General features: G+C 73.7%; 49 protein-coding genes (1 of these 49 running past the window's edge). 27 read left to right on the top strand and 22 right to left on the bottom strand.

The annotated features are described in order from the left end of the window. Positions 1-275, top strand: the 3' end of a protein-coding gene (locus tag DTL70_RS05640; RefSeq protein WP_114020742.1) for a UbiD family decarboxylase. Its footprint begins 1126 nt before the window's first position; 275 of the gene's 1401 nt are visible here — the last part of the coding sequence; its start codon lies off the left edge, out of view; it ends in the stop codon at positions 273-275. Between the two features lie 67 nt (positions 276-342). Here the strand turns inward: DTL70_RS05640 and DTL70_RS05635 are convergent, their stop codons facing one another. Next, positions 343-1116: an AraC family transcriptional regulator gene (locus DTL70_RS05635; protein ID WP_114020741.1), complete on the bottom strand. Its 774-nt coding sequence runs from the start codon at positions 1114-1116 to the stop codon at positions 343-345. A 71-nt stretch (positions 1117-1187) separates the two neighbouring features. On the opposite strand from DTL70_RS05635, the gene DTL70_RS05630 reads away from it, so the two are divergent. Then, a complete protein-coding gene (locus tag DTL70_RS05630; RefSeq protein WP_245979039.1) occupies positions 1188-2420 on the top strand; it encodes an MFS transporter in 1233 nt (410 codons plus the stop codon). Positions 2421-2579: 159 nt separating this feature from the next. Here DTL70_RS05630 and DTL70_RS05625 read toward each other — a convergent pair whose 3' ends face one another. Then, entirely contained in the window at positions 2580-4280 is a 1701-nt protein-coding gene (locus DTL70_RS05625; protein WP_114020739.1) for a sensor histidine kinase, read from the bottom strand. 11 nt (positions 4281-4291) lie between these two features. Then, positions 4292-5017, bottom strand: coding sequence for a response regulator transcription factor (locus DTL70_RS05620; RefSeq protein WP_114020755.1), 726 nt, complete (start codon positions 5015-5017; stop codon positions 4292-4294). A 510-nt stretch (positions 5018-5527) separates the two neighbouring features. Between DTL70_RS05620 and DTL70_RS05615 the strand changes: the two genes are divergently transcribed. Beyond that, a complete protein-coding gene (locus DTL70_RS05615; protein WP_114020738.1) occupies positions 5528-6304 on the top strand; it encodes an SDR family NAD(P)-dependent oxidoreductase in 777 nt (258 codons plus the stop codon). Positions 6305-6335: 31 nt separating this feature from the next. On the opposite strand, the gene DTL70_RS05610 is transcribed toward DTL70_RS05615, so the two are convergent. Continuing rightward, on the bottom strand, positions 6336-6926 hold the full coding sequence (locus DTL70_RS05610; protein WP_114020737.1) for a TetR/AcrR family transcriptional regulator: 591 nt from the start codon (positions 6924-6926) through the stop codon (positions 6336-6338). A 143-nt stretch (positions 6927-7069) separates the two neighbouring features. Here DTL70_RS05610 and DTL70_RS05605 point away from each other — a divergent pair, with 143 nt between their 5' ends. Next, positions 7070-8260, top strand: coding sequence for a cytochrome P450 (locus DTL70_RS05605; RefSeq protein ID WP_114020736.1), 1191 nt, complete (start codon positions 7070-7072; stop codon positions 8258-8260). 3 nt (positions 8261-8263) lie between these two features. After that, the gene (locus DTL70_RS05600) at positions 8264-8482 is read left to right on the top strand and encodes a ferredoxin (protein ID WP_114020735.1); all 219 of its coding nucleotides are present in this window, start codon (positions 8264-8266) and stop codon (positions 8480-8482) included. A gap of 223 nt (positions 8483-8705) precedes the next feature. Here the strand turns inward: DTL70_RS05600 and uriT are convergent, their stop codons facing one another. After that, entirely contained in the window at positions 8706-10127 is a 1422-nt protein-coding gene (gene uriT, locus DTL70_RS05595) for a uridine transporter UriT (RefSeq protein ID WP_245979038.1), read from the bottom strand. An 8-nt stretch (positions 10128-10135) separates the two neighbouring features. Beyond that, positions 10136-11110, bottom strand: a complete 975-nt coding sequence (locus DTL70_RS05590; protein ID WP_114020734.1) for a nucleoside hydrolase — start codon at positions 11108-11110, stop codon at positions 10136-10138. Positions 11111-11516: 406 nt separating this feature from the next. Here DTL70_RS05590 and DTL70_RS05585 point away from each other — a divergent pair, with 406 nt between their 5' ends. Then, a complete protein-coding gene (locus DTL70_RS05585) occupies positions 11517-12386 on the top strand; it encodes a GntR family transcriptional regulator (protein ID WP_114020733.1) in 870 nt (289 codons plus the stop codon). A gap of 39 nt (positions 12387-12425) precedes the next feature. Here the strand turns inward: DTL70_RS05585 and DTL70_RS05580 are convergent, their stop codons facing one another. From DTL70_RS05580 to DTL70_RS05570, 3 genes are read right to left on the bottom strand one after another with little or no spacing between them, the layout of a single operon-like run. Next, complete coding sequence (locus tag DTL70_RS05580) at positions 12426-13226, bottom strand: ABC transporter ATP-binding protein (RefSeq protein WP_114020732.1); 801 nt, start codon at positions 13224-13226, stop codon at positions 12426-12428. Next, positions 13223-14323, bottom strand: coding sequence for a FecCD family ABC transporter permease (locus DTL70_RS05575; RefSeq protein ID WP_114020731.1), 1101 nt, complete (start codon positions 14321-14323; stop codon positions 13223-13225). Before DTL70_RS05575 ends, DTL70_RS05580 begins: the two co-directional genes overlap by 4 nt. After that, positions 14320-15405, bottom strand: a complete 1086-nt coding sequence (locus DTL70_RS05570) for a FecCD family ABC transporter permease (RefSeq protein ID WP_114020730.1) — start codon at positions 15403-15405, stop codon at positions 14320-14322. Before DTL70_RS05570 ends, DTL70_RS05575 begins: the two co-directional genes overlap by 4 nt. A 102-nt stretch (positions 15406-15507) precedes the next feature. Between DTL70_RS05570 and DTL70_RS05565 the strand changes: the two genes are divergently transcribed. The 7 genes from DTL70_RS05565 to DTL70_RS05535 are packed head-to-tail and all read left to right on the top strand — an operon-like array spanning position 15508 to position 25230. Then, positions 15508-16497 (top strand): ABC transporter substrate-binding protein, encoded by a 990-nt coding sequence (locus tag DTL70_RS05565; RefSeq protein WP_114020729.1) that lies wholly within the window; start codon positions 15508-15510, stop codon positions 16495-16497. Next, positions 16494-17336 carry a 2,3-dihydro-2,3-dihydroxybenzoate dehydrogenase gene (locus DTL70_RS05560; protein WP_114020728.1) on the top strand — a complete coding sequence of 281 codons (843 nt, stop codon included), beginning with the start codon at positions 16494-16496 and terminating at the stop codon, positions 17334-17336. Before DTL70_RS05565 ends, DTL70_RS05560 begins: the two co-directional genes overlap by 4 nt. Positions 17337-17382: 46 nt before the next feature. Next, positions 17383-18609 (top strand): isochorismate synthase, encoded by a 1227-nt coding sequence (locus DTL70_RS05555; protein WP_114020727.1) that lies wholly within the window; start codon positions 17383-17385, stop codon positions 18607-18609. Between the two features lie 38 nt (positions 18610-18647). After that, on the top strand, positions 18648-20333 hold the full coding sequence (locus DTL70_RS05550) for a (2,3-dihydroxybenzoyl)adenylate synthase (RefSeq protein WP_114020753.1): 1686 nt from the start codon (positions 18648-18650) through the stop codon (positions 20331-20333). A 15-nt stretch (positions 20334-20348) separates the two neighbouring features. Next, a complete protein-coding gene (locus tag DTL70_RS05545) occupies positions 20349-21032 on the top strand; it encodes an isochorismatase family protein (protein WP_114020726.1) in 684 nt (227 codons plus the stop codon). A 5-nt stretch (positions 21033-21037) separates the two neighbouring features. Next, positions 21038-21265, top strand: a complete 228-nt coding sequence (locus DTL70_RS05540; RefSeq protein WP_114020725.1) for a phosphopantetheine-binding protein — start codon at positions 21038-21040, stop codon at positions 21263-21265. Next, positions 21262-25230: a non-ribosomal peptide synthetase gene (locus DTL70_RS05535; protein WP_114020724.1), complete on the top strand. Its 3969-nt coding sequence runs from the start codon at positions 21262-21264 to the stop codon at positions 25228-25230. The genes DTL70_RS05540 and DTL70_RS05535 overlap by 4 nt, the downstream gene beginning before the upstream one ends. Before the next feature lie 240 nt (positions 25231-25470). On the opposite strand, the gene DTL70_RS05530 is transcribed toward DTL70_RS05535, so the two are convergent. The 3 genes from DTL70_RS05530 to fes form a co-directional block, all read right to left on the bottom strand. Further along, positions 25471-28101 (bottom strand): caspase, EACC1-associated type, encoded by a 2631-nt coding sequence (locus DTL70_RS05530; RefSeq protein WP_181860794.1) that lies wholly within the window; start codon positions 28099-28101, stop codon positions 25471-25473. 19 nt (positions 28102-28120) lie between these two features. Then, positions 28121-28597 (bottom strand): effector-associated constant component EACC1, encoded by a 477-nt coding sequence (locus DTL70_RS05525; RefSeq protein WP_114020722.1) that lies wholly within the window; start codon positions 28595-28597, stop codon positions 28121-28123. Positions 28598-28736: 139 nt separating this feature from the next. Continuing rightward, complete coding sequence (fes, locus tag DTL70_RS05520) at positions 28737-30014, bottom strand: enterochelin esterase (RefSeq protein ID WP_114020721.1); 1278 nt, start codon at positions 30012-30014, stop codon at positions 28737-28739. Positions 30015-30152: 138 nt separating this feature from the next. Between fes and DTL70_RS05515 the strand changes: the two genes are divergently transcribed. Further along, positions 30153-31217, top strand: a complete 1065-nt coding sequence (locus DTL70_RS05515; RefSeq protein WP_114020720.1) for a YncE family protein — start codon at positions 30153-30155, stop codon at positions 31215-31217. Between the two features lie 16 nt (positions 31218-31233). Here the strand turns inward: DTL70_RS05515 and DTL70_RS05510 are convergent, their stop codons facing one another. Then, on the bottom strand, positions 31234-32625 hold the full coding sequence (locus DTL70_RS05510) for an amidohydrolase (protein WP_114020719.1): 1392 nt from the start codon (positions 32623-32625) through the stop codon (positions 31234-31236). After that, complete coding sequence (locus tag DTL70_RS05505) at positions 32622-34109, bottom strand: MFS transporter (protein ID WP_245979036.1); 1488 nt, start codon at positions 34107-34109, stop codon at positions 32622-32624. Before DTL70_RS05505 ends, DTL70_RS05510 begins: the two co-directional genes overlap by 4 nt. Positions 34110-34218: 109 nt before the next feature. On the opposite strand from DTL70_RS05505, the gene DTL70_RS05500 reads away from it, so the two are divergent. Next, positions 34219-35238 carry an Lrp/AsnC family transcriptional regulator gene (locus DTL70_RS05500; protein WP_181860793.1) on the top strand — a complete coding sequence of 340 codons (1020 nt, stop codon included), beginning with the start codon at positions 34219-34221 and terminating at the stop codon, positions 35236-35238. A 32-nt stretch (positions 35239-35270) separates the two neighbouring features. On the opposite strand, the gene DTL70_RS05495 is transcribed toward DTL70_RS05500, so the two are convergent. Next, entirely contained in the window at positions 35271-36482 is a 1212-nt protein-coding gene (locus tag DTL70_RS05495; protein ID WP_114020716.1) for a carboxylesterase family protein, read from the bottom strand. A 324-nt stretch (positions 36483-36806) separates the two neighbouring features. Here DTL70_RS05495 and DTL70_RS05490 point away from each other — a divergent pair, with 324 nt between their 5' ends. After that, on the top strand, positions 36807-38303 hold the full coding sequence (locus DTL70_RS05490; protein ID WP_181860792.1) for an MFS transporter: 1497 nt from the start codon (positions 36807-36809) through the stop codon (positions 38301-38303). A 14-nt stretch (positions 38304-38317) separates the two neighbouring features. Here the strand turns inward: DTL70_RS05490 and DTL70_RS05485 are convergent, their stop codons facing one another. Beyond that, positions 38318-38785: a hypothetical protein gene (locus tag DTL70_RS05485; RefSeq protein WP_114020715.1), complete on the bottom strand. Its 468-nt coding sequence runs from the start codon at positions 38783-38785 to the stop codon at positions 38318-38320. A gap of 58 nt (positions 38786-38843) precedes the next feature. Continuing rightward, positions 38844-39722: an SAM-dependent methyltransferase gene (locus tag DTL70_RS05480; protein ID WP_114020714.1), complete on the bottom strand. Its 879-nt coding sequence runs from the start codon at positions 39720-39722 to the stop codon at positions 38844-38846. Between the two features lie 461 nt (positions 39723-40183). Between DTL70_RS05480 and DTL70_RS05475 the strand changes: the two genes are divergently transcribed. The 3 genes from DTL70_RS05475 (at position 40184) to DTL70_RS05465 (ending at position 43278) form a co-directional block, all read left to right on the top strand. Continuing rightward, on the top strand, positions 40184-41035 hold the full coding sequence (locus tag DTL70_RS05475; RefSeq protein WP_245979035.1) for a DUF1295 domain-containing protein: 852 nt from the start codon (positions 40184-40186) through the stop codon (positions 41033-41035). Next, positions 41032-41766, top strand: a complete 735-nt coding sequence (locus DTL70_RS05470) for an alpha/beta fold hydrolase (RefSeq protein WP_114020712.1) — start codon at positions 41032-41034, stop codon at positions 41764-41766. The genes DTL70_RS05475 and DTL70_RS05470 overlap by 4 nt, the downstream gene beginning before the upstream one ends. A gap of 186 nt (positions 41767-41952) precedes the next feature. Further along, positions 41953-43278, top strand: coding sequence for an MFS transporter (locus DTL70_RS05465; RefSeq protein WP_114020711.1), 1326 nt, complete (start codon positions 41953-41955; stop codon positions 43276-43278). 214 nt (positions 43279-43492) lie between these two features. Here DTL70_RS05465 and DTL70_RS05460 read toward each other — a convergent pair whose 3' ends face one another. Continuing rightward, complete coding sequence (locus DTL70_RS05460) at positions 43493-43972, bottom strand: macro domain-containing protein (protein ID WP_114020710.1); 480 nt, start codon at positions 43970-43972, stop codon at positions 43493-43495. A gap of 136 nt (positions 43973-44108) precedes the next feature. On the opposite strand from DTL70_RS05460, the gene DTL70_RS05455 reads away from it, so the two are divergent. After that, positions 44109-44759 (top strand): helix-turn-helix domain-containing protein, encoded by a 651-nt coding sequence (locus DTL70_RS05455; RefSeq protein WP_114020709.1) that lies wholly within the window; start codon positions 44109-44111, stop codon positions 44757-44759. A 99-nt stretch (positions 44760-44858) separates the two neighbouring features. Beyond that, positions 44859-45050, top strand: coding sequence for a DUF6126 family protein (locus DTL70_RS05450; protein WP_114020708.1), 192 nt, complete (start codon positions 44859-44861; stop codon positions 45048-45050). 73 nt (positions 45051-45123) lie between these two features. Here DTL70_RS05450 and DTL70_RS05445 read toward each other — a convergent pair whose 3' ends face one another. Together DTL70_RS05445 and DTL70_RS05440 are read right to left on the bottom strand one after the other, a co-directional pair. After that, positions 45124-45996 (bottom strand): helix-turn-helix transcriptional regulator, encoded by an 873-nt coding sequence (locus DTL70_RS05445; RefSeq protein ID WP_114020707.1) that lies wholly within the window; start codon positions 45994-45996, stop codon positions 45124-45126. Between the two features lie 142 nt (positions 45997-46138). Beyond that, positions 46139-46894, bottom strand: coding sequence for an SDR family NAD(P)-dependent oxidoreductase (locus tag DTL70_RS05440; protein ID WP_114020706.1), 756 nt, complete (start codon positions 46892-46894; stop codon positions 46139-46141). A 178-nt stretch (positions 46895-47072) separates the two neighbouring features. On the opposite strand from DTL70_RS05440, the gene DTL70_RS05435 reads away from it, so the two are divergent. Next, positions 47073-47867: an SDR family NAD(P)-dependent oxidoreductase gene (locus tag DTL70_RS05435; protein ID WP_114020705.1), complete on the top strand. Its 795-nt coding sequence runs from the start codon at positions 47073-47075 to the stop codon at positions 47865-47867. Positions 47868-48117: 250 nt separating this feature from the next. Beyond that, entirely contained in the window at positions 48118-49092 is a 975-nt protein-coding gene (locus DTL70_RS05430) for an alpha/beta fold hydrolase (RefSeq protein WP_114020704.1), read from the top strand. Between the two features lie 100 nt (positions 49093-49192). Here DTL70_RS05430 and DTL70_RS05425 read toward each other — a convergent pair whose 3' ends face one another. Both DTL70_RS05425 and DTL70_RS05420 read right to left on the bottom strand, forming a co-directional pair. Further along, the gene (locus DTL70_RS05425) at positions 49193-50599 is read right to left on the bottom strand and encodes a sensor histidine kinase (protein ID WP_245979034.1); all 1407 of its coding nucleotides are present in this window, start codon (positions 50597-50599) and stop codon (positions 49193-49195) included. A gap of 257 nt (positions 50600-50856) precedes the next feature. Beyond that, positions 50857-51765 carry a phosphatidylinositol-specific phospholipase C gene (locus DTL70_RS05420; RefSeq protein WP_114020703.1) on the bottom strand — a complete coding sequence of 303 codons (909 nt, stop codon included), beginning with the start codon at positions 51763-51765 and terminating at the stop codon, positions 50857-50859. 308 nt (positions 51766-52073) lie between these two features. On the opposite strand from DTL70_RS05420, the gene DTL70_RS05415 reads away from it, so the two are divergent. The 4 genes from DTL70_RS05415 (at position 52074) to DTL70_RS05400 (ending at position 57272) form a co-directional block, all read left to right on the top strand. Then, positions 52074-52682 (top strand): hypothetical protein, encoded by a 609-nt coding sequence (locus DTL70_RS05415; protein WP_114020702.1) that lies wholly within the window; start codon positions 52074-52076, stop codon positions 52680-52682. A gap of 85 nt (positions 52683-52767) precedes the next feature. Further along, complete coding sequence (locus tag DTL70_RS05410) at positions 52768-53385, top strand: hypothetical protein (RefSeq protein WP_114020701.1); 618 nt, start codon at positions 52768-52770, stop codon at positions 53383-53385. 171 nt (positions 53386-53556) lie between these two features. Next, positions 53557-55161: an MFS transporter gene (locus DTL70_RS05405; RefSeq protein ID WP_114020700.1), complete on the top strand. Its 1605-nt coding sequence runs from the start codon at positions 53557-53559 to the stop codon at positions 55159-55161. A gap of 134 nt (positions 55162-55295) precedes the next feature. Next, positions 55296-57272, top strand: coding sequence for a serine hydrolase domain-containing protein (locus DTL70_RS05400; protein WP_245979033.1), 1977 nt, complete (start codon positions 55296-55298; stop codon positions 57270-57272). Positions 57273-57389: the final 117 nt, after the last annotated feature.

Raw genomic sequence — 57389 nt, 5'->3', positions numbered from 1 at the left:
CGGTGGTGGCGGTGGACGAGGACGTGGACGTGGACGTCACCCGGGACACGGAGGTGCTGTGGGCGCTGGCGACGCATCTGCAGCCGCACCGGGACGTGTTCGTGGTGGACGGGCTTCCCGGCAGCCCCCTCGATCCGTCGTCCACGGCGGAGGGCACCACCTCCCGGATGGCCCTGGACGCCACCCGTGCCGCCGACTTCGGCGGCGTCCGCATCGACGTCGCCGCGCGCTGCACACGCACCGCGCGGCGCCTGCTGGACGGCGGCGGCAGGTAGCGCGTCCCGGCACGGCCCGGCGGCACGCTCGCAGACCTGGCGGCGTCACGGGGAGGCCCGGCGGCGTTCACGGGGAGAAGTAGAGGCTCGGTGTGGTGCCCAGCGCGCGCCGGAACATGGCCGTGAAGGCGCTCGGAGTGGCGTAGCCGACGCGCAGCGCGACGGTGGTGACGGGCGCCCCCTTGGCCAGCAGCGCCACCGCGTGCGCCAGCTTGGCCTGCCGTACCCAGTGGCCCAGGCTCATACCGGTCGCCTCGGCGAAGCGGCGCTGGAGGCTGCGCGGGCTCATGTGCGCGGCGGCGGCGGCCTGCCGTGTCGTCCACGCGTCCTGCGGGCAGCGGCGGATCCGCGCGCACAGGTCCGCCAGGCGGGGGCAGTCCGGGGCGGGGAGGTGCAGCGCGGGCACGGGGCGGGGGGTGAGTTCGCTCAGCAGCAGCCGCATGAGGAGTCCGTCCCGGCCCTCGGTGTCGTACTCGACGGGCAGCCGCGTCGCCTCGTCGATCAGCTCCCGCAGCAGCGGGGAGACCGAGACGACCGTGGGGGCCGCGGGCAGCCGGGTGGCGGCGCCCGGGTCCAGATAGAGCGTCCGCATGGCGACCCTGCCCGCGCAGGTCATCTCGTGGTCGAGCCCCGCGGGCACCCACGCGCCCCTGCTGGCCGGCACCACCCAGGTGCCGAGCGGGGTACCCACCGAGATGGCGCCGGTGATGCCGTAGATCAGCTGTGCCCTGCGGTGCCGGTGCGGCGGGATGTGGTGGCCGTCGGCCAGGTCGCGAGCCATCGCCGCCACCGGGCGGGGCACATCCTGGTAGTCGTCCCGGTTCTCGCTCTTCCCGAACATGGCGCACTCTCGACATCACCTGGCAGTACGGCGAAAGTATGCCAGCCGGGCCGGCCATAGCGTCGTTCTCCGTGCCTGATCCCCGCTTGATGCCCTCGCCCCCGCCACCGGCGCGGGGTCACGGGCTCTCCCGCCTCCACGTGCTCGTCCTGGCCGTCACCAGCGCGGTGACCGCCTCCAACGTCTACCTCAGCCAGCCGCTGCTGGAGGAGATCGCCGGCTCGCTGCGGGCCGATGCCGCGCTGCTGGGAGCGATCCCCACCGCCACCCAGCTCGGCTACGCGGCCGGCATCCTGCTGCTCGTGCCCGCGGGGGACAGCCACGACAGGCGTCGGCTGATCCTGGTGCTCACCGCCTGCTCGGGCCTGGCGCTGGCGGCGAGCGCGGTCGCCACCAGCGCCTGGCTCCTGGCCGCGGCCGGCTTCGTGACGGGGCTGCTCTCCCCCGTACCGCAGCTGGTCACGCCGCTGGCCGTGGCGCTGTCCGAGCCGCCCGAGGGCCGGTCGGGCGGACGGGGCCGCGTCGTCGGCACCGTGCAGGCGGGGCTGCTCGTCGGCATCCTCGCCTCCCGCGCCTACGCGGGCGCGCTCGCCGAGCTCGTCGGCTGGCGTGGCGTGTACACCGTCTCCTGCGCCCTCACGCTCCTGCTGGCCGTCGTCCTGCGCCGGTGCCTGCCTGCGGACCCGACACCGGCCGGCACCGACAGCTACCTCGCCTGCCTGGCGTCCCTGCCCCGGCTGGCGGCCCGGCCCCCGGTCGCCCGGGTGGTCTTCTCCGGGGCGCTGGTCGGTGTGGCCTTCGGCGCCTTCTGGACGACGCTGACGTTCCTGCTGGCCCGCGACTACCACTACGACAGCGCGCGGATCGGGCTGTTCGGGCTCGTCGCCGCCGCCAGCGCCCTGGCCTCCCCGTGGGCGGGCCGACTCGCCGACCGGTACGGCCCACGGCGCGGTCTGGCCGCGCTGACCGCTCTGGTGATCGTCGGCTGGCTGGTCCTGCTGCCCGGCGGCACCTCCCTGGCCTGGCTGGTGGCCGGCATCGTCCTCCTGGACGTCGGCGTGTGGGGCAACCAGACGGTCAGCCAGACCGCGCTCTTCTCCCTCCCCACCCCCCTGCACAACCGGCTCAACACCAGCTACTTCACCTGCCGCTTCGCCGGCATCGCGACCGGCTCCCTGGCGGGCTCCCTCGCCTGGAGTACCGCGGGCTGGCCGGCCGTCGCCGCTCTCGGCGCCACCTGTGCCACCCTCGGACTCGCACTCGGCCTCCTCCCCCACCGCGCCCACACGGAGCCGGCGGCCTGAACGGCGTCCGGCAGCGTGCGCGCGGCGAGCCGAGTCCTGCCCCCTCGCCCTCGTCGAACTGTCCGAGCGCCTTGCCACCGACCTCGGTGTCGACCTCGAAGACGACGGCCTCCGCGACCTCGGCGGCATCGGTGCCATCCGTCAGGCGCCGGCCGAGCGTCAGGCGCAGTCGGACGGAGGCGCCCCGGGAGGGCGCTCGTGGACCGGCGCAGTCCCGCCCGGGTCCGGTGGGTCGTCAGCGGGCGTCGGCGGCGCCGCGGCGCGGCCCTCGCCGAGCGGCAGTCCTACGGTGAAGACCGTGCGGCCGGGCGAGCTGTGCGCGCTCACTCGTCCCCCGTGCGCGGCGACCACCGCCCGGACGATGGCCAGCCCCAAGCCGGTGCTCCCCTGGGCGCGTGAGCGCGAGGCGTCGGCGCGTGCGAAGCGTTCGAAGACCACGGGCAGCGCCTCGGCGGGGATGCCGGGGCCGTCGTCCTCGACCCGTATCTCGGCCGTGCCCGAGGGAGCGCCGCCATCGGGCGGCGGCGGAAGGCCCGGGGCCGCGGGAACGTGCCGCAGGCGAGCCGTGACGACGGTGCCCTCGGGGGTGTGGGTCCGCGCGTTGGTCAGCAGGTTGGCCAGCACCTGCCGCAGGCGCGCCGCGTCGCCGGGGACGACGACCGGTATGTCGGGCAGGTCGAGCTGCCACCTGTGGTCGGGGCCCGCGGCGCGGGAGTCGCTCACCGCGTCCACCACCAGCGCCGAGAGGTCTACCTCTGACCTGCTCAGCGGCCGGCCCGCGTCCAGCCGCGCCAACAGCAGCAGGTCCTCGACCAGATCGGTCATCCGCTCCGACTCCGCCTCGACGCGCGCGAGCGCGTACCGGGTCTGCGGGCCCACCTCCTCCCTGCCGCGCCGGGTCAACTCCGCGTAGCCCCTGATCGAGGCGAGGGGCGTGCGCAGCTCGTGGCTGGCGTCGGCGACGAAGCGCCGCACCCGCGTCTCGCTCTCATGGCGGGCCGCCAGCGCCGCGCCGACGTGCCCGAGCATCCTGTTGAGCGCCGCGGCCACCTGCCCGACCTCGGAGCGGGGGTCGGTGTCGCGCAGCGGGACGCGTTCGCGCAGCCGTACCTCGCCCTCGTGCAGCGGCAGCCGGGAGACCCGGGTGGCGGTCTGCGCCACCCGGGCCAGGGGCCGCAGCGCGAGCCGCACGCTGGCAGTGCCGACGAGCGCCGCGGCGATCAGCCCGGCGCAGGCGACGCAGACCTCGGTGACGACCAGTGTGCTGACGGTGTCCTGGACGCCCGAGGCGGGCAGCCCGACGAGCAGCGTGCCGCCGTCCACCGGCACCGACCGCACCCGGTAGGTCCCCTCTCCGGGCAGTTCGGCGGTGTGCGGCTCACCGTCGCGAGGGGCGTGCGCGAGCGCGGATCGCTGCTCCTGGGGCAGGGGTTCCACCGCCACCCCGTGGCCCGTCGGCGCGCTGTCGTCCTGGACGCTGATGCCCGCTCGGAGCACCTTCGTGCCGCCGGAGTCCCGGCCGCTGCCGCCGGATCCTGAGGGGGCCACGGCGCCGACCGTTCCCAGTGGCTGGCCTCCCATGGTCAAGAAGCGCAGCCGGTCCCCGTCGGGCGGTGCGCCGTGGCCCGGCGGGCCGGGGCCGGCGGCGCGCACGGCGACCTCGGCGAGTTGGTCGTCGAGCTGCCGGTAGAGGTGGGAGTGCAGGGAGATGGTGGTCACCGTGCCGATAACCGCCGCGACGACGGCGATCAGCGCGAGCACGCACAGCACCAGGCGGGTCCGCAGCAGTCGTGGCGGGCGCGGGCGGCCGAGGAAGCCGGGCAGGACGCGGAGCGAGGGCAGGGCTCGGAGCGAGGGCATCGCGAGGGTCCTCATCGGCCGCCGGGGGCGCCGGGTTTGAGGACGTAGCCGGCGCCCCGCCGGGTGTGGATCATCGGCTGCCGCCCCACGTCGATCTTCCTGCGCAGGTAGGAGATGTACAGCTCGACGATGTTCGCCTGGCCGCCGAAGTCGTAGGACCACACGCGGTCGAGTATCTGCGCCTTGCTGAGCACCCGGCGCTGGTTGCGCATCAGAAACCGCAGCAGCTCGAACTCCGTGGCGGTCAGCCGGATCTCCTCGTCCGCCCGCCAGACCTCGTGGCTCTCCTCATCGAGCACCAGGTCGCCCACCGTCAGCAGCGACACGTCGCGCACCTGCCCGGCGCCCGCCCTGCGCAGCAGACCGCGCAGCCGGGCGACGACCTCCTCCAGGCTGAACGGCTTGGTCACGTAGTCGTCGCCGCCCGCCGTCAGCCCCGCGATACGGTCCTCCACCGCGTCCCGCGCCGTGAGGAAGAGCACGGGCACCCCGGGGATCTCGCCCCGCAGCCTGCGCAGCACCGTCAGTCCGTCGGTGTCCGGCAGCATCACGTCGAGCACGACCGCGTCCGCGCGCCACTCCCGTACGGCGCGCACCGCACCGGCGCCGTCCCCGACGGAGCGCGCTTCCCATCCCTCGTACCGCAGTGCCATGGACAGCAGCTCGGCCAGCGGCGGCTCGTCGTCCACCACGAGCACCCGCACGGGCCGCCCGTCCCGCGTGAGCGCCGCTCCCATCGCGGTCGCGGCGGCCGTCGCGGCCCCGGGCCGCGACGGGACGGCACCGGCACGCCCGGCTTCGGCGGACACAGAAGACTCACCCATGCCGCCAGCCTCCGCCCCGCCCCTGAGAGTTTCCTGTGCGGCACCTGTGAGCCGGCTGAGAATGCGCCGGGAACGGGGTTCGCCGGCGGGCGGGGCGCGGTCCGGTGCGGGGAAGCGGGGCACGGCCCCGTGGGGCATGCGGGGCCCGTTGCGCTGTCCTCAGCGCGTGTCGCCGGGCCCGCAGCGCAGCGTCATGTCGGGCAGTCCCTCCATGGTGCCGCTGCCGTGCGTAGAAGGCGCGGGCGCCGGTGTTGCGCGTGAAGTCGTGCAGGGTCGCGTCCGCAAGCGCGTCTTCTGCGGTTCCGCATCGGCCGGTCGCCGCCCGGTGGGCCGGTGGATCAGGGCGCCGGAGACGGCGGCGGTGGGAGGGGGCGGCCGGTGCGTACCCTGGCGGGGGTCCGCCGTACGTTCGAGGAGCACCGTATGACCGCCACCGCTTCCGCAGTCCCGTCCCGTACCGCTGTCGTCACCGGCGCGAGCAGTGGTATCGGAGCCGCCACCGCGCGCGGACTGGCGGCCGCCGGCTACCGGGTGGTCCTCGCCGCGCGCCGTGCCGACCGGATCGAGGCTCTCGCCTCTCGGATCGGCGAGGCGGGTCACCACGCGGAGGCGTACCCCCTGGACGTGACGGACCGCGCCGCTGTCGACGCGTTCGCCCGGTCTCTGCCGTCGGTCGATGTGCTGGTGAACAACGCGGGCGGGGCGCTCGGCGCCGATCCGGTCGCCTCGGGCGACCCGGACGAGTGGCGGCGGATGTACGAGACGAACGTCATCGGCACCCTGAACCTCACCCAGGCGCTGCTGCCCGCGCTCACCGACAGCGGTGACGGCACCGTCGTGGTGCTCTCCTCCACGGCGGGGCACGCCACCTATGAGGGCGGCGCCGGGTACGTCGCGGCCAAGCACGCCCAGCACGTACTCGCCGAGACGCTGCGGCTGGAGATCGTCGGCAGCCCCGTGAGGGTGATCGAGGTCGCGCCGGGGTTGGTCAAGACGGACGAGTTCGCGCTGACCCGCTTCCACGGGGACGCCGAGAAGGCCGCGGGCGTCTACGCGGGCGTGGCCGAGCCGCTGACGGCCGAGGACGTCGCGGAGACGATCACCTGGGCCGTCACCCGCCCGAGCCACGTCAACATCGACCTGCTGGTCGTCCGTCCGCGCGCGCAGGCCTCCAACTCGAAGCTGCACCGCGAGCGGTGACGGGCGGCCGTCCGGGGCCCCGCGCGCGCACTCAACGGCCCCCGTTCTGGGGGAGTTTCTCCAGCATCGTGCGGGCGCAGTCGAGGACGAGGGCGCACACCTCGTCCGGGTCGGCGCCCGCCAGCGCCCCCCTGCCGACCACCGAACGTGTCAGGCCGATGCCCAGCAGCCAGGCGAGGACCAGGTCGGCGCGGAGCGCGGCGTCCTCGGCGTCGGTGAGCATGGCGAGGGCGTCCGCGTACTCCTCGCTCAGCAGCGCCCCGGTCTTGGTGGCGGTCCCGCCGACGGCCGAGCGCAGGAAGATCTCCAGTGCCCGGTGGCGCTGTCCCTGCTCGTCGGTGCCCGCGGCGAGCAGGCCGCGCAGCGCGGTCTCCAGCACGCTCTCTGGCGGGGTCTCGCGCAGGTGCCGCAGGCTCTCGCCGGCCACCACCTCCTCGAACAGCGACTGTTTCGAGCCGAAGTAGCGGAAGAGCAGCGCCTGGTTGACCCCGGCGCGGGCGGCGATCTCGCGGACGGTGGTGCGCTCGTAGCCGCGCTCCGCGAACAGCCCCGCCGCCGCCTGGACCAGCGCCTGCCGGGTCGCTGCGGCGTCTCTCTTGCGTGCGGTCCGGTAGGCGGTCATGCCCCTCCCCCGTCGAAGCGGCCACTGGGAGCAGTCAGCGTAACGGCCATGTGCCCAACGGCACCCTGGTGAGGCACCGTTGACCGCCGCGACCGCACCGGCCTACTTTTGTAAGCAGACGCTTACAACCGGTAGGAGGTCGTGTGACCAGCACCGACACCGAACCCGTGGCCTACCCCTTCAACGAGGCGACGTCCCTCCACCTCTCCGACCGCTACGCCCTGATCCGCGACCAGGACGGGCTGCCGCGCGTGCGCCTCCCCTACGGTGAGGACGCCTGGCTCGTCACGCGTTACGCCGACGCCCGGCTCGTCCTGGGCGACAGCCGCTTCAGCCGCGCCGAGTCCGTGCGGCACGACGAGCCCCGCCAGTCGGAAGGGCGGCTGACGGGCGGACTGTTGAGCATGGACCCGCCCGAACACGCCAGGCTGCGCACCCTGGTGGCCAAGGCCTTCACGGTGCGGCGGGTGGAGAAGCTGCGCCCCGAGATCCGCGCCCTGGCCGAGGACCTGCTGCGGGACATGACCGAGGCGGGGCCGCCCGCCGACCTGGTGGACGACTTCGCGCTGCCGCTGCCCGTCGGCGTGATCTGCCGGCTGCTGGGGGTCCCGGAGGCCGACAGGCCGCGCTTCAGGGTGTGGAGCGACAACGCGCTGTCGACCAGTTCGTTGACGGCCGAACAGTTCGAAGCCAGCAGGAACGAACTGCGCGCGTACATGGCGGGGTTGATCGACCAGCACCGCGCACACCCGGCCGACGACCTGATGACGGCGCTGATCGAGGCGCGGGACGACCGCGACAGGCTCTCCGAGCTCGAACTGGTCGATCTGTGCGTGGGCATCCTCGTCGCGGGGCACGAGACGACGGCCAGCCAGATCCCCAACTTCCTGTGTGTCCTGCTCGACCACCCCGAGCAGTTCGCGCGCCTGCGCGAGGATCCGGCACTGATCGCCGGCGCAGTGGAGGAGCTGCTGCGCTTCGTACCGCTCGGCGTCGGCGCGGGCCAGCCGCGCTACGCGACCGAGGACATCGACATCTCGGGGACGCGCGTGCGCGCAGGCGACCCGGTGCTGGTGGCCATCGGAGCGGCCAACCGCGACGCGCTGCGCTTCGACCGCTCGGGCAAGCTCGACATCACCCGTACGAACAACTCGCATCTGGGCTTCGGGCACGGCGTGCACCACTGTCTGGGCGCGCCCCTGGCCCGGGTCGAGCTCCAGGAGGCGCTGCGCGCGCTGCTGGGGGCCCTGCCCGGTGTGCGACTGGCCGGGGACATCGGCTGGAAGACGGCGATGCTCGTGCGCGGCCCGCGCTCCATGCCGGTGAGGTGGTGAACGATGACGTGGCGTGTCGAGATCGACCGGGACGTGTGCATCGGGTCGGGCATGTGTGCCGGCATGGCACCGGACGTCTTCGAGCTGGAGAACGAGCGCTCGCGCGCGGTCGCTGAGGAGATCGACCCGCAGGAGGCCGCCCTCGACGCGGCCGACTCGTGTCCGGCTCTGGCCATCACGCTGCTGGACGAGGACGGCGAGGTCGTCGGCCCCCGTCCGTGACCCGTGGAAAGCCCGTCCGCGACCCGCGGAACGTCCGCCGCGACCCGCGGAACGTCCGCCCGGGTGCGCTGATCGCCCGCCCGCGTCCTGTGTGGTGGGTGGATATGGTCCGTTCGCGGCCACCGTCTCCCGCCCGCGCGGTGGACGTCGCACCCGCCGCGCCCGTGGGACCCGGGCGGGCGGGTGCGGCGGCGGGCGGCTCGGGAGCCGGCCTCGCCCTGTCTCAGGGCGCCACCTCCGCCTCCCGCGGTCGGGGGGTGAGGAACGAGGCGGCGTAGGCGGCCGCCACCACGACGCCTCCCAGGAGCAGGGCGGCCACGTAGCCGCCTGCCGAGGAACTCCCCTGCGGGCTGCCGGACACCTGGACGGCGGACAGCAGCGCGAAGCTGAGCCCGGCGCCCAGGCCGAAGGCGGCCGAGATGAGTCCGGGCAGGAACCCGGGGTGGTCCTTGGGGGCCAGCACCACGCCGAGCAGGTTGAGGACGATGTTGGCGATGCCCGCGTAGGTGACCCCGAGCAGGACGGTGCAACCGACCATGACGGGGAGCGAGTGGACGCCGACCAGCGCCATCACCACGACCACGACGGCGCTGCCCAGCAGGCCCCAGCGCAGCAGGCGGCGGTAGCCGACCAGGGGTGCGAGTCGCCCGGTGAAGGGGCCCACGAGCCAGCCGACGAGCGCGAACGGGGTGAGGAAGACCAGCGAGGCGAGGCCCGACCCCATGCCGAACCCGGCCTGCTCGTTCTGCACGAACGACATCAGCACGCCGTTGACGGCGGCGAAGACACCGGTGAGGGTGAGGAGGGTGGTCAGCAGGGGTGCCCAGGTGGCGCGCTGCCGCAGGTCGTTGATGCGCACCAGGGGATGCCGGCTGCCTTTCTCCACCCTCCAGAAGACCGCGAACGCGAGCAGGGACACCGCCAGCAGGCCCGCCGCCAGTGGCCAGTTGGCCTCGCCCAGCTTCTTGGCCTGGTCGACGGCGAGCAGCAGCGCCGCGACGCTGATCACGAGGGGCGGCACGCCGGGCCAGTCCATCGGGGTACCGGCCGAGGGGCGGGATTCGGGGCAGCCCAGCGCGACGGCCACCGCGGCGACGAGCGCGACGAGTGCGATCACCCAGAAGATGCTGCGGAAGCCGTGGTGGGCGGCCAGCCAGCCGCCGGCCAGCGCGTCGACGCCCGCGATGCCTCCGTTGACGGCGGTGACCAGACCCATGAGCGTGCCGAACCGCTTCGGGTCGGTGATCTCGGAGCGCAGCATCAGCAGGGAGATCTGCACGACGGGTCCTGAGACGCCCTGGGCCACGCGGGCGATGTCGAGCACGGCGATGTTCGGCGCGAGAGCGGCCAGTACCGTGCCGGCGGCCATGACGACGAGCATCCACAACAGCACGCGCCGGCGCCCGGCGATGTCGCTGAAGCGCGGCAGGAAGAGGGAGAACATCGCACAGGCGGTGAAGAACGCCGTCTGCGACAGGCCGGTGGCCGCCTCGTCGGTGTGCAGTTCGCGGGCCATGGTGACCAGGGCAGGGCTGAGCATGCTGGCGTTGAGCTGGAAGGCCACGCAGGCGGCGAGCAGCGCCGTCATCAGCGCGGCGGTGCCGGCCGGCTTCTTCGTCGTCTGGACGTTCAGGTCAGGTGCCATGCCGCTGCTCACTTCCGTATCCGGCACAGGCGGTCGACGAGCAGTTCGGGGAACGTACCGTCGGTCTCCAGGACCACGGCGGCGTTGGCGCCGGGCTGTGCGGGGTAGCCGCGGTGGATGCCGCGGGTGTCGGCGACGAGCGCGCCGCGCGCCGCGCCGTCGGCGGTGTCCACGGTGACCGGCAGCCGGGGCGCGGCCCGCGGGGTGACCTCGCCGACGGCGATCCCCGCGGCGAGCGGGTCGTGGCAGGCCGAGCCGCGGAAGGGCAGCGCCGTCTCCTCGTGGAAGGTGAAGTAGAAGTCGAGGATCTCGCCCGCGAGCCGGCCGACGGGGTTGCCGCAGGCGAGCAGCCGCTGCCGGTGCGCCTCGGTGAGGTTCTCGCGCATGGTGACGTCGAGCGGTACGAGGGTGAGGTCCCGCCACCCGGCGGCCAGCACCGCGGCGGCCGCCTCCGGGTCGTGGCCGATGTTGGCTTCGGCGAGCGGACTGATGTTGCCGGGGTGGTGGACCGCGCCGCCCATGATCGTGAGACGGCCCACCCACTCGGGCAGCCGGGGCTCCGCGCGAAGCGCCAGGGCGAGGTTGGTCAGCGGCGCCGTGGCGAGGATGTCGATGCCGGCCTCGGTCTCGCGGGCGGTGCGCAGGAGGAGTTCGACGGCGGTGCCCGGGTCGGGTGCCGCCGTGGGCTCGGGTAGCGCGACACCGCCGAGCCCGCCGTCGCCGTGGACGAAACCTGCCTCGGGGTGGGTGTCGCCGCGCAGCGTGGTGGCGGCTCCGGCGGCCACGGGGATGTCGGTACGGCCCGCGGTCTCCAGCACCTGGAGCGTGTTGCGGGCGGCCCGCTCCGCGGTGGTGTTTCCGGCGACGGTGGTGACGGCGCGCAGGTCCACCCCCGGAGTCCGGCAGAGGTAGAGCAGGGCGACGGCGTCGTCGATCCCGGTGTCGCAGTCCACGAGCAGGGGGCGGGGGGCGGAGACGGGCATGGGTCACTTCCGGGGAGAGGAGACGAGCGGCAGGGCGGGCGGCCCGAGAGGCACCCGACCCCGACAGTCGAGATTGTCAGACAATTAACTGGCCGAGAGAGTAGCCCTGCCCCGAGGCCGGCACAAGGGTTCGCCGGCGGGAGGCATGCACGGCGCCCGCCGGGAACTCGGCGCGGGAGTACCACAGGGAAGCGGATGGGGAGTCGGCGGAGAGCCGCCGAAAGACGCATACGAGACCGCTGGAAGACCGGTGCAGGGTCGGCGCGCATCTGGCGCAGAGCCGAGGTAAGGCCGGTGGGAGAGGAGGCGGCGCGGGGCGCTAGTCTGGGGACGCACGCGTGGGCGGATCGCCGTCGCAGCGGGACGACCGTCACGCAATGTCCGACAAATGAACTCGGGAGCTCCGATGCCTCGACAGGGAGACCGTCGGCACTCACCCCGCGTGAAGCTCTACCAGCGGATCGTGGCGGCCATCGACGACGGCACCTTCCCTCCGGGAGCCAAACTGCCGCCCGAGCCCGAGTTGGCCGCCCAGCTGGGTGTGAGCCGCTCGGGGCTGCGCGAGGTGCTGATCCTGCTACAGGAGGACGGCGTGATAACCCGCCGGCAAGGTTCGGGAAGCGTCGTCAACCAGCCGCCGCCCGCCCCGGGGTTGGAGCGGCTACTGCCCGTGGAAGCGCTGCTGGGCACCGGCGCGCGCCGGTGCCGCCGCCTCGCCGTCGAGTGGGAGGAACCCACCGACTTCTCCGGCTACCACCTGCGCATGGCACCGGCGGAACGCGCCTGCTTCTGGGAGACGGTCGTCGACGTGGACGGCGCGCCCGCCTGTTTCGCGCACGAATGGGCCGCGGACGAGTCGGCGCTGCGCGCGGCGGCAGGACCGGCCCTCGTCGCCGCGCTCGGCACCACCGCGGCCGGCCCCACCGCGACCGGTGGCGGGGACGGTGCGGCCGAGGCGAGCGAGAGGTCGGACGGGGGCGCGAAGTCCGACGGGCGTGAGGCGCTCCGAGGGAGCGGGACCCCCGACGGGCGCGAGCCGGGCTGCACCATGCTGGCCGCGTTCCTGCACAGCGGGGCCGCCTCGCTGCTCACCGCGCGCAGCACCCTGGGAGCCACCGTGCTCGGCACGGAGCGCGGCCGGGCCGTCTCCCGCCCGCCCGAGACCCCGGCTCTGCTGCTCACCCAGACCGTTACGGCCGCCGGCCGCCCCGTCATGGCCGCCAAGTACCTCTTCCCCGCGGGCGCCCCGCTGCTGTCCTTGACCCCGCGGCGCTGAGACACCCGGGCGCCACCGAGGAGCCCAGGGGTCTCAGCGTCACGGGACCGTGCGCCGGGCCCGTGGAACGACGACGGGGGCGCCGTCGAAGGGGGCCGGCAGGATGTCGGCCTCCGCCTGGTAGAGCTCCTTGACCAGCGTCTCGTCGACCGTCTCGCGGGGGTCTCCCTGGGCCAGCACACGGCCGTCCTTCATGGCGACGAGGAGGTCGGCGTGGCGGGCTGCCGCCGTCAGATCGTGCTGCACCATGACGACGGTGCGCCCGGTGGCGGCCACCTCGCGGACGAGGGCGAGGACGTCGAGGGCGTGTCCGAGGTCGAGCGCGCTGGTCGGCTCGTCGAGCAGCACCACAGGGGTGTGCTGCGCGAGCACCATGGCGAGCCAGCACCGCTGGCGCTGGCCGCCGGAGAGCTCGTCGAGGCGTTCGGCGGCCAACTCGCCGGTGCCGGTGGCCTCCAGCGCCTCGTGGACGGCGCGTTCGTCCTCGCGCGACCACTGGCGCAGCAGGCCCTGGTGGGGGTGGCGGCCGTAGCGGACGAGCCCGGCCACGGTGACGGCCTCGGGTGCGCGTGGCGACTGCGGCAGCAGGGCGACGCGGTGCGCGGCCTGGCGGCGGCTCAGCCGCCACACGTCGGCGCCCGCCACCCGCACCGTCCCGGAGTCCGGGCGGTGCAGCCGGGCGAGGGCACGCAACAGGGTGGACTTGCCGCAGCCGTTGGGGCCGACGACGGCGGCCACCTGGCCGCCGGCGACGGTGAGGTCCACGTCGTGGACGACGGGTCTGCCGGGGTAGCCGGCGTGCAGGGCGCGGACCTCCAGGCCCGGGGTCGTCTCGGTCATGGTCGGGTGCGCGCCTTTCGGGTGGTGCGGTCTGAGCGGAGCAGTACCCACAGGAGGAAGGGCCCGCCGAGCACGCTGGTGACGACGCCGACGGGGAGTTCGACGGGGGCGGCGACGCGGCCGAGGGCGTCGGCCGCGACCACGAGGACCGCGCCGGCGAGGGCGGAGCCGACGACGGGCACCCGGGTGGGTCCGCTCAGCCCCTGGGCGAGGATCGGTGCGGCCAGCGCGACGAAGGCGACGGGTCCGCCGACGCCGACAGCCAGCCCGGCCAGGGCGACGGCGAGACAGAGCGCGGCGGCCCTCAGCCGGCGCAGCTCGACGCCGAGCGAGGCCGCCACCTCGTCGTCGAAGCGCAGCAGTTGCAGCCGGTGTCCCGCCGCCAGGCTGAGCGGCACCAGGAAGAGCAGCGCGATCAGGAAGGGCGTGCCCGCGCTCCAGTCGCGGCCGTTGAGGCTGCCGACGGCCCACAGGAAGACGCCGCCTGCGGTGTTGTCGTTCTCCCGCGACATGATCAGGTCGCTGACGGCGCCGACGAGGGTGGAGACGCCGATGCCCACGACGAGGAGACGGTAGCCGGCCGTGCCCGCGCCGCCCGCGCACAGCACCACGAGGGCGGCGGCGAGGACGGCACCGATCGGGCCGAGCCACCACTGGCCGACCATGCCGGTCGCGGATCCCGCGGCGGAGGCCACCACGGCGGCGCTGGCCCCTTCGTTGACGCCGACCAGGTCGGGCGTGGCGAGCCGGTTGCCCGCCAGGGTCTGGGTGAGGCAGCCGGCGACGCCGAGCGCGGCGCCGACCATCAACCCCACGCACAGCCGGGGCAGCCGGAAGTCGCGGACGATCATCACCGTGCCCGGGTCTCCGGTGCCCAGCAGGCCGCCGACCGCCTCCGCGAGCCCCATGCCGCTGGACGAGGCCACGATCGCGAGCGCGGTGGCCAGCGCCAGCAGCGGCAGGAGGAGGGCGGCGGCCAGCGCGCTGCGGCGCGGGAAGAGCCAGGAGAGCGCTCCGGCGCGTAGCACGGTGCTGTCGGGCGGGAGGGCGAGGGGGCGCTGCGAGGAGGCACGGGGGTGGTCGCCGGGTGCGCTCATGCGGAGGCTCCCGCGGTGGACATGCGGCGCGAGCGGGCGATCCAGATGAGCAGCGGTCCGCCGACGAAGGCGAGCAGGACGCTGACCGGCGTCTCCCACGGCCGGATGACGATGCGGGCCAGCAGGTCGGCGAGGAGGAGCACGTCGGCCGCCACGAGTGCGGACAGCAGGAGTTGGGCGGTCATCCGCGCACCGGCCACGGCCCGTGCCGCGTAGGGCGCGAGCAGCCCCAGGAACGCGATGGGGCCTGCCACGGCGACCGCGCAGCCGGCCAGCAGGGAGACGGCGCCCGCCACCACGAGGCGTACGCGTTCGGGGTGGTGGCCGAGCGAGCGGGCGCTGTCGTCGCCGAGTCCGAGCGCGGACAGCGGGCGGGAGCAGGCCAGCGCCGTGCCGAGCCCGAGCAGCACCAGGGGCAGCAGGTCGAGCAGGTCGCCGGTCTCGACTCCGGCGAGCGAACCGATGGTCCAGTAGCGGTAGGTGTCGAACGTCGCCCTGGTACCCAGCAGGACGTACGAGGTGAGCCCGTGGAAGGTGGCGCCGAGCGCCGAACCGACCAGGACGAGCCGCAGCGGGGACCCGGCGGTCCGTCCCGAGGCGGCGAGCAGCAGGACGACGGCGCTCGCGGTGATGCCGCCCGCCAGCGCCCAGCCCAGCAGCGCGGTGGAGGACTCGGCTTCGAAGAAGGTGAGTCCGCACACGACGGCGAAGGCGGCCCCCGCGTTGACGCCCAGCAGGCCGGTCTCCGCGAGCGGGTTGCGGGTGGCGGCCTGGAGCAGGCATCCGGCGAGTCCGAGGCAGACGCCGACGAGGACGGCGGCCAGCGTTCTGGGCAGCCGGACGTCCATGACGGCGAGGCGGAGTTGGGCGTCGGCGCGGGCCTGCGGGTCGCCGAGGAGGTAGTCCCAGGCGCGGCCGGGGGAGCTTGCGCCGCTGCCGACGAGCAGCGAGGTGAGGACGAGCCCCAGGAGGAGAACGGTCAACACGGTGGCGGCCCGGAGGACCGATCGCCGCTTGGGCGCGGGGTGTTGCCCGGAGTGGGTGCCGGATACGGCGGCCCGTCTCTCTTGCACGCTACTCATAAGGTTAGCCTAACCTAAGCTCGTCCGTCCCGGAGTCGTCCGGACGGCAGAACCGCGCATGCCCGGAACCCACCGCGCGTGCCCGAAGGAGAGAACCCGACCATGCAGCTCAAGCCCTCAGCCCCCGTTCGCAGACGCGTCACTCCCGCCGTCGCGGCGCTGTGCCTGACCGCGAGCGCGGCAACGCTCGCCGGCTGCGGCTCCCCCGACGCCAAGGCCGGAGGGGACGGCAACACAGACAAGGGCGGCACGGTCCGGGTCACCGACGCCACCGGCACGAAGGTCGCGGTCCCCGAGGACCCCGAGCGCGTGGTCGCGCTCAGCGAGATGGACCTGGACTCCTCCCTCGCGCTCGGCGTCGAACCGGTCGGTCTGACCGCGGGCCGCGGCCAGCAGGGGGCGCCCGCCTACCTGGCGAAACAGGCCAAGGGCATACCCGTGGTCGGCGCGGTGACCGGCCCGAACATCGAGAAGGTCGTCCGCGCGAAGCCGGACGTCATCCTCGCCGGGCAGCTCGCCGACAAGCAGGTCCTCGCGCAGCTGCGCAAGATCGCGCCCACCGTGGTGACCATCGACAAGTCCAAGGACTGGCGCACGTCCCTGCGGCTCACCGGCAAGGTGCTGGGCAAGGACGACGAGGCCGACGGCTTCCTCGACGACTACCGCGCGAAGACGGACGCGCTGAAGAAGGACCTCGGCTCCCACGCCGGCGCCACCGTGTCCGTCGCCCGGTACTCGGCCAAGGGCACCGCCGTGATGCAGCAGGGCGTCTTCATCAGCGACGTCCTGGAGGACCTGGGCTTCAAGCGGCCGGGCATCCAAAACCGCGAGGGCGAGGGCCACTCCACCCCGATCAGCGACGAGAACCTCAAGAAGATCGATGGGGACTGGCTGTTCATCGGCACCCTCTCCGCGAACGGCCCCGACGCCGACCTGTTCGACAAGCTCACCCACAAGCCCGCCTACGAGCAGCTGGACGCCGTGCGCGACAAGCACGTCACCGAGATCGACGGGTCCAAGTGGACCAGCCTGGGAGGCGCCAACGCCGCCGTCTCGGTACTGGCCGACATCAGGAAGGCCATGGTCGAGTGAGCACCGCACACCGGACGGCCCCCGGCGCGGCGCGGCCCCGCACGCCCGGATACGCCCCCGAACTCGACGGAAGGCTCGCCCTGGTGACGGGCGCGGCCCGGGGCATCGGCGCGGCCGTCGTACAGGCGCTCGTCACGCAGGGCGCGCACGTCCTGGCCACCGACCTGGACCCGGCGGGCGTGGAACAGCTCGCCGCCGAGCATCCCGGCCAGGTCACCGCGCGCCCGCTGGATGTGACCGACGCGGCGGCCGTCGAGGCGCTGCTGACCGAGAGCGACCGCCTCCTGGGTCCGCTGGACATCGTCGCCAACGTCGCGGGAATCCTGCGCGCCGCCGCGGTGACCGAGCTGAGCGACGCGGACTGGGCGGCCACCTTCGCCGTCAACACCGGCGGCGTCTTCCACGTGTCCCGGGCGGCTGCCCGCCGGATGTCCGAGCGCGGCAGCGGCAGCATCGTCACCGTCGCCTCGAACGCGGCGGGCGTCCCCCGCACCGGCATGGCCGCCTACGCCGCCTCCAAGGCCGCGACGGTGATGTTCACCAAGTGCCTCGGCCTGGAGGTGGCCGGGCGCGGAGTGCGCTGCAACACCGTCTCCCCCGGCTCCACGCTCACCGACATGCAGCGGGCCTGCTGGGGGCCCGGAGCCGACGACGAGACGGCCGCGGCACGGCGGGTCGTCGAGGGCGACCTCGCGACGTACCGCACCGGCATCCCGCTCGGCCGGATCGCCGACCCGGCCGACGTCGCCGAGGCCGTCGTCTTCCTCGCCTCCGACCGTGCCCGCCACATCACCCTGCACGACCTGTACGTGGACGGCGGCGCCACGCTGCGGGCCTGAACCACCCCACCGTTCGCCGCGATTCGTGCTCTCCCCTGGAGAAACCATGTCTGTCCCCTTGCGTGAACTCCCCGCGTCCACCGACGAGAGAAGGCACACCCGGCCGGGCCCGAGTCTGAGCCCCGGCGCGGCGACCGCCCTCCTGGACGCCTACCGAAGCGGCACCGACCGGCTGCTGGCCACGCCCCACCGCACGCTGCTGGCGCACGGTACGGCGGCCGAGACGCCGCACGACGCACGGCCGCTGCCCGAGCGGGTACGCCACCTGCTGGACGCCCGGCGGAAAGCCGGGGACCCGGCACCGCTCGTGGTCGGCGCGCTGCCGTTCGCCCCGGACGCGCCAGCCGCGCTGGCCGTCCCCGAACGGGTGCGCTGCGCACCACCGCTGCGCGAGGACCCGCTGGTCGTGCTGCCGGTCCCCGAGCGGGAGGCCGAAGGCCGCTGGGAGATGCGCGAGGTGCCCAGCGCGGAGCGGTACGGCCAGGCGGTGGCCTCGGCCGTGGCACGGATGCGGGCCGGGGAGTTCGACAAGGTCGTGCTCGCCCGCACCCTGGAGCTGACCGCGCCCGGCGAGCCCGACCTGCCCGCCATGCTGCGCCGGCTGGCCCGCCGCGACCCGGCCGGCTACACCTTCGCCGTGCCCAGCGGCCCGGGCCGCACCCTCGTCGGCGCCAGCCCCGAACTCCTCGTCGCACGGCGGAAGGGCCACCTGACGGCCAACCCGCTGGCCGGGTCAGCGCCCCGCAGCGACGACCTGGCCGAGGACGTGCGGCGGGCCGCAGCCCTGCTGGAGTCACCCAAGGACCTGCACGAACACGCCGTCGTGGTCGACGCGGTGCGGGAGGCGCTGGCACCGTACTGCTCGCGCCTGGAGACACCTCCGAGGCCGACGCTGGTGCGCACCGCCGCCATGTGGCACCTGTCCACCACCGTCACAGGGGAGCTGTCCGACCCCTCGGTCACCGCGCTGGAACTGGCCTCGGCGCTGCACCCCACACCGGCGGTCTGCGGCACACCGACCCGGACGGCACGCGAGGTCATCGCCGCACTGGAGCCCTTCGCGCGGGGCCCCTACACCGGCATGGTCGGCTGGCAGGACGCCGACGGGGACGGCGAGTGGGTGGTGACGATCCGCTGCGCCGAGGCCGAGGGCTCACGGCTGCGGCTGTTCGCCGGGGCGGGCGTGGTGGCCGACTCCTCCCCCGAGGCGGAGACCGCCGAGACCGCCGCGAAATTCCGCACGTTCCTGGACGCCGTGGGGGCCGCGCTGTGAGCACCCGGCAGACTCCGCCCGCGCAGACCCGGGGGACCGTGCCCGCACCGGACCGGCGGACGCCGCCCGCGCAGGACCCCGCCGTCACGGCGCTCACCCCGGGCGTGGACGCGCCCACTTGGCCTGCCGGGTTCGCCGAGCGCTACCGGGCCGCGGGCTACTGGCGCGGCGAGACGTTCGGGGGGATGCTGCGCGAGCGGGCCGCCGCGCACCCCGGCCGCGTCGCCCTGGTGGACCCCGCGCCGGAACGCCGCACCTGGACCTACCGGCAGTTGGACGAGCGCGCCGACCGGCTGGCGGCGGGCTTCGCGGCACGCGGCATCGGCAAGGGCGACCGGGTCGTGCTGCACCTGCCCAACGTCGGCGAGTTCGTGGAGGTCGTCTTCGCGCTCTTCCGGATCGGCGCGCTGCCCGTGTACGCGCTGCCCGCGCACCGCGAGACGGAGATCTCCTACTTCTGTTCCTTCACCGAGGCCGTGGCCTACGTCATCCCCGACCGGCACGCGGGCTTCGACCACCGGGACCTGGCCTCCGCGGTGGCCCGCAAGACACCGTCGCTGCGGCACGTGTTCGTCGTCGGCGATCCTGGTGAGCACACCGCGCTGGCCGAGGTCGCCCGCGCCCCGGAAGGACCCCTCGCCGGGCCGGAACCGCACGAGTTGGCGTTCCTCCAGCTCTCCGGCGGGACCACGGGTGTGCCCAAGCTGATCCCCCGGACCCACGACGACTATCTGTACTCGCTCCGCGGTTCGAACGAGATCTGCGGCGTCAACGCCGGCACCCGCTTCCTGGTCGTCCTGCCCGCGGCGCACAACTTCCCGATGAGCTCCCCCGGATGGCTGGGGTCCCTGCTGGCCGGCGGCCGGGTCGTGCTGTGCCCGCGCCCCGAGCCGGGCACCGCGTTCCCCCTCGTGGCCCGCGAGTCCATCACCATGACCGGTCTCGTGCCGCCGCTGGCGCTGGTGTGGACCCAGGCCGCAGCCGACGCCGAGGACGACCTCTCCAGCCTGGAACTCGTCCTCGTCGGAGGGGCGAAATACAGCGAGGAGGCGGCGCGGCGCCTTCGCCCCGCGCTGGGCTGCCGGCTGACGCAGGTCTTCGGCATGGCCGAGGGGCTGGTCAACTACACCCGGCTGGACGACGACGAGGAGACCGTCGTGACCACCCAGGGCCGCCCCCTCTCCCCCGCCGACGAGATCCGCGTCGTCGACGACGGCGACCGCGACGTGCCCGAGGGCGCGTCCGGGCACCTGCTGACGCGCGGCCCGTACACGATCCGCGGCTACTGGCGCGCCGAGAGGCACAACGCCCGCTCCTTCACCCCGGACGGCTTCTACCGCACCGGCGACCTGGTGCGCCGCCTCCCCAGCGGCCACCTGGTGGTCGGGGGCCGGGCCAAGGACCAGATCAACCGGGGCGGCGAGAAGATCGCACCGGAGGAGGTGGAGAACCTCATCCTCGCCCACCCCGCCGTGCACGACGTCTCCGTCGTCGCCGTGCCCGACACGTACCTGGGGGAACGCTCCCTGGCCTACGTCATCCCGCGCGAGGGCGCCGAGCCGTTGCGCCCCGCCCAGATCAGACGGTTCGTGCGGGAGCGCGGCATCGCCGCCTACAAGGTCCCCGACCTCGTCGAGTTCGTCACCGCGTTCCCGCACACGGGCATCGGCAAGGTCAGCAAGAAGGGGCTGCGGTCCGCAGCGACCGCCGCCGAACAGCAGTGAAAGGCGCCAAAGACCGTGGCACTTCCCGCCATCGCCCCCTACCCCCTGCCGAGGGCCGACGAGTTGCCAGCCAACCGCGCGGCCGGCTGGCGCGCGGACCCGGCACGCGCCGTGCTGCTCGTCCACGATCTGCAACAGCACTTCCTCGGCGCCTTCCCGGCCGGGCAGCAGCCGCTGACCGGCATGCTGGCCAACACCGCACGGCTGCTGGACACCTGCCGCGGCCTGGACGTACCGGTCGCCTACTCCGTACAGCGCGGGGGCCAGACCCCGCGCCAACGCGGCCTCCAACTCGACTTCTGGGGCCCGGGGGTGGCCGACGACAGGGACGCCCTCGCCATTCCGGAAGCCGTCGCGCCCCTGCCGGGCGACCACACGGTCACCAAGTGGAAGTACAGCGCGTTCGTCCGCACCGAGCTGGAGGGGATCCTGCGCCGGACCGGCCGCGACCAGCTGATCGTCGTCGGCGTGTACGCGCACATCGGGGTGCAGGTGACCGCCTGCGACGCGTGGATGCGCGACATCGAGGCGTTCGTCGTCGCGGACGCCGTCGCCGACTTCTCCCCGGGCGACCACGCGGCGGCCCTGCGCTGGGTCGCGGGCCGCTGCGGGTCCGTCACCACCACCGGCACGCTCGTCGACGACTTCGCCGCCGGCTCCCGCCCTGCCGACCACCCCACCGCCCGCACGGAGGCCTGAACCCGATGTCCCTCACACCCGAGCAGATCCGCGCCGACGTCGCCGACGCCCTCGGCGAGGACCCCGCCGACATACCGCTGGACGGCAACCTGGTCGACCACGGGCTCGACTCGGTACGCCTGATGACCCTGCTGGAGCGCTGGCGCCGCGACCACGGGGTGCGCGCCGACTTCGCCGACCTCGCCGAGACCCCCGCCATCGAGGCGTGGGCCCCGCTGCTGGGGGCGGCATGACCGTACTGACCGCACACAGGCCAGGGCCCGCGGAAGCCGGCGACGGTGCCTGGCTGCCGCTCACCACCGCGCAGGAGGGCATGTTCTACGCGCAGGCCCTCGACCCGCTCAGCCCCGCACAGAACACCGCCGAGTGCCTGGTGCTCGACGGCCCACTCGACCCGGACGCGTTCGCGGCCGCGCTGCGCCGGGTGGCCGGCGAAGCCGACGCGCTGCGGGTCCGCGTCCAGGACACGGAGCAGGGCCCGCGCCAGCAGGTGCGGGAGTCCGTGGAAGCGCCGCTGACCGTACGGGACCTGCGACCCGCGGGGGAAGAGGCCGAGCGGCGGGCCCAGGAGTGGATGCGCGCGGACCTCGCCACCCCCTGCGACCTGGCGAGGGATCCGGCGTTCCGGCACGCACTCCTCCGCGTCGGCGACCGGCGGTGGCTGTGGTACCAGCGCGTCCACCACCTGGTCATCGACGGGTTCGGACACGCGCTCCTGGTGCGCCGCACCGCGGAGGTCTACAGCGCGCTCGTCGGCGGCGAGGAGCCCGGCCCACGGACCTTCAGGCCGCTGGCCGACCTGGTGGCCGAGGACGCCGCCTACCGCGCCTCCGAGGAGTACGCACGAGACCGCGCGCACTGGGGCGCCGCCCTCGCCGACCGGCCGGAGGCGCCGCGGCTCGCCGGGCGCAGCGCACTGCCGGCGCGGACGTTCCACCGCCGCACCGCCCACCTGGCGCCGGAGGCGACACAAGAGCTGCGGGCCCTGGCCGACAGGCTCCGCGCCACCTGGCCCGACCTGCTGATCGCCGCCCAGGCCCTCTACGTCTCCCGGGCCTGCCGCCGCGACGACGTGGTACTCGGACTGCCGATGATGGGCCGGATGGGGTCGGTCGCGCTGCGGGTGCCCGGCATGGTGATGAACGTGCTGCCGCTGCGGCTGACGGTGCGGCCCGAGGACTCCTTCGCCGACCTGGTACGCCAGGTGGTGCTCGGCGTCCGCCAGGTGCGCCGCCACCAGCGGTACCGGTACGAGGACATCCGCCGCGACCTGGGCCTGCTGAGCGCGTCCCGGGGCCTGGTGGGTCCGCTCGTCAACGTCATGCCGTTCGACTACGCGGTCGACTTCGCGGGCACACCGGTGCGGGCACATAACCTGTCCGCAGGGCCTGTGGACGACCTGACCCTCAACATCTACGACCGTGCCGACGGGCGCGGACTGCGCATCGACCACGACGGCAACCCGGCCCTGTACGGCCGGGCCGACCTCGCCGCACACCAGGAGCGCTTCCTCCACCTGCTGGACCGGCTCGCCCGGACCGACCCGCACGCCCCCACGGCCGTCCACGGCATCGCCACACCGGCCGAGGAGGCCCTGGTCGTCGAGGAGTTCAACCGCACGGCGCGCGCGCTGCCCCCCACCACCCTGATCGGCCCCATCGAGGCACAGGCCGCCCGCACCCCGCAGGCCACCGCGCTGGTGTACGGCTCGACGACGCTCAGCTACGCCCAACTCGACGCCCGCGCCAACCGGCTCGCCCGGCACCTGCAAACGCGGGGCGCCGGCGTCGGCACCGTGGTGGCGGTCTCCGTGCCCCGCTCGGCGGAACTGGTGGTCGCCCTTCTCGCGGTACTCAAGACGGGGGCCGCCTATCTGCCACTCGACCCGGACTACCCGGCCGCGCGGCTCGCCCTCATGCTTGAGGACGCCGCTCCGGTGTGCGCCGTCACCGACCACGCGAAACGGCTCCCCGCATCCTGCGGCACCCCGCTGGTCGCCCTCGTGGACCTGGACGAGACCGCACTGGCCTGCTATCCGCCCGTGCCTCCCGCCCGGCCGCTGACACCCGCCCACCCGGCGTACGTCCTCTACACCTCGGGCTCCACAGGACGCCCCAAGGGCGTCGTCGTCCCGCACCGCGCCATCGACAACCGGCTGCGCTGGATGCAGCACACCTACCCGCTGACGCACGCCGACCGGGTGCTCCAGAAGACACCCTCGTCGTTCGACGTCTCCGTGTGGGAGTTCTTCTGGCCCCTGCGCGAGGGCGCGACGCTGGTGGTCGTGGAACCCGGCGGCCACCGCGACCCGGCGCGCCTCGCCGAGGTGATACGGCACCAGGACATCACCGTCTGCCACTTCGTGCCGTCGATGCTCCAGGCGTTCCTCTCCGGGCCCGAAGCAGCCGGGTGCACAGGGCTCAACCGGGTGTTCTGCAGCGGCGAGGCGCTGCACCGCGAGACGGCGCGGGCCTTCTTCACCGCACTTCCCGGCGTCGAGCTGCACAACCTGTACGGCCCCACCGAGGCCGCCGTCGACGTCTCCCACCACGCCCTGGAACCGGACGCGACGGGCCCGGTACCCATCGGCCGCCCGGTGTGGAACACCCGCCTGCACGTGCTCGACGCGGCCGGAGGGCCGTGCCCCCCAGGCGTGCCGGGAGAGCTGCACCTGGCCGGATCCCAACTGGCCGACGGCTACCTGAACCGCACCGAGCTGACCGCCGAACGCTTCGTGACGGCGGTGCCGGACGGCCGGCAGGAAGCCCACCGGCCGCCGGAGCAGCGGATGTACCGCACCGGAGACCTGGCACGCTGGACGGAGGAGGGAGAGGTCGTCTACCTGGGACGCACCGACGACCAGGTGAAACTGAGCGGCCAGCGCATCGAACTCGGCGAGATCGAAGCCGCGCTGGCGGCCCGGGCCGGCGTGACCGGCGCCTGCGCCGTGGTGCGCGAGGACCGTCCGGGCGAGCAGCGCCTGGTCGGCTACGTGAGCGGGGACGCGGACCCGGCGGCGGTGCGCACCGCCCTCGCCGCGGAACTCCCCGCGCACATGGTGCCGTCGGCGGTCGTCGCCGTGGCCGAGTTCCCGCTCGGCCCCAGCGGCAAGCTCGACCGCGGGAGACTGCCCGCGCCCGTCTTCACCGCCTCCGGCGGCGCGGCCGGCGGACGGCGCCCCGCGGGGCCGCACGAGGAGCTGCTGACCCGCCTGTTCTCCGAGGTGCTCGGCGTGCCGGACGTGGGGCCCGAGGACGCGTTCTTCGACCTGGGCGGCACCTCGCTGCTCGCCGTCCGGCTGGTGACCCGCGTCCGCGAGACGCACGGGGCCGAACTGACCATCGGCTCGCTGTTCGAGGCACCGACCCCCGCCGCGCTCGCCGCCCGCCTGGAGACCGCGGCCCCCGTCTCCGGCGACGCCCTGGACCTGCTCCTGGCACTGCGCCCCACCGGCGAAAGGACACCGCTGTTCGCCCTCCACCCGGCAGGCGGCCTGGCCTGGTGCTACGCCGGGCTGGCGGCCCGGCTCGGCCCCGAGCAGCCCGTCTGGGGCGTGCAGGCACGCGGACTCGCCGACGACGAGCCGCTGCCCGGCTCTCTGCTGGAGGAGGCCGCCGACTACGCGGCCGGAATCCGCGCCCTCCAGCCGCACGGCCCCTACCGGCTGCTGGGCTGGTCGGTCGGCGGGGTCCTCGCCCACACCGTGGCCGTACTGCTCCAAGAGGCCGGGGAACGCGTCGACCTGCTGGCGCTGCTCGACGCGTTCCCCGCCGAACAGTGGCGGGCCAGGCCCGCGCCCGAGGAGGGCGACGCGCTCACCGCCGTACTGCGGATGGCCGGCTTCGAGCGCACGACCGAACGCGACCGCGATGACGTCCTGACCACCCTGCGCCGGGCGGGCAGTCCGCTGGCCGGGCTCGCCGACCGCACGCTGGCACGGATCGTGGACGTGGTCCCCAACCACGCCCGGCTGATGCGCGAGCACCAACACCGGGTCTTCGACGGCGATGTCGTCTTCTTCACGGCCGCGGCACCACGCGCCGAGACGTGGCTGACCCACACGGCATGGCAGCCACACGTCACAGGCACGATCACCAACCACGACCTCGCCTGCACACACCCGCGCCTGCTACGGGACGAACACCTCGACGCGATCACCGCGACGCTGGTGTCAAGGCTGGCTCGGCTGGACGGCTGAGCGAGGCCGGCGCCGCCCTCGATGCGTCCGGGGGAGCGCTAGGCAGCACCCGCGGAAATCCGAACGAGTACTCCGAGAGTGTGGTGGCCGGCGCGTCGGAAAGCAGCGGTCTTCCGCGCGTCGCGCGCCCGGACACCACATCTTCCCAGCGTTGCGGTCAGCACCGCCGGACCGAGGACCGCGCCTCTCCGACCTCCTGGTCCTCCACAGCGTCCCCGCAGCCTGGAGGGGCTGTCGGAGTTACCGGCGCGCCTCCGCTATCGCGGCCAGAGCGCCGGCTCTGTCACCGGCGTCAGTGACGTTCTGGGCGATGCGCTCGGCGTGCTCGGTGTCTGCGGGGGCCAGCGCTATGGCCACATTGCGTACCGTGACCGACTTCAACCCGTCGTCCGTGATGCTTTCGGCTGTCCGTATGGCGCGGTCGGCGTGGGCCGGTCTGTGTTTGACGACCTCGGCCTGCAGGCTCGCGACGTAAAACAGCCCATGGTCACGCATCTCGTCCTCGGCGGGGACCTGGCACGCGAGGCGTTCGGCTTCGCGAGCGTAGCCGAGCGCTCGGCCGGTGTCCCTGTCGACCACCGATTTCCCGGCGACGACCAGGGTCGAGGCCATGGCTGTCCGGGGGAAGTTCCTGTCCTTCTCCGGAAGGCTCAGAAGAAGGCGATCGAACATGCGAACGTACCTGTCCAGACGAGCGGGGTCCGTTCCCGCGGCGTCCCTTCCCGCAGTGGTCAGCGCGCTCGCGACGTCCTTGAGGACGAATGCCCTCCGCTTCTCCGGAAGTTGGTGCGCCAGAGCTTCGGCCTCGGCGAGGAGTTCATCCGCCCGATCCGGGTCGGCGACGGCCAGGTGCTGGCCGGCCAGAGCCAGCACGCTCAGAGCCAGCCCCAGCTCTCGGGTCAGATCGTCCTCCAGCGCCCGGACGATGGCTATCGACTCATGGGCGAGCGCTGCCGCCTGCTCGGCGTCGAGTGGAGCAAGGCCCTCCCCCACGCGGGCAAGGTCGCGCGCGAGGTAGCGGTCCAAGCGGCGCTGCTGTTGGACGTTGAGCTCCGGCTTGACGGCCTGGGCCACGCGGAGGAGCCCGACGGCTCGACGGGGGTCCTTATCGGCCAACTCATACGCGACGTCGGCCTGCGTCCGCGCGACGCCGATCAGCCGGTCGCCCAGCGCCTCGTCGGCGCAACCCCATACAACGCTTCGCAACCTCCCCACGAGATCGACAACACGGTCGGGGATGGTCGCAGCCGCCGGTGTGAGGAAGGGCAGAGCTTTGGTGAGTGCGCTCAGAGCCTCCGCCTTTTCATCCAGGACGATCCCCGGGACGGCCTTCTCGGCCTCTTCCAGGAGCTCCACCGCCTGGTGGTAGTGGCGCTCAAGGGCCACGTCCTTTGCGATGGTGGCCAGTTCCACCACCCGCCACCCCCACTCCGGGCCGGTATTGGATCTGACCTCGCGGGCCCGGCGCACGCCTTCCGGCGAACAGCGCGAGTCCTCCTCGAACCGCTCCCTTTCGTCAACGACCCTGTAGAGGTGTGCTGAGTGGTCCTTTAGACGCTGACGCCACGCTGGTTCGTCCTCGTTGACGAGGACCGACAGGGTCCGGAACCTCGCGGCCTTGTGCCGCGTATCCGGGAGACCGTGCAAAGCCTCCTCCGCCCTCTCCAGGAGCCAGGTCGCCCGGTCGCGGTCCGCGTCGACCACCGCGCTCGCCAGGTCGATCAGTCCGGAAGCCCTCGCATCGGGATCCGCCATCCCCAGAACGGCCTCTTCGCCCTCCTCCGCGAGACTTCGCGCCCGTGGCGGATCGAGAGCGACCAGGCAGGTGGCTGCACTCGTGAGAAGGCGAGCCCTCTGGGAGAGGTCGGTGGTGTCGTGGCCGGCCTCCACGACCTCGTCGGCCAGCAGTCTCGCCTTGCCGGGGTCGACCGCGATCGTCGCGGAGGCAATCCTGGCCAACAGGCCCATCCTGGTGAAGCGGTCCGGGACAGTACGGGCAGCGTTCTCGGCGGCATCCCGTGCCGCGATGTGGGCAGCCGAGGGACCCGGATCCGGATCGGGTGCGGCTTCCCGCTCCCGGCGTTCGCGTGGTGAGCGGTTGAGGAGGTGAATGTGGCGTGTGACGTTGTTCTGCGCGAACAACTGTGGTTCGGGGCTGTCGCGACCGCGCATGCGGTCGCGGACCCTGAGCCAGATGTGCTCCAGACTGATCTCGGGACCGACTCCGCAGATGCCCGCTTCCAGCGTGGCGATCAGTTCACCCGTGAACTCGGGGAACGCGGCGCCGGGCCGCACGAACGATCGGCTGTGTGGTGGCGCCGACGTCAAAACGCAGTCACCGTAGCCGCTCTCGTCCCACCCACGAGACTCCCCCTCCCCGCTGTGTGCACCGGTTGCCTGCGCCTCGGGGTCTTCGTCGAGCGCGGCGGCCAGATCGTCGCGGGTCGGGGCTCCAGGCGACATTCCACCGGCGATACCGCTGTAGCAGCAGTCCAGGATGGTGACTCTGTGCCTGGCCCGGTGACCGGCCTGCCTGATCAGGTCGCGGAGTAGGCGGTAGGGCAGGGTGCCGATCTGCGGGTAGTCGGGGTCGGCGTCGACGAGCGCCAGGTGCAGGCGTTCAGCCTGGTCTCGTAGTCCGTGCCCGGCGAAGTACACCACCAACGTGTCCTCCGTGGCCAAGGCGGCGTCCCTGGCAGCCGTCAGAATCTGCTCCTGCGTGCTTTCGGAGCCGAGAACCGTGACATGTTCGTGCGGGACTCCCCAGATCGCGGGGTCGCGGAGCAGTCGGGCCGTGTGGGCCGCGCCCGTCGCCGCCGCCGACATGGCAGCCAGCCCGGCGTGCGCGTAGTCACTGATCCCGACCACCACCGCACGGCTCTTGTGCGGATCAGGTAGCACCACTCGCCCCCCTGTCGTCCCTGGTCGACCGCCGGGAACTGTCCTCGTCGCCCAGGACCGAGTGGCGAGTTGGTGTGTCGCTTTCGCAGTCCCGCGTTGCGCTCAGGAGACGAGCGAGGCGGGCTGCGTCCTCCGGGCTGCCGTCCTCGATCACCATTCGCACACCGTTGTGCTCGACCACCAGCCGCGCGCCCGGCCGCCGCCGCGGCGGAAGAGAAGCGCGGAAGTTCAGATGGGAGTAGATCAAGCCGGCAGTGGAGAAGCCGGCGCTCAAGCTCAGGCCGATCCACTCCAGCAGGCCTCCGGACATCCCCCCGTCAGTCAGTCCTGAACGTTCGCGAGTGACGGTGACATACCGGCCCACTGCCCGGTCCTTGGCAATCCAGTCCGCAAAAAGGCCGGTGAGGTCGCCACCGCCGTCGACCGTGCACGCGTTGGCCGACTCGTCTCCGATGCGTAGGCGCACATGTCCCCCTCGACCTCAGTGCCCATGAAGCGGCTCCCCCAGACCGTGGTCCGCGGTGAGTTTCATTGTTACCCGACGACATCGCCAGTTGGCATCCCCGCGCCCAACTGGCGCCGCGCCCGGCGGACCGCTCCGCCCCTCAGTCGTCGCCGAGCAACGCCACCAGTCCGTCGGCCAGTTCGGTACGCCAGCACAGGTAGTCGTGGCCGCCGTTGAACTCGGTGCAGGTCGCGTCGGAGTAGCCCGCGGCGGCGAGGGCCTCGCGCAGTCGGCGGGCGGCGGGCAGGGCGACCCACTCCTGGCGGCCGAAGGAGAGCCGGAAGCGGACGGGCAGCCGGGGTCCGTCCGCGATGCGCCCGGTCAGCCACTCCGCCGCGGGCCCGTCAGGCCACCAGAACGACCCTGACTGGGCCAGTACGTTGCCGAATCTGCCGGGCGCCAGGAGCGCGGCGAACGCGGCGGTGAGGCCGCCGAGGCTCTGGCCCGCCAGCACGGTGCGCGCCGGGTCAGCGGTGATCGGCAGGTGTCCGGCGGCCCAGGGCAGGAGTTCGTCGGCGAGGAAGGAGACGAACTCGGCCTTGCAGGTCAGCTCCCTCCAGCGGGTGGCGGCGTCGACCGAGTCGGGCAGCACCGCGGCGAGGGGCGGGATGCGCCCTTCGGCGATGAGGTTGTCCAGCAGGTGCGCGAGGCCGAGCCGCGGCTGCCAGTGCTCGCCGTCCAGCAGCACCAGCACGGGGAGTTCGGCCGGCGGCTCGGCGGACAGGGCGGCCGCCGGGGTGTAGAGCCACGCGCGCCGGGTGGCGGAAAGGTGCGCGCTCGCCACCTCTCCCTCGGTCACCGTGCCGTGGGCCACGTCGGCGCGTGGGGTCCAGTCGGCGGCCGTGGGAGCGGCGGGCAGTTCGGCGTAGGGCACCGGATCGCCTCCCCAGCGGCGGGGCAGCGTGCGGGGGTTGCGGGGGTCGGTGCGGCGCCGGGTGCGCAGCCAGGGCCAGTAGTCCGGGTCGGTGGGCGCGGGCCCGTCGCCCTCGTCGACGAAGAGGTCGTAGGTCCCGCGCCAGTCGTGGCGCAGTCGGAGGGTCCAGTGCCAGATGTCGGTACCGGGCGCCCGCTCCATGAGGTTGTCCTGTGGGGCGCGCGGGTCGGCGAGCTTGTTGGGCAGCACGTGCACGGCGCGGGTCGTGGGCGTGCCGCGCCACAGGAAGGTGACGGCCCGGTGGGTGGCGCTGCCGTGGGGGTCGGGGCCGATGTGGGGGGTGCCGCGGCGGCGGACGTCGGCCCAGAACTCCTCCAGGGCCGCGGCGGTGGCGGTGGGGCCCGGCAACGGGAGGCCTGGCCGCGGGGATCGGGGCACCGGCTGGGGGCGGGGCAGCCGGGGCGGGTGGTGCGGTGCGCCCTCGGGGGGCGCGGTGGTGGTCATGGTGCTGGGCTCCGGGTGGCGCGGCGTGCGAGAGGGAAGCAGCCTACCCCGGAGGATGAAACTTAGGTAAGGCTAAGCTAATTTAGCTCTTGTCCGCCTCCACCCAGGAGGCGCGCACACCGAGGAGACCGACGCAGCATGACCACTCTGACCTGCCGTATCCGCCGTACCGCCGCCGTCGCCGTGGCCCTCGCCGCCGGCAGCACGCTGACGCAGACGGCCACCGCCACCGCCGCGCCCGCGCAGCCCGCCCACCACCGCGGCTCGCACGTCACCTCCGCCCCACTGACATCCGGCCTCTACCAGTCCGCGTACTCCGAGCGGAATCACGTGCTGTGGACCACCTCGGCCGTGGGCCGCCCGCCGGTGACCGAGTCCGCACTGCTCAAGGTCGACCCCCGCACCCTGAAGGTGAAGGACTCCCTCCAGCCCCCGGTCACCGACCCGGCGACCGGCGCCGTCGAGGCGGTCTACGGCGTCGCCGTGGACGACGAGCACAACACGGTCTGGGCGACCAACACCCGCGACAACTCGGTGGCCGTCTACAGCCAGCGCGACGGAAAGCACCTGGCGACACTCGAAGGCGTCGAGCACGCCCGCGAGGTCGTCGTCGACGAGCGGCACAACACGGCGTGGGCCAGCGGCTTCGGGGACGGCACCCTCGTCGCCTTCGACACCCGCACCCACAAGGAGACCAAGCGGGTCACGGTCGAGGGCTCCTCCCCCGCGGGGCTCGCCGTCAACGAGCGGACCGGCACCGTCTACGCCACCGACCTCGAAGGCGACCGCATCCTCGCCGTCTCCCCGCACGCCAAGGAGCCCACGACCTTCCCCGCGGGTGACGGTCCGATCTCCGTGGCCCTCTCCCGCGACGGGCGCACCGCCTACACCGCCGACCAGGAGGCGGGCACCGTCTCCGTGGTGGACCTGCGCAAGGGCGAGGTCACCAGGTCCGTACCGACCGGGGAGGGCACGCTGTCCGTGGCCACCGACCCGCGCTCGGGCCGGGTGCTGGCCGCCAACCGCACGGCAGGCGACGTCAGCGTCGTCGACCCGCGCCGCGGCACCGTCGTCGAGACGCTGGCCACGGGGGCGAACCCGAACCACGTCACCGTCTCCGGATCCGCCGCCTACGTCGTGGACAAGTCGGGCTCCGGCCCGGCGGGCGAGGACCAGGTGCACCGGGTGCGGCTCGGCCGCTGACCCGGCGGCGCGCCGGTCAGGGCCGCGCGCCCTCCCGCGTCCGGCGCGCCACGCCGTCCAGCAGGCGGCGGCGCTGCGCCTCGTGCGTGGCCAGCTCCACGCCGACGCCCGCCAGCGCCAGCGCCCCGTCGAGCACGGCACGGTCGGCTCCCTCGCTCGTGCCGTGTGCGGCGAACTCGGCCGTGTGCTGGAGGGCGCCGTGCGTCTCGTAGCCGATGGTCGGGTGGATCGTGGGGACGGCGTGGGAGACGTTGCCCATGTCCGTGGAGGCCATCAGCTCCCCGTGCCGGGGCTCGGGCGTACGCCCCAGGGCGCGCGCCGCCCGCACGTAGGCCTCGGTCATGCAGGGATCCTGGCGCAGCTCGGCGAAGTCCTCGCCGTGCTGCGCCAGTTCGAGTTCCGCGCCCGTGGCCAGTGCGCCCGCCTCGAAGCAGGCACGGACGCGCGCCCTGAGGTGAGTGAGCTGCTCGGCCGTGGGTGCCCGCAGCTCGTAGCGCGCCCGGGTGCGCGCGGGCACGACGTTCACCGCCTGACCGCCGTCGGTGACGATCCCGTGCACGAGGGTGCCGGGCGCCAGATGCTGGCGCAGCAGGCCGATCGCGGTCTGCGCGACGGTCATCGCGTCCAGCGCGTTGACGCCTTCCCAGGGGGCCAGCGCCGCGTGGGCCGGCCTGCCGTGGAAGGTGACGTCCCAGGCTCCGATCGCCAGCGACGAGGCGCCGACCGTGTCGGCGGGCGCCGCGTGCACCATCATGGCCGCCGCCACGCCGTCGAAGACGCCGGCTTTCAGTAGCAGAGCCTTTCCGCCGACGTCCTCCTCCGCGGGCGTGCCGACGAGTCGGACGCGCACGCCGATCCGGTCGGCGACGGCCGCCAGGCCCAGCGCCGCGCCGATCGCCGCCGCGCCGTTCACGTTGTGGCCGCAGGCGTGTCCGATGCCGGGCAGCGCGTCGTACTCCGCGCACAGGGCCACCGTCAGTTCTCCGGTGCCGTGGTCGGCCACGAGCGCGGTCGGCAGTCCGGCCACGCCGCGGGTCACCGCGAAGCCCGCCTCGTCGAGGAGGTCACCGATCTTCGCGGCCGACCTGTGCTCTTCGAGCGCGGTCTCAGGTTCGGCGTGCAGGCTGTGGCTCAGGGCGAGCAGCCGGGGGCGCCACTTCTCGACGGCGCCTGACACCGTGCCGGCCAGATCGCGCAGGTGCCGGTCGCGCACGTCGTGCCCCTCGCACCCGCTGCGTCCCTCGCACCCGTCGCACCCCTCCCATCCGTTGCCGTCGTGCCCGGCGCACCCGTCGTACTCGTCATTCCCCTTGGGCTCCTTGCGTCCGTCCGTCGGCGTCGGCCGTGCCGCCGGTGTCAGCCCTGCCGCCGGTGTCGGCCCTGCCGCCGGTGTCGTCGGGTTCTTCATGCCGCGTCTCCGTTCCGTGCGAGGGGCTGTTCCGCTCGTGAGGGGTCTGCGGGGCGCGCGGGGTGTGCGGGGTGTGCGGGGCCTGCGGGGTGTGCGGGCGCGGGTCCGCGCTCGGCCGTGCCGTGGCGGAAGGCCAGTCCGGCGGCGGCTCCCAGCAGGGCGACACCGGCGCACACGGTCCAGCTCCAGCGGAAGGCCGCCAGGGTGAGCGGGCCGTCCGGCGCCGCCCGGTGCGCCGCGAACAGGGCCCCGATCACGGCGGCGCCGATGGCCGCGCCCAGGGACAGCGCCAGTTCGTTGAGTCCGACGGAGAGCGCCGTCTCGTCCTCGGCGACGACCTCCGCTGCCAGGGTCCTGGTGACCGCCTCGAAGATGCCGTTGGCCAGGCCGACCAGGAGTGCGCCCACGAGGTAGGGGGCGGCCGCGCCCCCGCCCGCGGTCATGGTGAGGAATCCCGCCGCGCACACGGCGCCGCCGAGGGCGAGCATGGCCCGGTCGCCGACGCGCCGGGCCAGCCGCGGTGTCGCCGTGGAGCCCAGGCAGCCGACGGCGACCATGGCGAGTGAGACGAGCGCGATCGTGCGCGAGCCCCAGCCCATGCCGTAGCCCGCCTCGTCGGGGTCGGTGCCGAGGAAGACCGCGTTCGCGCCGAGGAAGCCGATCGTGCCGAAGGCCAGGCAGAAGGTGTGCACGTTGACCACGGCGAGCCGCGAGCCGCGCAGCAGCCGCACCTTCACCAGCGGGTGCGCCGCCCGGTGTTCGACCGCGACCCAGGCGGCGAGCAGCACGAGCGCCAGCGCGGCCGTGCCCCAGGACGCGGGCGTGGTCCAGCCCCAGGTGGAGCCCTGCGCCAGTACGAGGACGAGCGCCACCAGCCCCAGGGTCAGCAGGGCCGCCGCCCCGAAGTGGAAGTGCCCGCCCCGCGCCGCGGCGCCCTCGGGCAGCACGAGCGCGGCGGTCAGCGCCGCCGCGCTGAGCGGAACGGCCGTCCACAGCCCGGCCACGGCATGCCCCTCGCTGAGCGACCCGGCGACGAGGCCGCCGCCGCCGATCGACACGAGCAGGGCCCCGACCAGTACGGACATCCCGGTGAGGCCCAACTCGGGTGCCCGCGAGCGCAGAATGCCGGCGAGCAGCGGGAAGAACCCGACCACCGCCCCCTGCAGGACCATTCCGAGGGCCAGGGTGGCCGTGGCGGGCCATGCCGCCATCAGCAGCGAGCCGCCCGTCACCATCGAGACGGACACCCGCAGCACCCTGCGGTGTCCGTACAGGTCGCCCAGGCGTGAGAGCAGCGGCGTCAGCACAGCGAAGGCGAGTTGGGAGAGGAGGTAGAGGTTGTTCTGGCCGACGCTGCCGATGCCGAGGTGCGCTCCGATGCCCGGCAGCAGCGGAGTGAGATAGCCCTGGACGACTCCGCTGCACACCACGACGACCGCCATGGTCGCCAGCAGTCCCCGCCCCGAACCGATGCCTGCGGCCACGATTGCCTCACCCCTTCTGGTGGCTGGAAACCGATGTGGCGGCTACTGTGCGGGCACCGGCCGCAAGGTCCGGTCAGTTCGTCGGAATCGTGCACGAGAGCCGGTACACATGCGGGAAACGGTCGTCGCCAGCGAGCTGGATCTCGCTCTCGTCCACGCACTGCAACTGCGCCCCAGGGCGTCCTGGGCGGAGTTGGCGCCGCCCCTGGGCGTCACGCCCGGGACTCTGGCGCGGCGCTGGGAGCGGCTGACCGGTGCGGGGCTGGCCTGGGTGTACGCGGCGCCGGGGCGGGAGTTCTCCCGCACCCGCTGCTCCGCCTTCGTGCTGGTGCGCTGCCGCCCCGGTGCCCGCGGCCGGCTCGCCGAGCGGCTGGCCGGCCTGCGGGAGGTCGTCACGGTCGAGCTGACGGCTTCCGGCTCGGCAGCGCTGCTGCTCGACGTGCTGGCGCCCGACCTGCCGTCACTGACCGCTTTGGTCCTCGAACGCCTGGAGCGACTCCCCGGCGTCACCGGCGTGGACACGCTCCTGACCACGTCCCTGCCTCTCGAGGCGAGCCGCTGGCGGCTGCGTTCCCTGGACGCGGGCCAGCTGGCGGCGCTGGGAAGGGCCGGGGCGCGGCCGCGCGACCCGGTCTCCTCCGTCGGCCTGGACGACGTCGACCACGCTCTCCTCGACGTCCTCGTCCGCGACGGGCGAGCGGGGTTCGCCGCGCTCGCGGAGCACACCGGCGCGAGCCCGGCCACGGTGCGGCGCAGGCTGCGCCGCCTCACCGAGTCGGGGGTGATCGTCTTCCGTTGCGACATGGCGGACGAACTGACGGGCCTGCCCGTGCCCGTCACCTTTCTGGGCCGGGCACCGGCCCGCGACGTCAACGCCGTTCACCGTACGCTCGCCGCACTGGCCGAGTGCCGTCTGGTCGCCGCCGTCACGGGGCGGGACAACATCCTCGTCACGCTCTGGCTGCCCGGTGTGGGCGACATCCAGCGCCGCGAGACGGCCCTGTGCGCCCGGCTGCCGTCCCTCACCGTGACCGACCGCATCGTCGGTCTGCGCACGGTCAAGCGCATGGGCCACCTGCTCGACCAGCAGGGCCGCCGCACCGGGACCCGGTCCATCCGCCCCTGGTAGCCCCGGCGCTGCGGCGGGTCACTTGCCGCACCTCACGGGCTGACGGACACGAGCGGCGCGGGCAGGGCCCCCGGGTCTCCGGTGCGGGCGAAGGCCAGCCAGCAGGCGCGGACGGCGCGGCCGAAGGAGTCGACGTCCTCCCAGGCCGTCTCGCCGAGCATCGGCGCGCCGCGCCACGCGTCACGGGAGCCGAGGAGCAGGGGCAGTTCGACGCAGTGGGTGGCCCCCAGCGGCGACCCGGCGGGACGCCAGTCGAGGCGGTAGGCGTGGACGCGGGCCCCGGCCCGCCGCAGCTGCCCGCCGAAGTGGGCGAGCGGCGTCCCGTAGACCTGGCGGGTCCGCTCGGCGACCGTACCGGTCTCGCCGGGCAGTGGCGGGAAGGCGGACATGTCCTCGGCGTTCCACCCGTACATGACGTCCAGTTCGCCGGCGCGCGCGGTGAGGCCGGGCTCGGGTGCCGCCAGGGGCGCGGTTCCGGTCACCGGGGTGAACGGGGGCTCCAGAGCGCTGCCCGAGCGGCGCTGGTGGTCCGCGGCGGTGCGGCCCTGCGCCGCCAGCAGCGCCTCGGGGGTCGCGGTGCGCGGGTCGCAGCCGAGGTGGTCGGCGAACATGCGTCCGATGTCGCGGGCCTGCTGGTGCGGGCGGGCCGCGATGGGCAGCGGCGCGCTCTGCAGCAGGGCGCGGCGGAAGAGGCCGTCGGCTTCGGGCACGGCCATCAGCAGCCGGATCGAGAGGGCGCCCGCTGACTGTCCGAACACGGTGACGTCGCCGGGGTCGCCGCCCCAGTCCGCGATGTGGTCCCGGACCCAGCGAAGGGCCTCCAACTGGTCGAGAAGGCCGAGGTTGCCGTCACTGACCCCGTCGAGGACGAGGTAGCCCAGGGCGCCGAGGCGGTAGTTGACGCCGACCACCACGGCGTCTCCCTCGGCTGCGAGCGCGCCGCCGTCGTACCAGTCCAGGACTCCCCCACCGCTGCTGAAGCCGCCGCCGTGCAGCCACACGAGCACGGGCCGGGCACCGTCGTCCCTGGCGGGCGTGGTGACGGTCAGGTGCAGACAGTCCTCGCTCTGCGGGCGGCGGTCGTGGGGCGGGCCCATCACCGCGTCGAGCCGGGAGGGCGGCTGGGGGCAGATCCGGCCGCCCGGAGGGCGCGCCCCGCCGGCGGACGGCGGGCGGGGCGGTGCGAAGCGTTCCGCCTCGGCGTACCGGATCGGCCCCGACCTGAGCATCGGCTTGTCGTCCATACCTCACCTCCGGGTTCGAGTGCGCGGCGGCCTTCGCCCCTCCTCGGGGACCGCTGGGAAGAGCGCCACCGTACCGGCGAGGCCGCCGCGCGGAGGGGCACCAGGTGCCGGGCGTGGGGCCGACGGGCCGACCGGTGGGCAGCGGACGGCGGAACCGAGCGGGGGCGACCCGAACGGATGCGGAGGCCGGGACACCGCGGCCGGCTGCGGGTACCGGTGAGAGAAGCCACTCGCCGGACCGGGTACCGGCGGGACGAGTGAAGCTGCCCTTCGAGGGGACCTGCAATGCAGCCGTGAGCACGTGTCAGAACGGAGGGTAGGTGCATGGCCGACAACAAGCCGCCAGGCGGCATGGGTGAAGGAGTCGAAGAGGGCACGGTCACCACGGACGTGCCCGCACGGCTCGACCGTCTTCCCTGGTCGCGCTGGCACTGGATGATCGTCATCGGCCTCGGCACCGTCTGGATCCTGGACGGCCTCGAGGTGACGGTCGTCGGCAACGTCGCCGGCAGGCTCGCCGAGTCGGACAGCGGCCTGGACATCACCGCGGGCCAGGTCAGCGGTCTGGCCGCGGCGTTGTACGTGGCCGGCGCGTGTTCGGGCGCGCTGTTCTTCGGCTGGCTGACCGACCGGCTCGGGCGCAAGAAACTCTTCATGATCACCTTGGCGGTGTATCTGGCGGCCACCGCCATGACCGCGCTCTCGTTCGAGAGCTGGTGGTTCTTCCTCTTCCGCTTCCTCACCGGATTCGGCATCGGCGGCGAGTACGCCGCCATCAACTCCGCCATCGACGAGCTGATCCCGTCCAAGTACCGCGGCCAGGTCGACGTCATCATCAACGGCAGCTTCTGGCTCGGCGCGGCCGGCGGCGCGCTGCTGTCGATCGTGATGCTGGACGAGAACATCTTCCCCGCGAACATCGGCTGGCGGCTCACCTTCGCGCTGGGCGTCGTGCTGGGACTAGTGATCCTGCTGGTACGGCGCCACGTGCCCGAGAGCCCGCGGTGGCTGTTCATCCACGGCCACGGCAAGGCCGCCGAGGAGCTGGTGAGCAAGGCGGAACGGGAGACCGTCGCGCACCGCGGCGAGGAGCTGCCGCCACCCGCCGGGCAGATCACCATCCACCAGCGCAAGGCGGTGGGTTTCGGCCTGATCGCCCACGCCATCTTCACGCGCTACCCCAAACGCGCCGTGCTCGGTCTGGCCCTCTTCCTCGGACAGGCGTTCCTCTACAACGCCATCACCTTCGGTTTCGGCACCATCCTCATCACCTTCTTCGACATCTCCTCGGGACGCACCGGGTACTTCTACGCCGTCATCGCCGCGAGCAACTTCTGCGGGCCCCTGCTGCTGGGCCGGCTCTTCGACACCCTGGGCCGACGGCTGATGATCTCGGGGACATACCTGCTCTCGGGCGTCCTGCTGTTCGGCACGGCGTGGCTGTTCGACTCGGGACGGCTCAGCGCCGCTACCCTCACCGCGTGCTGGTGCGCCGTCCTCTTCTTCGCCTCGGCCGGCGCGAGCTCGGCCTACCTGACGGTCAGTGAAGTCTTCCCGATGGAGACCCGCGCCCTGGCCATCGCCTTCTTCTACGCAGTCGGCACCGCGGCGGGCGGCATCAGCGGTCCCATGATCTTCGCGCAGCTCACCGAGAGCGGCGTCGTGGGGGAGACCGCGCTCGCCTTCCAGATCGGAGCGGGTCTGATGACGGCGGCCGGGCTCGTCGCCGTCGCTCTCGCCGTGCCGGCGGAGCGCCGCGGTCTGGAGGACATCGCGGCGCCGCTGACCCAGCGGCAGGCCGAGCGGCCGAACGGACGGTGACCACGGAGCGGAGATCACCGCACCAGCGGCGCGGCGGCGTTGACGAACGCCTCGATGCCCTCCTTCGCCGCGGCGTCCTTGGCGTCGTGAGCCTCCTGCTCGGTGGCGTCGGAGACATCCCGTACGCAGTCGTAGGCCCTGAAGGCAGCCGACTGCACGTCCCCGCGGTCGGTCACCAGTCTGACCCGGTACAGCTCCTGCCTGGCCACGGTCCGCAGCCGGTGCGCCTCGTCACGCGCCGTGACGTACGCCGGCCCGTCGGGGTTCTCCTTCCGCCGGTACCAGCGGTCGGCCTGGCCACGCCGGTAGTCCTCCGCCGCCGCCGCGAACGCGCTGTAGACGGCCACCCGTTCCTGCCGGAGCGTCTCCGCCCGCGTGAAGTCCTCGCCACGCTGGGACGCGAGGCGCTGGAAGACGTGGGTGATCACGGAACCGAGCAGCGTACCCACCACTGCGATGACACTCGCCCAGAGAGCTTCCACGCGCCCAGTCGATCACACGAGCGGATCACCGGGCAGCCCCTTGGCGGCTCACCCGGCCTCAGGGACGCCGCGCGAAGGCGTGGAACATGTGTTCCATGAGCCTGGGGGCGGACTCCATCGGCCGGCCCAGACGGCGCGCCGACTCCAGGACGGAGCGCTCGTCGTACCGCCAGCCGAGGGAGTCCAGTTGCTCCCGCGGGCCGCGCTTGGCGCCGTCGGGCAGCAGCGAGGGCAGGTCGATGCCGAGAGCCGTGCCACCGTCCCGCACCAGCGTGTCGCCTGCCAACTCCTCGACAGCCGAGACATCTTCGATGGCGAGGCTGCTGCCGGAAGCGGAGAGGCGGTCGATTTCCTTGAACAGCCGCTCTTCGGCCTCCGGCGGCAGATACGGCAGCAGCCCCTCCGCCAGCCAGGCCGTGGGCAGCGCGGCGTCGAAGCCCGCCTCTTCCAGCGCGAAGGCCCAGTCCTCCCGCAGGTCGGCGCGGACCGGGGTGTGCGCGCAGGAGGCCGCGGCGCCGTGCTCCGCCAGGACGGCCAGCTTGAAGTCCAGCACCAGCGGCTGGTCCAGCTCGAAACAGCGGACACCGGCCGGCCACTCCAGCCGGAAGGGGCGGGTGTCGAGGCCGGAGGCGAGGATGACGACCTGGCGTACGCCGTCACGTGCGGCGCCGGTGAGGAAGTCGTCGAAGACCCGCGAGCGTATGCCCAGGTACGCCGTCATCAGCGGCCACAGCCCGGAGGCACCGGCCCGCTCCTCCAACTGGTCCAAGGTGGTGGGGAACGGGGCGGCGGAGGAAGCCGCCGCGAGGAAGGCGGGCGCGTAGGGGTCGGTGATCAGCGCGTCGGGGCGGGTCGACTCGATCGCTCTGCCGGCGGCGACCGCGAGGGCCGTCACGCCGACTCCGGAGACGATGTCCCACTGCTGATCCGAGCTCACGAAGGTTCCTCCATCGGTACAGGGACAGACGACGCGCCCACCGCGCGAGGCGCACGGCAGCGCGCTGGAACGCGCATGCGGGCAGACACACGGCGCTTCGCGGACGCTACAAGATGGCCCCTACAGCCAACCAGGGCGCGAGGTGCGGTCACGCTCATTTTTCGCCAGTGTGTCCGCCCGAGGCGCTGCGCCGCCACTCCCCCGGGACGGCCGCTCCCGCACGCCCGCCCACCGATCGGACCTCACCGATCCGGTCCTCACCAATCCGCGCCCACCGTCGGTTCCGAAGACGAAGACAGGGGCAGCGGTACGACCGGAGGCCGACGCGCCGCCCCGGGCATCGGGCCGGCGACGAACGAGTGAGGAACAGTGCGACTGAGGGATGGCACCACCCCGACCGGGGACGGAACGGCCGGCACCGCGGGGCGGACACCGGCGGACCGCGCCGGAGGGGGCGGCCGGTGAGCGCTCCCGACTGGCCGGCGCTGCTGCTCAACCTGCCCGCCGCGGCCGGCGCCGCCCTCGCTGTCCTGCTGCTCACCTTCGCGGTCGCGCTCCGCACAGGGCGGCACCGCGTCGTGGACGTCGCCTGGGGCCTCGCCTTCACCGCCGTCGCCGCGGTCAGCAGCGTACTGTCCGCGGGAACGGGCGACGGGACGCGTCGCCTGCTGCTCACGGCCGCGACGGCCGTGTGGGGGCTACGGCTCGCCGCACACATCGCCCGCCGCGGCCGGGGCAAGGGAGAGGACCCCCGCTACGAGAGGATGCTGGCCAAGGCCCCCGGCAACCGCCAGCTGTACGCGCTGCGCATGGTCTACCTCCTGCAGGCGGCATTGGCGTGGCTGATCTCGCTGCCGGTGCAGGCGGGCCAGTACGTGACGGCCTCCCCCGACGCCCTCACCGTGCTCGGCGCCGTCGTGTGGGCCGCGGGGCTGGCGTGCGAGGCGATCGGTGACCACCAGCTCGCCCGGTTCAAGGCGGACCCGGCGAACCGGGGCCGCGTCATGGACAGGGGCTTGTGGTCGTGGACCCGCCACCCCAACTATTTCGGGGACTGCCTCGTGTGGTGGGGGCTGTACCTGATGGCCTGCGGCACATGGCAGACCGCGGCCCTGTGCCTCGTCTCGCCGGTGGTGATGACCCTGTTGCTGACCAAGGGCAGCGGAAAGCGGCTCCTGGAAGCACGCATGGCCGAGCGCCCCGGCTACCGCGAGTACCAGGCCCGCACCAGCGGTTTCCTGCCGCTGCCGCCCCGCCGCCCCCGCGCCACCCAGGCGCCCGAGACGAAACCCGACACGAAGAGGGACACATGAAGGCCCGCCCTCCCCGGCCCGCACGCGCCGCCTCCGCCCGGCGGTCGGAGCCGGACGACCGGGACGCGCTCGTGCTGCGCCGCTCCCCCGCACGGCCGCAAGCCGCCGTCCTGCTCCTGCACGGGGGCCGCGCCGACGGCCTGGAGACGCCCCCCGCTCTCAACCTGCCCGCCCTGCGGATGCGCCCCTTCGCCACCGCGCTGCTCCGCGCCACGCGGAGCAGCCCCGTGCTGGTGGGCAGGGTGCGCTACCGGCGGCGCGGCTGGAACGGTGAGCGCCAGGACACCGTCCGCGACGCCCGGCGTGCCCTCGCGGAATTGCGCCGGCTGGCCGGGCCCGTACCCGTCGTGCTGGTGGGTCACTCCATGGGCGGACGCGCCGCCCTGCGCCTCGGCGGTCTCGACGAGGTGCGCGCGGTCGTGGCTCTCGCGCCGTGGTGCCCGGAAGGCGAACCCGTCGCCCACCTCGCGGGCCGGCGCGTCACCGTCCTGCACGACGAGAGCGACCGTGTCACCCGCGCCGCCGGCTCCTGGGACCTCGTCCACCGGGCACAGGAGGCCGGTGCCCGTACAGCGGCCGTTCCCATGCCGCGCGGCGGTCACACCATGCTGCGTGACGCCCGCCGCTGGCACCGGCTCGCCACGGGGGCCGTGCTGGACGCGCTCGGAATGGCTCCGCAGGACGCGAAACGCACGGGCACCGGCAGTCTCCCCCTGGGATCCGCCGGTTGACCTGCTGCGATCCGCCGGTTAGCGTGCTGGATTGCTCCGGCCCGACGCGCCCCGCACAGGCGCCCGAGCCGCGACCGTAGGCGTTAACGTCAACCAACGCGTCTCTTCAGCCTGCTCGAAACGGCCGGGGTGGCGCGGCGGCGCGGAGCCGACGGGATTCCACCGGCCGAGAACGGAGAACGGCCGGTGACCACCGACACACCGCACCAGGACCGCTCGGGTCCCCCCGACGACGAACTCACCGACGCGTCACGGGACAGGAGAACCGGTCTGCGGCGGCTGCGTCGCTTCGCGGTGGACACCGCACCACTGCGCATAGTCCCCTTCCGGCGGCTGTGGTCCTCGACCGTGGTCACGGCCGTCGGAAGCCAGTTGACGGCCGTCGCCGTGCCGCTGCAGATCTACGACGACACCGGCTCCTCCGCGCTCGTCGGCCTGGCAGGCGCCGCCGCGCTCGTCCCGCTGGTCGTCTTCGCCCTGTGGGGCGGGGCGGTCGCCGATCTGATGGACCGGCGCAAACTGCTGCTGTTCAGCAACTCGGGCATCGCCCTCACCTCGCTGCTGTTCTGGGCGCAGGCGGCCACCGGCATGCGGTCGGTCACCGTCCTGCTCGTCCTGCTCGCCCTCCAGCAGGCGCTGTTCGGTATCAACCAGCCGACGCGCACCGCGTCGGTGGCCCGACTCGTACCGGCCGAACAGCTTCCCTCCGCCACCGCGCTGACCTCGACCGTTTCGCAGTTCGGCCAGATCGCCGGACCGCTGCTCGCCGGGGCGCTGGTGCCGGTACTCGGACTTCCGGTGCTGTACCTGTGCGACTCACTGGCCCTCGTGGTGGCGCTGTGGGCGGTCTGGCGGCTGCCGTCCCTGCCCCCGCTCAAGGTCGCGGCCCGGCGCGCCGGGCTCGCCGACATCGTGGACGGCTTCCGCTACCTGGTACGCAAGCGGCTGCTGCTGGTCTCCTTCCTCGCCGACGTCATCGCCATGGTGCTGGGCATGCCGCGCGCGCTCTTCCCGCAGATGGCGCAACTCGACTTCGGCGGCCCCGACGGCGGCGGCACGACTCTCGGTGTGCTGTACGCGGCTCTCCCCGTGGGCGCCCTGTTGTGCGGGCTGCTGTCCGGCCTGTACTCCCGGGTACGGCGGCACGGGGTGATGGTCGTTCTCGCCGTCAGCGCCTGGGGGCTGTCGGTCTCCGGGTTCGGGCTCTCCGGGCCGCTGTGGCTGGCCGCGGTGATGCTCGCCGTGGCGGGCGCCGCCGACATGGTCTCGATGGTCTTCCGCGGCGCCATCCTCCAGTCGGCCGCGACCGACGAGATGCGCGGCAGGATGCAGGGGGTCTTCACCGTCGTGGTGGCGGGCGGGCCCCGCCTCGCGGACCTGTTGCACGGCACGATCGGCGCGGCTGCCGGGACCCGGCACACCGTGATCGGCGGCGGCCTGCTGGTGGTGGCCGGCACGCTGGCCCTCGCCTTCGCGGTGCCCGCCTTCTGGCGCTACGTCCCCGAACGCTAGCCACCGGCCGGCGGAGCCGGCACGGCCCGTGCCGTCCGTCCGTCCGTCCATCCGTCCGTCCGTCCGTCCGTCCGTCCGTCCGTCCGTCCGTCCGGCGAGCCGACTCGGCCGATGCCGACGCGTCAACCCGCCCGACCGGGGACCCGACTCCGCCCGTGCCGGCCAAGCCCCTCTAGCCAGACCCCTCTACCGGCCGGGCCCCTGTGCCGGCGGGTCAGCCGTCCCGCTCGTACACCGTGACCGCGACCCCGCGCCGCACCACGCGCTCCTCTATCAGCGGGCGGACCCGCTCCCAGCGCCCTTGGGCCAGGCCGCAGCCTATTTTCGGCATGTGCACGGAGGCACCCAGCTCCTCGGCCCTGCCCGCCACCGTGCCCAGAGCGGTGGCGATCGCCTCGTACCGCACCGGGACGCCCTTGCTGCCCCTGCGCATACCGCGCTGCCCGATCATGTTCGCCACCCACACATAGCGGTCGACCTGGACGAACTGGACGGCGCCGAGCCCGAAGTCGTTGTGCGCACGCTCCCGGTGCCAGCGCCGGTAGGCGGCCTCCGGCTCCGCCCAGCGGCGGGAGAGCGCGGACACGAAGCCCTTGCCCCAGCCTCCCAGGTCGTTGCAGACATGCGCGATGATCTTCACGCCCTTGCCCTGCGGCGACGTGGCGTCTCCCCGTACGATCTCCAACTGCGCCATGCACGGGACGATAGCGGGACCCACCGACAACGGCCCGCTCGCGCGGCGCCCTCGCGCAGCGGCGGAAACGACCGCGTCCTTGCCACTGGGGCAAAAGTTTTGCCTTGCGGGGAAGGCCCGTGCCTTAATCGAGAACATGAGCCCGAACCCTCACCATCATGAGGCAGCCGGGGCCGAAACGGGAGAGCTGCCCGCTTTCGCGCCGCGGATGCGCCTGCTGAGGCGGCGGAGCGGGTTGAGCCTGGAGGCGTCCGCACGCAGGGCCGGGCTCTCGCCCGCCCACCTCTCCCGCCTGGAGACCGGGAAGCGGCAGCCGTCCCTGCCGCTTCTCCTCACCCTCGCGCGGGTCTACGGCACCACCGCGGGCGATCTGCTGGGAGAGACCACCGCGGCCGCCGACCCCGTCGTCAGAGGCGCCGAGATGGAGGCCGTCGACGCGGGGGGCTGGCGCTACCGGCGGGCAGGTCAGGCCGGGCGCGCGCTCCAGGCCCTGTGCGTGCACGTACCGCGCGGACCGCAGGGCGACCTCGTCCGCGTCCATCCGGGCGAGGAGTGGCTGCACGTCCAGCGTGGCCGCCTGCGTCTCACCCTCGGACAGACGACCGAGGTGCTGGGCAGCGGCGACTCGGCGCACTTCGACTCTCTGACGCCGCACCGTCTTGAGGCCGTGTCGGCGGACGGCGTCGATCTTCTCTTCGTCCACACACTGCTCCAGTCGCCCACCGCGGAGCTGTGCGTGGGCGGCCCGCCAGGACACGGCCCAGGGCCCGCACCGACACCCCGCTGAGCTCCTGCTCGTTGAGAGGGCCCTCCCGCCCCTCGTCCGTCCCGTCCACCCGATCTGCCCCTCTCGACCGCGCACGTCCACGTACGGAAAGGCCCCGCCATGAGCACCCCGGCTCCCCGTCCCCCGCACCGGCCGGCACGCCCGCGCAAGCCCCGGGACGAACCGGGTGTCGAGCGCGGCTACGGGCGCTTTCCGCGCGGTCTGGCGCTGCGCCTCTTCGTCTACGTGGTGGCCGGTCACCTGCTGGCCGGCTTCCTCTTCCTGCTGTTCGAGGTGGGCGGGGGCGAGTAGGCCCAGGAACCGGGGGCACAGGACACGGGCGGATGCGCGAGCTCCACCCGGGCCCGGCGCTCCGGAGGACCTTTCAGGCGTCCGCCGGGCGGATGGCGTCCGCCGCAGGAGCGGCGCCCGCCGGACGGGAGGCGGTCGCCGGGAGGAGCCGGAGTTTCTCGTCGCTCTCGGTGCCCGGTGTCGCCGTGTAGACGAGGAGCGCCTGCGCCTGCTCCGGGTCCAGGAGGACCTGGCACTGCAGCTCCAGGACGCCGAGTTCGGGGTGGCAGAACCTCTTCGGATCGACGCGGGGCGCGCTGACCTCGTGGGCGCTCCACCAGCGGGCGAACTCCTCGCTGGTCCCCAGCAGCTCCTCGACGAGGGCCTCGGCCCGGCTGCCGCGGCCCTGCCGCGAGTAGGCGCCGCGCAGCTCGGCTGTGAAGAACCGGCTGTGCCGGGGGTGGTCCTCCTCCGGATAGAGCAGCCGGGCGGCAGGGTCGGTGAACCAGCGGCGCAGGAGGCTGCGGTTCGGTCCGGTCAGGCGCATCTCGTCCCCGACCAGCGCGGCGGCCAGCGGTGTCTGCCACAGCGTCTCGGCCAGGTCGGTGACGACCTGCGCGGGGGTGTCACCGAGCCGGTCGAGAATCCGCATCAGCCCGGGTGCGAGGTGGTCGGAGCCGGTCCGCGGCGGGGCGTTGTGTCCGGCGATGCGGAAGAGGTGGTCGCGTTCGGCCAGGGACAGCCTCAGCCCGCGGGCCATCGCCGCGAGCATCGCCGGAGACGGCTGCGGTCCACGCTGCTGTTCGAGGCGGCCGTAGTAGTCGGTCGACATGCCGCTCAGCGCCGCCGCCTCCTCCCGGCGCAGGCCGCGGGTGCGCCGGCGCGGGCCGCGGGGCAGTCCCACGTCCTCGGGCTGGAGGGCTTCCCGCCGGACGCGCAGGAAGTCCGCGAGCTGTGCTCGGTCCACTGTTCTCCCTCTCTCGGACTCTCTCGGAGCGACTCAGAGCGGCTCAGAGCGGCCCTGAGCGGCTCAGAGCGGCCCTGAGCAGCCTGAGCGACTCTCGGGGCAGCTCTCGGGGCAGCTTACGGATCGCTCCCGAAGCGGCACGTCAGAGCAGCATGCCGCCCGACGCCTCGACGCGCTGCCCGGTGATCCAGGCCGTGCCCGGGGCGAGCAGGGCCGCCGCGGCTGCACCGATGTCGTCCGGTTCACCGACCCGGCCCATGGCGGTGACCGAGCCGAGGGCGGTCCGCGCCGCCGCCTGGTCGCGCACCGCGCCGCCGTTGAAGTCGGTGGCGGTGGCTCCGGGCGCCAGCGCGTTGACGGCGATACCGCGCGGCCCCAGCTCCTTGGCCAGGTAGCGGGTGAGCACCTCGACGGCGCCCTTGGCGGCAGCGTACGCGGAGGTCTCGGCGGCGACGAAGCGGGTCAGTCCGGTGGAGACGTTGAGGATGTGTCCTCCGTCCCTGAGGAGGGGCAGCATTGCCTGGGTGAGGAAGAAGACGCCCTTGACGTGGACGCCCATCAGCCCGTCGAAGTCCTCCTCGGTGGTCTGGTCGAACGGCTTTTGGACACCGTGTCCCGCGTTGTTGACCAGGGCGTCGAAATGCTCGCGGTCCCAGTGCCGCTTCAGGGCGTCCCGCACGTCCGTGGCGAAGGCCGGGAAGGCGGAGGTGTCGGCGGTGTCCAGCCGAAGGGCCACCGCCGTCCGGCCGAGCGCGCGGACGCGCTCGGCGACCGCCTCCGCCTCGTCGGCGTGCGAGCGGTAGGTGAGCAGGACGTCGATGCCGGCCTCGGCGAGGTGCAGTGCGGTGCTGCGGCCCAGACCGCGGTTGGCGCCGGTGACGAGAGCGATGCGGGGCATGGTGGCCGTCCTTCGTTGTGGTGGGTTTCTCCCTCTCCACGGTGTCGCTCCCCTTCGGTGGGAGGAAGGCAGCACCTGTCCAGGGATCACCGGTCCCCCTTTCGCCCGCCCGCACCCGCCCACCCGCGATGACGGGCGTTTGCACCCCCACGACGGACCTGGCTCCAGGAGGAGACCCGTGCACATCGATCTTTCCGCCCGTACGGCCCTCGTCACCGGCTCCACCCAGGGCATCGGGGCGGCTATCGCCGCCGGTCTGGCCCGCGCCGGCGCACGGGTGGCCGTCAACGGCCGCAGCCGGGAGTCCGTCGAGGCGGCCGTCGCCCGGCTCTCCGCGCAGACGGGCAGCGACGCGTTCGTCGCCGCCTGGGGGGACATCACCACCGACGAGGGCGCCCGCGAGGTCGCCCGGGCGGTCCCCGCGGCGGACATCCTCGTCAACAACCTGGGCGTCTTCGGCGCCAGGGACGCGCTGGAGATCACCGACGCGGAATGGCGCCGCTACTTCGAGGTGAACGTGCTGGCCGCCGTCCGGATGATCCGCTCCTTCCTGCCCGGCATGAAGGAGCGCTCCTGGGGGCGGGTACTGAACATCGCCAGCGATTCGGCGGTGGTCATTCCCGCCGAAATGATCCACTACGGCATGTCGAAGACGGCGCTGCTCGGCGTCACCCGCGGCTTCGCCAAGGACGCGGCCGGCACCGGCGTCACCGTCAACTCCCTCATCGCGGGGCCGACGCACACCGGTGGTGTGGAGGACTTCGTCCGCGAACTCGTGGATCCCGCCCTGCCCTGGGAGGAGGCCCAGCGGGAGTTCATGCGCACGCACCGGCCGCAGTCCCTGCTCCAGCGGCTGATCGAGCCCGACGAGATCGCCAACATGGCCGTCTACCTCAGCTCCCCTCTCGCGTCGGCGACCACCGGAGGGGCCGTACGCGTGGACGGCGGCTACGTGGATTCGATCCTCCCCTGACCTGGGGCATTCGGCGGACTCGTCGAGCGCGCGGCCCGCGACGCCGTGAGCCCGGGCCGGTTGCCGGAACGGCAAAAAGCCTCGTGGGCCCGGGCGCGGCCCCGCAAGATCGGTCGGGAGCCGCCGCCTGCCGGACCGGACCGCCCGGTGCCGAACGCGTCCGGCGCACGCAACGCGCCCGGCGGGTGCACGGGACGCGCCCGGCGGGTGCACGGCTCGGCCGCCGGGCCGGAACACGAGGAGGAGACCGATGCCCCCGCACACCATGAACGTCACCCACCGGCTGGTACCGACCCCCGCGGGGCGGACCCACCTGGTGGAGCAGGGCACAGGGCCGCTGGTGCTGCTCGTCCACGGGTTCCCCGAGTCCTGGTACTCGTGGCGGCACCAGCTGCCGGTGCTGTCCGCCGCCGGCTACCGGGCAGTCGCCGTCGACGTCCGCGGCTACGGACGGTCCTCCGCGCCCGCCGACCCCGCCGCCTACCGGATGCGCGCGCTGGTGGAGGACAACGTCGCGGTGGTCCGCGCCCTGGGCGAGCGGTCGGCCGTGATCGTCGGACACGACTGGGGGTCGACCATCGCCGCCGACTCGGCGCTGCTCGAACCGGACGTCTTCCGCGCGGTGGGGCTGTTGAGCGTCCCCTACGCGCCGCACGGCGGACCACGCCCGAGCGAGGTCTTCGCACGGATGGGCGGCGACGAGTTCTACGTCTCCTACTTCCAGGAGCCCGGCCGAGCCGAGGCCGAGATCGAGCCGGACGTCCGCGGCTGGCTCGCGGGGATCTACGCCGCGCTGTCGGCCGACACCATGCCGCCCGCCGACGCGCCCGACCCCCACTTCGTCGGCGCGGGCGGAACACTGCGCGAGCGCTTCCCCGGCCAGTTGCCCGGCTGGCTCGGCCCCGACGACCTCGACGTCTACGCCGGGGAGTTCGAGCGGACCGGCCTGACCCCGGCGCTGAACCGCTACCGCAACATGGACCGGGACTGGGCCGACCTCGCCGCCTTCGACGGCGCCCCCATCCGACAGCCCGCGCTGTTCGCCGGCGGCGGGCTGGACGCCTCCACCACCTGGCTGTCCGACGCCATCGCCGCCTACCCCACCACGCTGCCCGGGCTGCTCAGCAGCCGGATCCTGGAGGACTGCGGCCACTGGATCCAGCAGGAACGTCCCGCCGAGATCAACGAACTGCTGATCGACTGGCTGGCCGCCCTGCCTTCATGAAGGGCCACTGATCCGCCGTACAGGGTCGGAGGGGGCCCACCGTGAAGGGCCACGGGCTCGCCCTGAAGTGGTCTCGCAAGCCCGTTCGCGACCCGTTGGCTCAATCGGCGGGCTCCTGGGCCGGCAGCGCCGCGTCGACCCGGAAGCCTCCGTCCCCTGTGGGCCTGGACTCGATGGTCCCGCCGGCCAGCCGTACCCGCTCGGCGAGCCCGAGCAGTCCGTGTCCCCCGCTGGGCAGCAGCGGTCCCCCGCCGTCCGGCGCCGCCTCCACGGGCCGTTTCGGCGGGCCGTTGACGATCCCGATGCGCACGGTCTTCGGGGCGAACGCCAAACGGATGTCCGTCGTGGCACCGGGCGCGTGTTTGTGCACGTTGGTCAGTGCCTCCTGCACCACCCGGTGTGCGGCCCGCTCGACCGGTTCCGGCAGCGCCCGTGGCCCGCCCTCGACGTGCACGCTGACCGGCAGCCCCGCGGTCCTGGAGCTGTCGGCGAGTTCGGTGATCCCCTCGACCACCGCGTCCGCGGGGCGCCGTGCCTCGGGGGCCGGGGACGGGCCGGCGCCACCGTCCGCGGCGGCGGCACCTTCGGGCCGCGGGGCTCGTGCGGACTCCGGAAGGGCGGCCGCGGGCTCGGCCGCCTCCTTCCCCCGCTTGTCAGCTCCGTCTCGAAGGACGCCCAGCATCTCGCGCAGTTCGGTCAGGGCGCGCCGACCGGCGGTCTGGATGATCCGGGCCGTGTCGGTCGTCACCTCGGCGTCGTGGGCCACGGCGCCGAGCGCGTTGGCGTGTACGACGATCAGGCTCACCTGGTGGGACACCACGTCGTGCATCTCCCCGGCGATCCGCTGCCGTTCCTCGGCCCGCGCGGCCTCGGCGATCAGCCGCTGTTCGCGCTCGGCGCGCTCCGCCCGCTCGACGAGGCCCGCGAGGACGGCCCTCCGCTGTCCCACGTACATCCCCAGCAGCAGCGGCACCAGAACGTCCAGGACGAAGTTCACCGTGAACCAGGCCACCAGCACGCGGGGGCTCGACCACGCATCGGCGCTGCGTGGTGCGGTCATCACCAGGCCCGCCCCGGCGGCCACCCACGCGGTCCGGCGGCTGCGCGGGCCGCGGTAGGCGCCCTCGGCGTAGTAGGCGCACGGCGTCACGAAGACCGAGGTCTGGAGGGCGTCGGCGAGGAGCGCGACGGCGAGCACGGGTTCGGGCATCCGGCGCCGCATGAGGAGAGGCAGTGCGCTCACGGCGGCGAGCAGCACGTTCGCCCAGGGGGTGGCGGGACCGAGGTAGGGGTTCTTGAGGCTGTTCCAGACGGAGGCGAGCAGCACGAGCCCCGTGAGTACCAGATCGGCGGCGCGCGGTGTCAGCAGCGGCGCGCGCGGGGCGGGCCGCTCGGGGAGCCCGGTGGCGGCGCGCGGATCGGCCTGCGCGCGCGGGTCGGCCTGCGGCAGCACGGCCCAGGAGCGCAGGGTGTGGCGAAGGGGACGGGTGCGGCTCGTGGTACTCACCCGGCGAGCATAGGAGGCCGCGGTCGCGGCGAGCACAGCGGCGGTCGACCCGCATCCACAGCCCCGCCGCCGGCACGGCGACGGCTGCCCCCCTCGTGTACTGGCTCGCGCGGGGCCGGCGCACGACCCGGCCGGGGCGGACCGGTGCCACGGGCGGCCTCACCCGAGCGGACGGCACGGCAGCCGGGCACGCGCCGGACCCCCGCCCGCGACCGGGCACGCGCCCGCGGCGGCGCGTGCCCGGTCGCGGGGCGCGGTCAGCTCGTCGGATTGTGGGCTAGAACGGCTTCGAGCAGGCCCGGTTCCGCCTCGGGGAAGTCCATCGGGACGATGCCGAGGCCCGTCGTGCCCGCGAACTCGGAGCTGTCGAGGAGCGCGCGCACCTTCGGATTGAGGCGGTCGGCGTTCGAGGCGGGCGGCAGTCCGGCCGCCGTGCTGACGAAGTTGACGTAGAAGGGCCCGGGCTCGGCGGCGGCCTGGCGGAACTGCTCGGCGATCCTGGGATACTTCGAGAACGGTTCCGCCTGGTAGTCGTCCTGGACGTCGAAGACCTCCGGGTCGGCCCACCGCACGCCCGGCAGTCCCCCGTTGTCGGCCAGCAGGACGACCTTGCCGCGGGCCTCGCCCAGGGTGGGCAGGGTGTCCTCCATCAGGAAGAGGGAGCGCCAGCCCTTCTGGTCGAGGTAGACGTCGAAGATCTGCCGGAATTCCTCGTCGCCGACCGTCGAGTACTCCTGCTTGACCCGCATGAGGACCGTCTCGTCCGGGTGCGCGGCCAGGAAGTCGCGGCAGGCGATCAGCACGTCGCCGAACATGAGGTGCTGGAAGAAGGCGCCGTGGTGGATGGCGAAGACGCCGTCGATGGCGCGGCAGCGGACGTCGAGGAAGCGGACCCCGGCCGCGAGCTGGTCGGCTATGAGGGTGTCCTGGCACTCCGTCCAGGGCCCGCCGAAGCGCGCTCCGGAGTCGTGAGTGCCGGGAAGGGTGAGCGTGCGCAAGGCTGTGGACGGCGCCAGTGCCGCCATCCAGTCCTGCGGCCCCAGCGGTGCGCGGGAACCCTTGTGTGTGGTGCCCCGCGCCACGGCGACGCCCGTGCCGCCCGCGTACGCCAGCATGCCCGCGGCCGGCACCACTGCCGCGTTCCTGAGAAATCTGCGCCGGTCCATTCCCAGCTCCCCTCCCGTCGCCTGCGGTCCTCGTGCGGGACCCCTCGGACGGTGAACCTACTGGATCATGAACTGCCGCCTGCGGCCGGAGAGTCGGCTGTGGCGCAACTGTTGCGAAGAGCGCGCCGCCGCCGCGAGGACCACGCCGCCGCGCGCCCACATTCACGGGCACGGAACCGGCGTTACTCCTGCTACCACCGGTAACTTCCGGGCAATAACGGGCTTGCTGTTTCGCCTGGTGCCGAGCGAGCACGCGTACTGCTGTTCCTACGCCAACTGAGCGCCCCCCCACGACACTTGGAGGTTCGATGATCTCCCGGCCCAGACACGGCACGCACCGTACGGTCACCCTGGCCGCCTCCGTCCTGCTCGCCGGCGCCGTCACAGCCCCCGTGGCGCAAGCGGCACCGGCCCCGACACAGGCGCCCGGCGTGGGCGGGCAACCGCGACACTGCACGCTCGACCTGGGGACCGACGCCGAGCACTGCTACGCCACCTTCACCGAGGCCGTCGACCACGCCAGCAAGGGACGCATCGACGACGCACCCGCCTCGGCCCGTACGGCGACAGGCGACAGCGGCTTCCGCACGGAGGTCGAGCGGCTCGCGGACGAGGACGGAGCACGGGCCGACGGCGTCATCCAGGGCACGTTCTTCGACGACCCCGGCTTCGGCGGCGACTCGCTGACCATCAGCGGCGAGGGCCTGTGCGAGAAGGACGGCTGGGTCGACTACCAGCACGACCTGGAAGACGGCTGGAAGAACCGCATCTCGTCGGTGCAGCCGTGGGGCAACTGCTGGATCTGGCTCTACCCCGAGCCGGGCCTCGGCGGCGACCGGGACGGCCCGTTCAAGGAGAACACCGGCGACATCGGTGACTTCATGAACGACCGCACCCAGTCCATCGGCTTCAGCTGACCCATAGCCGGCCACGAGCCGATCCGGCGCGGCGCCCACCGCGCCCGCGCCACCCCTCCCCCACACCTCCTGCGAGGAGACCCCCATGAAACGACGCGTCAGGCTCTCCGTCCTGTTCGCCGCCCTGGTGACCGCGGGCAGCGCCGCCCTCACCCCCACCGTCGCCCAGGCCGACGACGACCCGCCCACCACGCGGGAACTGCTCGACAAGTGCGACAACGGCACCGACGTGTGCGAGTTCCACCCCGACGGCCCGCCCAAGGACTCCATGGGCGAGGCGCACCAGGTCGGCGACTCGGCCTTCAACTGCACCGACGACCTCCAGCGCTCCACCGTCGGCTGGTCCGACACCACCGGCGAGTCCAACAGCGTGGGGGTGTCGCTGAGCGCGGAGTACGGCTTCGCCGAGGTCTTCAAGGTCAGCATCGAGACCAACTACCAGCACACCTGGGAGAGCTCGCACACCGAGTCCGAGCAGACGAACATCGACGTCAAACCCGACGAGGTCGGCTGGGTGACGCGCGAGGCGCAGATGCAGACGGTCAAGGGCCAGTACGAGATGCACTTCCCCGACCCGTTCCACGGCCACTACATCTGGTACGTGCCGTTCGAGGCCACGGGTCCCAAGCCCGACGCGCCCAGCACCAAGACCCAGCACACCCGGCCGATGACCGAGGAGGAGAAGGCCCAGCACTGCGGCTGACAGGTGCCGCCCGCGCCCCGCGAGGCCCGCGGCCTTGCGGGGCTTCCGGCCGCCCGCGCCGTACGATCGTGCCGACCGGCAGCGCCGGGAGACCCGCCGGGGCACGGCCGTGCTCTGGCGGCGCGACCCCGGGACGGGCAGCGGCAGCGGACGGAAGGGCGGCGAGCCAGGATGAACGCGCCCGAGGGTTCTGCGCCCGCCGCCGGGACCGTCGCCTTCCGCTCGGCGGAGGGCCGGTGGCTGCTCACGGCCACGGTCCTCGGCTCGGCCATGGGGTTCCTCGACGCGACCGTCGTCAACGTCGCCCTCCCGGCGATCGGACGGGACGTGCACGCGGACGTCTCCGCGCTCCAGTGGGTGCTGGACGGCTACCTGCTCACGCTCGCCGCGCTGATCCTGCTCGGCGGCTCCCTCGCGGACCGGTACGGGCGCCGGCGCGTCTTCACCCTCGGTGTCGGCTGCTTCGTGGTGCCCTCCGTGCTGTGCGCGGTGGCCCCCGACGCCGGAATCCTGATTCTCGCCCGTGCGCTGCAGGGGATCGGCGCGGCGCTGCTCACCCCGGGCAGCCTGGCCCTCATCCAGGCGAGCTACCGCTCGGCCGACCGGGCCAGGGCCATCGGCACCTGGTCCGCGCTGACGGGAGTGGCCTCCGCGCTCGGCCCCCTCCTCGGCGGCTGGCTCATCGACGCCTTCTCCTGGCGGTGGATCTTCCTCCTCAACGTCCCGATCGGGTTGGTGGTCGTCGCGGTCACCGCCCGCCACGTGCCCGAGAGCCGCGCCCCCGGCGCCACGGGCCGCCTGGACGTGCGCGGCGCCGCGCTGGTGACGGCCGGGCTCGGCGGTGTCACCTACGCGCTGATCGAGGGTCCCCGTGGCGAGTCGCCCGGCTGGGTGACGGCGCTCGCGCTGCTCGCCGGTCTCGCCGCGCTGGCCGGGTTCGTCCACACGGAGCGGCACGCCGAGCACCCCATGCTGCCTCCCGGTGTCTTCCGCGCCGGCCAGTTCCTGAGCGCCAACGCCGTGACCTTCGTGGTGTACGCCGCGCTGGGCGGGGTCTTCTTCCTGCTCGTCGTCTTCCTCCAGACCTCCCTGGGGTACAGCCCGCTGGCGGCCGGTGCGGCCTCGCTGCCCGTGACGCTGCTGATGCTGGCTCTCTCCTCGCGAGCGGGCGCGCTGGCACAACGCGTCGGCCCGCGGCTGCCCCTGAGCGTGGGGCCGCTGCTGCTGGCCGCCGGCATGCTGCTGATGCTCCGGATCGGCGTGGACGACGACGGCGGCGGCCCGGCCGGTTACGCCACCTCGGTGCTGCCCGCGGTGCTCGTCTTCGGGCTCGGACTGGCCACCACCGTCGCGCCCGTGACCGCCACGGCGCTGGCGGCCGCGCCGTCCGGACACTCCGGGATCGCCTCGGGCGTCAACAACGCCGTCTCCCGTCTCGCGCAACTCGCGGCCGTCGCCGCCCTCCCCCTGCTGGCCGGCATCGGCGGCCGGGACTTCCAGGACCCGCACGCCCTCGCCGACGGTTTCCACACCGCCATGCTCATCACGGCGGCCCTCGCGGCGGCCGGCGGTCTCCTCGCCCTGGCGACCATCCGCCGCGACGTCCTGGAGACGGCAGCTCAGCCCGCACCGGGCCCGGGCGAGCCCCCTGCCGGCGAGGCCGCGGGCTGTCCGTACGAATGTCCCGTGGCGGGCACACCGCTGCGGGCCGAGCCCCCTACCGGCGAGCCGCCGCCCGGCCCCGGCCACTCCGGCGCCCGGCCACACGGGGAATAGGGAGACGGAGAAACGGCGTCTCGCACGTGTCGCGCCGGGACGCGCACGGGCCGACGCGCGTACGTTCGTGAGCGCGGCACCGCAGACGGCAGCCACGCACCGTCCCGGGCAGCTACGAGGTCGATGGAGTCCGCGTGCGGATTTGTGCGTACGTCACCGCGCCGGCGAGCGCGCTCGCCGGCTGCGCCACGCTCGCCGCGCTCGCCGCGCTCCTGGCACCGCCGCAGGGCGCGGCCCCCACGCGGCCTGCCCTCCCGGCGCCCGGCCCCTCCGCGGCGGCTTCAGCGGCAGCGGTGGCACCGCCGGTGACGACGACGGCAGCAACGTCGTCGTCCGCCGGGCGTGGCCCGGCAACAGGGCCGAGCCCGGGCCCGCAGATCCCCGGCTCCAGCCGAGGGTTCGGCCGGCCCTACGAGGGGTTCGCGCCCGCGGGCACGGTGCTGCACCGCACCAGCCCGGGGCGGGCGGGCCTCGATCCCCGTCCCCTCGACGCGTTCGCGCGGCAGCTGGCCGAGTGGACCGACCCGGCACACGGCGCCGGATACCTCTTCCCCGGCGCCACCGCGCTCCTCGCCCACGAGGGCACCGTCGTCGCCCGTCTCGCCCGTGGCGACGCCCTGCGGTACGGGCCGGACGGGCGCGAACTGCCGCCCGCGGAGCGCGTGCCCGCCCGTACCGACACCGTCTACGACCTGGCCTCCCTCTCGAAACTGTTCACCTCCCTGGTGGCGGCGCAGCAGATCGACGCCGGGCGGCTGCGGCTGGACGCGCCCGCCGCCCGCTACCTGCCGGGGTTCGCCGCGGCGGGGAAGGCCCGCATCACCATCCGGCAGCTGCTCACCCACACGTCCGGCCTCCCGGCCGATCCGAGACCACCGCTGTGGCAGATCTCCGGCGGCCGCGAGGCCCGCGCCCGAGCCGTCCTGCGTGCCGCCCCGCTCAACGCGCCCGGAACCCACTACCGCTACTCCGACCTCAACATGCTCAGCACGCAGCTGGTGCTGGAGAAGGTCACGGGGAAGCGGCTCGACACTCTCGTACGCGAGGGCATCACCGAGCCGCTGGGCATGACCGACACCGCCTACAACCCGCCGCACTCCTGGTGGCCGCGCATCGCCGCCACGTCGAACCAGCGCCTTCCGGACCGCGGCGGCCCGCTGCGCGGCTCGGTGCACGACGCCAACGCCTGGGCCATGGGCGGTGTCGCCGGGCACGCCGGGGTCTTCTCCACCGTGGACGACCTGGCGCTCCTCGCCCAGGCGCTGCTCAACGGCGGCACCTACCGCGGCCACCGCATCCTCAGCAGGCACGCCGTGACCCTGCTGGAGCGCGACTACAACCGGCGCTTCCCCGGGCACGACCACGGTCTCGGCTTCGAGCTGAACCAGCCCTGGTACATGGGCGGCCTCACCGCGCCGCGGACGCTGGGCCACACCGGCTTCACCGGCACCTCACTGGTGATCGACCCCGCCTCCCGCTCCTTCGCGATCCTGCTGACCAACCGCGTGCACCCCGACGACGCGACCCCCTCCACCAACCCGGCGCGCCGGGCCGCCGCCACGGCGCTCGCCCGCGCGATCCCCGCGCGGCCACCGGGTGGCGGACGCTCCTGGTACGCCGAGCCGAAAGGGGGAGCGGCCGGCACCCTGACGACCCCGGCCCTGCACGCGGACGGCCCGCTGACCGTCAGCTACGACGCGCTCGTCGACAGCGGCGCCGAGGGCGGCCTGGTACTGGAGCGCAGCACCGACGGCTCGGACACCTGGCGCGCCGTCGCCGGCACGCGGTCGTCCGGGCACGGCGAACGGGCCTGGCAGCACGTGCGGGTGCGCGTGGACGCAGCCCCTTCCCGGGCGGGCCTGCGCCTGCGCTGGCGCTTCTCCGCGGCCGGACCGTGGGAGGGCCGCGGCGCGGACGTCGCGGGAGTGCGGGTCACCGACGCGACGCGGGTGCTGTTCGCGAGCGACTGCCCCCACACACCACTGACGGCACACGGCTGGCGCCCCCTGGCCCGCCCCTGGCCGCTGGCACCGGGCGCGGGGACCACCCCGGATGCCGTCCGCTGCGGCGCGACTCCCCGAGCCGGCCGGATCCGAACGCAGAAACCCTAGATGAGTGAGTCCGATGTGTGTGCTGGTCGCGACCATGGCGAAGGGCGCCCGTTGGTCAGTGTGTGAAGACAAACCTGGACGCCCTTCTGGCGGCACTGTACGTGTTCATCGACGACC

The organism is Streptomyces diacarni (assembly GCF_003323715.1).
In the GTDB taxonomy this organism is placed as follows: Bacteria; Actinomycetota; Actinomycetes; order Streptomycetales; family Streptomycetaceae; genus Streptomyces; species Streptomyces diacarni.
This window is presented reverse-complemented; position numbering and strand designations above follow the sequence as displayed.

Coding starts and splice junctions, on each gene's coding strand:
- DTL70_RS05635 (WP_114020741.1), bottom strand. CDS start 1,116: ATGTTCGGGAAGAGCGAGAACCGGGACGACTACCAGGATGTGCCCCGC.
- DTL70_RS05460 (WP_114020710.1), bottom strand. CDS start 43,972: ATGGCGCAGTTGGAGATCGTACGGGGAGACGCCACGTCGCCGCAGGGC.
- fes (WP_114020721.1), bottom strand. CDS start 30,014: ATGACCACCACCGCGCCCCCCGAGGGCGCACCGCACCACCCGCCCCGG.
- DTL70_RS05535 (WP_114020724.1), top strand. CDS start 21,262: ATGACCGTACTGACCGCACACAGGCCAGGGCCCGCGGAAGCCGGCGAC.
- DTL70_RS05540 (WP_114020725.1), top strand. CDS start 21,038: ATGTCCCTCACACCCGAGCAGATCCGCGCCGACGTCGCCGACGCCCTC.
- DTL70_RS05625 (WP_114020739.1), bottom strand. CDS start 4,280: ATGCCCTCGCTCCGAGCCCTGCCCTCGCTCCGCGTCCTGCCCGGCTTC.
- DTL70_RS05555 (WP_114020727.1), top strand. CDS start 17,383: ATGTCTGTCCCCTTGCGTGAACTCCCCGCGTCCACCGACGAGAGAAGG.
- DTL70_RS05590 (WP_114020734.1), bottom strand. CDS start 11,110: ATGCCCGTCTCCGCCCCCCGCCCCCTGCTCGTGGACTGCGACACCGGG.
- DTL70_RS05575 (WP_114020731.1), bottom strand. CDS start 14,323: ATGAGCGCACCCGGCGACCACCCCCGTGCCTCCTCGCAGCGCCCCCTC.
- DTL70_RS05620 (WP_114020755.1), bottom strand. CDS start 5,017: ATGGGAGCGGCGCTCACGCGGGACGGGCGGCCCGTGCGGGTGCTCGTG.
- DTL70_RS05600 (WP_114020735.1), top strand. CDS start 8,264: ATGACGTGGCGTGTCGAGATCGACCGGGACGTGTGCATCGGGTCGGGC.
- DTL70_RS05490 (WP_181860792.1), top strand. CDS start 36,807: ATGGCCGACAACAAGCCGCCAGGCGGCATGGGTGAAGGAGTCGAAGAG.
- uriT (WP_245979038.1), bottom strand. CDS start 10,127: ATGGCACCTGACCTGAACGTCCAGACGACGAAGAAGCCGGCCGGCACC.
- DTL70_RS05610 (WP_114020737.1), bottom strand. CDS start 6,926: ATGACCGCCTACCGGACCGCACGCAAGAGAGACGCCGCAGCGACCCGG.
- DTL70_RS05420 (WP_114020703.1), bottom strand. CDS start 51,765: ATGGACCGGCGCAGATTTCTCAGGAACGCGGCAGTGGTGCCGGCCGCG.
- DTL70_RS05455 (WP_114020709.1), top strand. CDS start 44,109: ATGAGCCCGAACCCTCACCATCATGAGGCAGCCGGGGCCGAAACGGGA.
- DTL70_RS05615 (WP_114020738.1), top strand. CDS start 5,528: ATGACCGCCACCGCTTCCGCAGTCCCGTCCCGTACCGCTGTCGTCACC.
- DTL70_RS05415 (WP_114020702.1), top strand. CDS start 52,074: ATGATCTCCCGGCCCAGACACGGCACGCACCGTACGGTCACCCTGGCC.
- DTL70_RS05440 (WP_114020706.1), bottom strand. CDS start 46,894: ATGCCCCGCATCGCTCTCGTCACCGGCGCCAACCGCGGTCTGGGCCGC.
- DTL70_RS05585 (WP_114020733.1), top strand. CDS start 11,517: ATGCCTCGACAGGGAGACCGTCGGCACTCACCCCGCGTGAAGCTCTAC.
- DTL70_RS05495 (WP_114020716.1), bottom strand. CDS start 36,482: ATGGACGACAAGCCGATGCTCAGGTCGGGGCCGATCCGGTACGCCGAG.
- DTL70_RS05570 (WP_114020730.1), bottom strand. CDS start 15,405: ATGAGTAGCGTGCAAGAGAGACGGGCCGCCGTATCCGGCACCCACTCC.
- DTL70_RS05410 (WP_114020701.1), top strand. CDS start 52,768: ATGAAACGACGCGTCAGGCTCTCCGTCCTGTTCGCCGCCCTGGTGACC.
- DTL70_RS05515 (WP_114020720.1), top strand. CDS start 30,153: ATGACCACTCTGACCTGCCGTATCCGCCGTACCGCCGCCGTCGCCGTG.
- DTL70_RS05430 (WP_114020704.1), top strand. CDS start 48,118: ATGCCCCCGCACACCATGAACGTCACCCACCGGCTGGTACCGACCCCC.
- DTL70_RS05470 (WP_114020712.1), top strand. CDS start 41,032: ATGAAGGCCCGCCCTCCCCGGCCCGCACGCGCCGCCTCCGCCCGGCGG.
- DTL70_RS05510 (WP_114020719.1), bottom strand. CDS start 32,625: ATGAAGAACCCGACGACACCGGCGGCAGGGCCGACACCGGCGGCAGGG.
- DTL70_RS05500 (WP_181860793.1), top strand. CDS start 34,219: ATGCGGGAAACGGTCGTCGCCAGCGAGCTGGATCTCGCTCTCGTCCAC.
- DTL70_RS05565 (WP_114020729.1), top strand. CDS start 15,508: ATGCAGCTCAAGCCCTCAGCCCCCGTTCGCAGACGCGTCACTCCCGCC.
- DTL70_RS05580 (WP_114020732.1), bottom strand. CDS start 13,226: ATGACCGAGACGACCCCGGGCCTGGAGGTCCGCGCCCTGCACGCCGGC.
- DTL70_RS05450 (WP_114020708.1), top strand. CDS start 44,859: ATGAGCACCCCGGCTCCCCGTCCCCCGCACCGGCCGGCACGCCCGCGC.
- DTL70_RS05405 (WP_114020700.1), top strand. CDS start 53,557: ATGAACGCGCCCGAGGGTTCTGCGCCCGCCGCCGGGACCGTCGCCTTC.